Source organism: Pseudomonas sp. FG13 (genome assembly GCF_057809755.1).
On the sequence record NZ_JBMDKO010000006.1, the window covers coordinates 1 to 57671 of the forward strand.

General features: G+C 54.4%; 56 protein-coding genes and 1 pseudogene (1 of these 57 running past the window's edge). 15 read left to right on the plus strand and 42 right to left on the minus strand.

Annotation, left to right across the window (positions count from 1 at the left end; translation table 11 throughout):
- The 4 genes from ACODTO_RS07505 to ACODTO_RS07520 form a co-directional block, all read left to right on the plus strand.
- Window positions 1-1734 (plus strand): calcium-binding protein (locus ACODTO_RS07505; protein WP_489106172.1); only part of this gene is annotated, 1734 nt, incomplete at its 5' end.
- A gap of 449 nt (window positions 1735-2183) precedes the next feature.
- On the plus strand, window positions 2184-2609 hold the full coding sequence (locus tag ACODTO_RS07510; RefSeq protein WP_055134773.1) for a LexA family protein: 426 nt from the start codon (window positions 2184-2186) through the stop codon (window positions 2607-2609).
- The gene (gene umuC, locus ACODTO_RS07515) at window positions 2602-3879 is read left to right on the plus strand and encodes a translesion error-prone DNA polymerase V subunit UmuC (RefSeq protein WP_489106173.1); all 1278 of its coding nucleotides are present in this window, start codon (window positions 2602-2604) and stop codon (window positions 3877-3879) included. Before ACODTO_RS07510 ends, umuC begins: the two co-directional genes overlap by 8 nt.
- Before the next feature lie 257 nt (window positions 3880-4136).
- The gene (locus tag ACODTO_RS07520; RefSeq protein WP_175386962.1) at window positions 4137-4379 is read left to right on the plus strand and encodes a hypothetical protein; all 243 of its coding nucleotides are present in this window, start codon (window positions 4137-4139) and stop codon (window positions 4377-4379) included.
- 690 nt (window positions 4380-5069) lie between these two features.
- Here the strand turns inward: ACODTO_RS07520 and ACODTO_RS07525 are convergent.
- The gene (locus ACODTO_RS07525) at window positions 5070-6500 is read right to left on the minus strand and encodes a hypothetical protein (RefSeq protein WP_175386961.1); all 1431 of its coding nucleotides are present in this window, start codon (window positions 6498-6500) and stop codon (window positions 5070-5072) included.
- The gene (locus ACODTO_RS07530; protein ID WP_175386960.1) at window positions 6500-7348 is read right to left on the minus strand and encodes a hypothetical protein; all 849 of its coding nucleotides are present in this window, start codon (window positions 7346-7348) and stop codon (window positions 6500-6502) included. The genes ACODTO_RS07525 and ACODTO_RS07530 overlap by 1 nt, the downstream gene beginning before the upstream one ends.
- 877 nt (window positions 7349-8225) lie before the next feature.
- Here ACODTO_RS07530 and ACODTO_RS07535 point away from each other — a divergent pair.
- From ACODTO_RS07535 to ACODTO_RS07570, 8 genes are all read left to right on the plus strand, one after another.
- Complete coding sequence (locus tag ACODTO_RS07535) at window positions 8226-10586, plus strand: UvrD-helicase domain-containing protein (protein ID WP_489106174.1); 2361 nt, start codon at window positions 8226-8228, stop codon at window positions 10584-10586.
- Between the two features lie 294 nt (window positions 10587-10880).
- Window positions 10881-11162, plus strand: a complete 282-nt coding sequence (locus ACODTO_RS07540; protein WP_489106175.1) for a hypothetical protein — start codon at window positions 10881-10883, stop codon at window positions 11160-11162.
- Window positions 11159-12058 (plus strand): TIR domain-containing protein, encoded by a 900-nt coding sequence (locus ACODTO_RS07545; RefSeq protein WP_489106176.1) that lies wholly within the window; start codon window positions 11159-11161, stop codon window positions 12056-12058. The genes ACODTO_RS07540 and ACODTO_RS07545 overlap by 4 nt, the downstream gene beginning before the upstream one ends.
- Before the next feature lie 214 nt (window positions 12059-12272).
- Entirely contained in the window at window positions 12273-14732 is a 2460-nt protein-coding gene (locus ACODTO_RS07550) for a tetratricopeptide repeat protein (protein WP_489106177.1), read from the plus strand.
- Between the two features lie 246 nt (window positions 14733-14978).
- A complete protein-coding gene (locus ACODTO_RS07555; protein ID WP_489106178.1) occupies window positions 14979-16130 on the plus strand; it encodes a hypothetical protein in 1152 nt (383 codons plus the stop codon).
- Between the two features lie 343 nt (window positions 16131-16473).
- Complete coding sequence (locus tag ACODTO_RS07560; protein WP_489106179.1) at window positions 16474-17400, plus strand: restriction endonuclease; 927 nt, start codon at window positions 16474-16476, stop codon at window positions 17398-17400.
- Window positions 17401-17744: 344 nt separating this feature from the next.
- Window positions 17745-18032 (plus strand): hypothetical protein, encoded by a 288-nt coding sequence (locus tag ACODTO_RS07565; RefSeq protein WP_489106180.1) that lies wholly within the window; start codon window positions 17745-17747, stop codon window positions 18030-18032.
- A gap of 188 nt (window positions 18033-18220) precedes the next feature.
- The gene (locus tag ACODTO_RS07570; protein ID WP_489106181.1) at window positions 18221-19090 is read left to right on the plus strand and encodes a DNA/RNA non-specific endonuclease; all 870 of its coding nucleotides are present in this window, start codon (window positions 18221-18223) and stop codon (window positions 19088-19090) included.
- Between the two features lie 54 nt (window positions 19091-19144).
- Here the strand turns inward: ACODTO_RS07570 and ACODTO_RS07575 are convergent, their stop codons facing one another.
- Both ACODTO_RS07575 and mobH read right to left on the minus strand, forming a co-directional pair.
- A complete protein-coding gene (locus ACODTO_RS07575) occupies window positions 19145-19396 on the minus strand; it encodes a hypothetical protein (protein ID WP_489106182.1) in 252 nt (83 codons plus the stop codon).
- Between the two features lie 252 nt (window positions 19397-19648).
- The gene (mobH, locus tag ACODTO_RS07580) at window positions 19649-21487 is read right to left on the minus strand and encodes a MobH family relaxase (RefSeq protein WP_489106183.1); all 1839 of its coding nucleotides are present in this window, start codon (window positions 21485-21487) and stop codon (window positions 19649-19651) included.
- 189 nt (window positions 21488-21676) lie between these two features.
- On the opposite strand from mobH, the gene ACODTO_RS07585 reads away from it, so the two are divergent.
- A complete protein-coding gene (locus ACODTO_RS07585) occupies window positions 21677-22039 on the plus strand; it encodes a DUF3742 family protein (protein WP_489106184.1) in 363 nt (120 codons plus the stop codon).
- A gap of 21 nt (window positions 22040-22060) precedes the next feature.
- Here the strand turns inward: ACODTO_RS07585 and ACODTO_RS07590 are convergent, their stop codons facing one another.
- The 15 genes from ACODTO_RS07590 to ACODTO_RS07660 form a co-directional block, all read right to left on the minus strand.
- Window positions 22061-23566, minus strand: coding sequence for a conjugal transfer protein TraG N-terminal domain-containing protein (locus ACODTO_RS07590; protein ID WP_489106185.1), 1506 nt, complete (start codon window positions 23564-23566; stop codon window positions 22061-22063).
- Between the two features lie 346 nt (window positions 23567-23912).
- On the minus strand, window positions 23913-25262 hold the full coding sequence (locus tag ACODTO_RS07595; RefSeq protein ID WP_489106291.1) for an integrating conjugative element protein: 1350 nt from the start codon (window positions 25260-25262) through the stop codon (window positions 23913-23915).
- 56 nt (window positions 25263-25318) lie between these two features.
- Window positions 25319-26221 carry a TIGR03756 family integrating conjugative element protein gene (locus tag ACODTO_RS07600; RefSeq protein ID WP_489106292.1) on the minus strand — a complete coding sequence of 301 codons (903 nt, stop codon included), beginning with the start codon at window positions 26219-26221 and terminating at the stop codon, window positions 25319-25321.
- Between the two features lie 198 nt (window positions 26222-26419).
- Window positions 26420-26929 (minus strand): RadC family protein, encoded by a 510-nt coding sequence (radC, locus tag ACODTO_RS07605; protein ID WP_489106186.1) that lies wholly within the window; start codon window positions 26927-26929, stop codon window positions 26420-26422.
- Window positions 26930-27577: 648 nt separating this feature from the next.
- Entirely contained in the window at window positions 27578-28621 is a 1044-nt protein-coding gene (locus ACODTO_RS07610; RefSeq protein ID WP_489106187.1) for a hypothetical protein, read from the minus strand.
- Window positions 28622-28676: 55 nt separating this feature from the next.
- Window positions 28677-28841, minus strand: coding sequence for a transposase (locus ACODTO_RS07615; protein ID WP_489106188.1), 165 nt, complete (start codon window positions 28839-28841; stop codon window positions 28677-28679).
- Window positions 28842-29066: 225 nt separating this feature from the next.
- Window positions 29067-31919 (minus strand): conjugative transfer ATPase, encoded by a 2853-nt coding sequence (locus ACODTO_RS07620; protein ID WP_489106189.1) that lies wholly within the window; start codon window positions 31917-31919, stop codon window positions 29067-29069.
- The gene (locus ACODTO_RS07625; protein ID WP_489106190.1) at window positions 31919-32344 is read right to left on the minus strand and encodes a TIGR03751 family conjugal transfer lipoprotein; all 426 of its coding nucleotides are present in this window, start codon (window positions 32342-32344) and stop codon (window positions 31919-31921) included. The genes ACODTO_RS07620 and ACODTO_RS07625 overlap by 1 nt, the downstream gene beginning before the upstream one ends.
- On the minus strand, window positions 32322-33749 hold the full coding sequence (locus ACODTO_RS07630; RefSeq protein WP_489106191.1) for a TIGR03752 family integrating conjugative element protein: 1428 nt from the start codon (window positions 33747-33749) through the stop codon (window positions 32322-32324). The genes ACODTO_RS07625 and ACODTO_RS07630 overlap by 23 nt, the downstream gene beginning before the upstream one ends.
- A complete protein-coding gene (locus ACODTO_RS07635) occupies window positions 33739-34626 on the minus strand; it encodes a TIGR03749 family integrating conjugative element protein (RefSeq protein ID WP_489106192.1) in 888 nt (295 codons plus the stop codon). The genes ACODTO_RS07630 and ACODTO_RS07635 overlap by 11 nt, the downstream gene beginning before the upstream one ends.
- Window positions 34623-35306: a PFL_4703 family integrating conjugative element protein gene (locus ACODTO_RS07640; protein ID WP_055136577.1), complete on the minus strand. Its 684-nt coding sequence runs from the start codon at window positions 35304-35306 to the stop codon at window positions 34623-34625. Before ACODTO_RS07640 ends, ACODTO_RS07635 begins: the two co-directional genes overlap by 4 nt.
- Window positions 35303-35701: a TIGR03750 family conjugal transfer protein gene (locus ACODTO_RS07645; RefSeq protein WP_489106193.1), complete on the minus strand. Its 399-nt coding sequence runs from the start codon at window positions 35699-35701 to the stop codon at window positions 35303-35305. The genes ACODTO_RS07640 and ACODTO_RS07645 overlap by 4 nt, the downstream gene beginning before the upstream one ends.
- A gap of 11 nt (window positions 35702-35712) precedes the next feature.
- Window positions 35713-36072 carry a TIGR03745 family integrating conjugative element membrane protein gene (locus ACODTO_RS07650; RefSeq protein WP_055136575.1) on the minus strand — a complete coding sequence of 120 codons (360 nt, stop codon included), beginning with the start codon at window positions 36070-36072 and terminating at the stop codon, window positions 35713-35715.
- A gap of 14 nt (window positions 36073-36086) precedes the next feature.
- Window positions 36087-36320, minus strand: coding sequence for a TIGR03758 family integrating conjugative element protein (locus ACODTO_RS07655; protein WP_489106194.1), 234 nt, complete (start codon window positions 36318-36320; stop codon window positions 36087-36089).
- Entirely contained in the window at window positions 36317-36655 is a 339-nt protein-coding gene (locus ACODTO_RS07660) for an integrative conjugative element protein, RAQPRD family (RefSeq protein ID WP_489106195.1), read from the minus strand. The genes ACODTO_RS07655 and ACODTO_RS07660 overlap by 4 nt, the downstream gene beginning before the upstream one ends.
- Before the next feature lie 250 nt (window positions 36656-36905).
- On the opposite strand from ACODTO_RS07660, the gene ACODTO_RS07665 reads away from it, so the two are divergent.
- Entirely contained in the window at window positions 36906-37232 is a 327-nt protein-coding gene (locus ACODTO_RS07665) for a hypothetical protein (RefSeq protein WP_489106196.1), read from the plus strand.
- Here ACODTO_RS07665 and ACODTO_RS07670 read toward each other — a convergent pair.
- The 12 genes from ACODTO_RS07670 to ACODTO_RS07725 all read right to left on the minus strand — a co-directional run bounded on the left by ACODTO_RS07670 (window position 37216) and on the right by ACODTO_RS07725 (window position 48219).
- Window positions 37216-37965 (minus strand): TIGR03747 family integrating conjugative element membrane protein, encoded by a 750-nt coding sequence (locus ACODTO_RS07670; protein WP_489106197.1) that lies wholly within the window; start codon window positions 37963-37965, stop codon window positions 37216-37218. The two genes, ACODTO_RS07665 and ACODTO_RS07670, sit on opposite strands and share 17 nt — an antisense overlap.
- A complete protein-coding gene (gene traD, locus ACODTO_RS07675) occupies window positions 37962-40091 on the minus strand; it encodes a type IV conjugative transfer system coupling protein TraD (RefSeq protein WP_489106198.1) in 2130 nt (709 codons plus the stop codon). The genes ACODTO_RS07670 and traD overlap by 4 nt, the downstream gene beginning before the upstream one ends.
- Before the next feature lie 2 nt (window positions 40092-40093).
- Entirely contained in the window at window positions 40094-40522 is a 429-nt protein-coding gene (locus ACODTO_RS07680; RefSeq protein ID WP_489106199.1) for an integrating conjugative element protein, read from the minus strand.
- Window positions 40519-40812, minus strand: coding sequence for a hypothetical protein (locus tag ACODTO_RS07685; RefSeq protein ID WP_489106200.1), 294 nt, complete (start codon window positions 40810-40812; stop codon window positions 40519-40521). The genes ACODTO_RS07680 and ACODTO_RS07685 overlap by 4 nt, the downstream gene beginning before the upstream one ends.
- 137 nt (window positions 40813-40949) lie before the next feature.
- Complete coding sequence (locus ACODTO_RS07690; RefSeq protein ID WP_489106201.1) at window positions 40950-41669, minus strand: TIGR03759 family integrating conjugative element protein; 720 nt, start codon at window positions 41667-41669, stop codon at window positions 40950-40952.
- Between the two features lie 8 nt (window positions 41670-41677).
- Window positions 41678-42316 (minus strand): hypothetical protein, encoded by a 639-nt coding sequence (locus ACODTO_RS07695; protein ID WP_489106202.1) that lies wholly within the window; start codon window positions 42314-42316, stop codon window positions 41678-41680.
- Window positions 42313-42840, minus strand: a complete 528-nt coding sequence (gene pilL2 / locus ACODTO_RS07700; protein WP_489106203.1) for a PFGI-1 class ICE element type IV pilus protein PilL2 — start codon at window positions 42838-42840, stop codon at window positions 42313-42315. Before pilL2 ends, ACODTO_RS07695 begins: the two co-directional genes overlap by 4 nt.
- Window positions 42841-43006: 166 nt before the next feature.
- Window positions 43007-43318 carry a hypothetical protein gene (locus ACODTO_RS07705; protein ID WP_055129590.1) on the minus strand — a complete coding sequence of 104 codons (312 nt, stop codon included), beginning with the start codon at window positions 43316-43318 and terminating at the stop codon, window positions 43007-43009.
- Window positions 43319-43451: 133 nt separating this feature from the next.
- On the minus strand, window positions 43452-43934 hold the full coding sequence (locus tag ACODTO_RS07710) for an STY4534 family ICE replication protein (protein ID WP_055129591.1): 483 nt from the start codon (window positions 43932-43934) through the stop codon (window positions 43452-43454).
- Between the two features lie 136 nt (window positions 43935-44070).
- A complete protein-coding gene (locus tag ACODTO_RS07715) occupies window positions 44071-44478 on the minus strand; it encodes a hypothetical protein (protein ID WP_489106204.1) in 408 nt (135 codons plus the stop codon).
- Window positions 44479-45314: 836 nt separating this feature from the next.
- Entirely contained in the window at window positions 45315-47330 is a 2016-nt protein-coding gene (locus tag ACODTO_RS07720) for a DNA topoisomerase III (protein WP_489106205.1), read from the minus strand.
- A 271-nt stretch (window positions 47331-47601) separates the two neighbouring features.
- A complete protein-coding gene (locus ACODTO_RS07725) occupies window positions 47602-48219 on the minus strand; it encodes a LysE family translocator (RefSeq protein WP_489106206.1) in 618 nt (205 codons plus the stop codon).
- Window positions 48220-48360: 141 nt separating this feature from the next.
- Here ACODTO_RS07725 and ACODTO_RS07730 point away from each other — a divergent pair, with 141 nt between their 5' ends.
- Window positions 48361-48816, plus strand: coding sequence for an Lrp/AsnC family transcriptional regulator (locus ACODTO_RS07730; RefSeq protein WP_489106207.1), 456 nt, complete (start codon window positions 48361-48363; stop codon window positions 48814-48816).
- Window positions 48817-48962: 146 nt separating this feature from the next.
- Here the strand turns inward: ACODTO_RS07730 and ACODTO_RS07735 are convergent, their stop codons facing one another.
- From ACODTO_RS07735 to ACODTO_RS07785, 11 genes and pseudogenes are all read right to left on the minus strand, one after another.
- Window positions 48963-49202, minus strand: coding sequence for a hypothetical protein (locus tag ACODTO_RS07735; protein ID WP_489106208.1), 240 nt, complete (start codon window positions 49200-49202; stop codon window positions 48963-48965).
- 381 nt (window positions 49203-49583) lie between these two features.
- Window positions 49584-49976 (minus strand): single-stranded DNA-binding protein, encoded by a 393-nt coding sequence (locus tag ACODTO_RS07740; RefSeq protein ID WP_489106209.1) that lies wholly within the window; start codon window positions 49974-49976, stop codon window positions 49584-49586.
- A gap of 12 nt (window positions 49977-49988) precedes the next feature.
- Window positions 49989-50489 (minus strand): DUF3158 family protein, encoded by a 501-nt coding sequence (locus ACODTO_RS07745; RefSeq protein ID WP_489106210.1) that lies wholly within the window; start codon window positions 50487-50489, stop codon window positions 49989-49991.
- Window positions 50489-51280: a PFL_4669 family integrating conjugative element protein gene (locus ACODTO_RS07750; RefSeq protein ID WP_139650110.1), complete on the minus strand. Its 792-nt coding sequence runs from the start codon at window positions 51278-51280 to the stop codon at window positions 50489-50491. Before ACODTO_RS07750 ends, ACODTO_RS07745 begins: the two co-directional genes overlap by 1 nt.
- A gap of 147 nt (window positions 51281-51427) precedes the next feature.
- Window positions 51428-52573: an STY4528 family pathogenicity island replication protein gene (locus tag ACODTO_RS07755; protein ID WP_489106211.1), complete on the minus strand. Its 1146-nt coding sequence runs from the start codon at window positions 52571-52573 to the stop codon at window positions 51428-51430.
- A gap of 4 nt (window positions 52574-52577) precedes the next feature.
- Window positions 52578-53138 (minus strand): DUF2857 domain-containing protein, encoded by a 561-nt coding sequence (locus ACODTO_RS07760; protein ID WP_139650106.1) that lies wholly within the window; start codon window positions 53136-53138, stop codon window positions 52578-52580.
- Window positions 53135-54754 (minus strand): ParB family protein, encoded by a 1620-nt coding sequence (locus ACODTO_RS07765; protein WP_489106212.1) that lies wholly within the window; start codon window positions 54752-54754, stop codon window positions 53135-53137. The genes ACODTO_RS07760 and ACODTO_RS07765 overlap by 4 nt, the downstream gene beginning before the upstream one ends.
- A complete protein-coding gene (locus ACODTO_RS07770) occupies window positions 54714-54938 on the minus strand; it encodes an AlpA family phage regulatory protein (protein WP_373682525.1) in 225 nt (74 codons plus the stop codon). The genes ACODTO_RS07765 and ACODTO_RS07770 overlap by 41 nt, the downstream gene beginning before the upstream one ends.
- 90 nt (window positions 54939-55028) lie before the next feature.
- Entirely contained in the window at window positions 55029-55640 is a 612-nt protein-coding gene (locus tag ACODTO_RS07775) for a hypothetical protein (RefSeq protein ID WP_489106213.1), read from the minus strand.
- Between the two features lie 220 nt (window positions 55641-55860).
- Window positions 55861-56784 (minus strand): LysR family transcriptional regulator, encoded by a 924-nt coding sequence (locus ACODTO_RS07780; protein WP_489106214.1) that lies wholly within the window; start codon window positions 56782-56784, stop codon window positions 55861-55863.
- A gap of 579 nt (window positions 56785-57363) precedes the next feature.
- Window positions 57364-57671: pseudogene (locus ACODTO_RS07785) on the minus strand (transposase); its annotated part runs 95 nt beyond the window's last position; the annotation flags it as partial.

A 57671-nucleotide genomic window follows, 5' to 3' on the forward strand; every position in this document is an offset into this window, starting at 1 on the left:
ACGACGTCCGGTGCTGGTGTAGTCATTTACAACGTCATTGAACGTGTGGAGTTCGCTGACGGCACGTTCTGGACCTGGGCGGATATTGTTGCAACGGGATTGAAGCAGGTTGGTTCGGAAGGGGCCGAGACGCTGACCGGTTGGTCGGGTAACGACATCATCCGTGGCGGCGGCGGTAATGACACGCTGCTGGGAGGCGCCGGGGCGAACCAGCTGTATGGTGATGCTGGAGACGACGTCATCGCGGTCGCCACCGCTTCGAAGGGCAACACTTTAGCCGGCGGTACCGGCAATGACACCTTGACCGGTGGCTATTACGCCGACACCTACGTGTTCAACCTGGGAGACGGCCAGGACACCATTACCGACTACGATGGCGGTAACACAGCGACTGATACCTTGCGCTTTGGTCCTGGGATCCTCTCCAGTGATATCAATACCCGCCGGGTCAATTCTGACCTGGTGTTCATGCACAGCAATGGCACGGACCAGTTGACGTTCAAGGGCTGGTTTGATGCTACGACGTCCGGTGCTGGTGTAGTCATTTACAACGTCATTGAACGTGTGGAGTTCGCTGACGGCACGTTCTGGACCTGGGCGGATATTGTTGCAACGGGATTGAAGCAGGTTGGTTCGGAAGGGGCCGAGACGCTGACCGGTTGGTCGGGTAACGACATCATCCGTGGCGGCGGCGGTAATGACACGCTGCTGGGAGGCGCCGGGGCGAACCAGCTGTATGGTGATGCTGGAGACGACGTCATCGCGGTCGCCACCGCTTCGAAGGACAACACCTTAGTCGGCGGTACCGGCAATGACACCTTGACGGGTGGCTATTACGCCGACACCTACGTGTTCAACCTGGGAGATGGTCAGGACACCATTACGGACTATGACGCTGGCTATGTAGTCACCGATACCTTGCGTTTTGGTGCTGGGATCCTTGCCAGCGATATCCAAGTTCAAAAGTCCGGGACTGACGTAGTTTTCATGCACCGCAACGGTACGGACCAGATTCGCGTCAAAGGTTGGTTTGACAGTACGGCCTCCAGTGCTGGGGTGATGATTAATAATATCCTTGAGCGAGTGGAATTTGCGGATGGGACGTCCTGGACCTGGGCGGATATTGCGGCGGCGGGACTGATTCAAGTCGGTACAGCCGCCGCGGATACCCTAGTCGGTTGGTCTGGTAACGACATCATCCGTGGTGGGGCGGGCAACGATACTTTGTCAGGAGGCGCCGGGGCGAACCAGTTGTATGGTGATGCTGGGGATGATGTTTTGAGTGTGGCTGCTGCTTCGAAGGGCAACACGTTGGCCGGTGGTACAGGTAATGACACCATCACTGGAGGCAACTTTTCAGATACCTATCTGTTCAACCGGGGAGACGGTCAGGACACCATTACGGACTATGACGGTGGCTACGTTGGGACCGATATCCTTTCGTTCGGAGCGGATATCAATCCGCAAGATTTATGGCTCCGTCATACTGGGTCCAATTTGGAAATCACCATTATAGGGTCGAGTGAAAAATTGACGGTCAGCAACTGGTATCAGTCCAGTAATTACCATGTCGAGGCTCTCAAGACCGCTGATGGGAAGGTGCTGTTGGATTCTCAGGTTCAAAGTTTGGTAGACACCATGGCCTCCTTTGGCGTAGCGCCAGGGGCTGAAACCAATCTTACTAATGATCAACGAACTCAACTCGATGCAGTGCTGGCTGCGAACTGGAAATAGGGCTTCGCGAAGGTATAGCCGTCAGTAATTAAGCTGGCGGCGACCCTTATGCAGTTAGCTGCGGGAGCCGCTTTTGGAGGTCCTGAAGGTTTCTGGCCATCTGGAGTTGTTTCGTAACTGACACGGGAATTGATCGCGGCGCCACGTTCGGGATCAGTTTCCCACCCTGTTAACCTAGATGTATTTTTGAGAAACCCGGTCCACGCACCGGGTTTTTTCATGCATGGAAGGTCGGACTGTCGTGTGAGTTCGATACTGGGCTCTCATCATCTGAAGTCTGGACTGCTTTTCATCGACGTCAGCGACCGGTGTGCCCGTGGCCGACACCGCGCGAGCTGGAAGAGCAGGTTCGCACCCCTCCACCTGTCAGATTTTTCTTATACAAATTGACCGCCATACTTGTACAAAGTTAACTGTATGTTCGTACAGGTATTTTGGTGTCGTGCGTCATGAGCTACTCAATTTTAGGTCCTATTGCCGAGGGTGGCTTGAAGCTGCCTTTGTGTTCGTTTCGTGTGCCTGCTGGGTTCCCATCCCCGGCAGCGGACCACATCGAAGCGCACATCTCATTGGATGAGGTTCTGAACATCCGTGCTCCGCATGTCTATCTGGTTTCGATTGCCGGAGAGAGCATGCAGGGCGCTGGAATCTTCGAAGGGGATTTGGCGGTAGTGGATCGAGCATTGGAGCCGGTGCACGGGCACATCGTTGTGGCACTGTTGAATAACGAACCTGTGTGCAAGCGGCTGTGCCTGCGGGGAAAGGAGGTGATTCTTTTGTCGGAGAACCCAAAGTACCCACCCAGGTACGTGCTCGAGGGGGACGAGTTGGTCATCTGGGGTGTGATCACCTGCAGCGTGCGCAGCCATGTCTAAAGTCCAGCCGGTGTTTGCTCTGATCGATTGCAACAGCTTCTACGCCAGTTGCGAACGTGTGTTTCGTCCTGACCTGGCCCGGGTGCCCATCGTGGTGCTGAGCAACAACGATGGCTGTGTGATTGCCCGCAGTTACGATGCCAAGCCCTACGTGAAGATGGGTGAGCCGTATTTCCAGATCAAGCACAAGCTGCAGAAGCACGGCATTGTTCCGTTCTCATCCAACTACGCGCTTTATGGCGATATGAGTGAGCGGGTCATGACGCTCATTGAGTCGATGGTGCCGGCGGTTGAGGTTTACAGCATCGATGAGGCCTTTGTTGATCTGACTGGTATTGATGGTTTGGATGCGCTGGGTCGCAAGATTCGTAGCCAGGTGCTGCGTTGTACCGGCATTCCGGTTGGGGTGGGGATCGCTCACACCAAGACGCTGGCCAAGCTGGCGAACCACACGGCCAAGCGTCTTCAGGTGCAGACGGGTGGGGTGGTTGATATTTGCGATTCGTTCAAGCGTGATTGGGTGTTGCGCAACACGGATGTGTCCGAGGTCTGGGGTGTTGGCCGCAGGATGAAAGTGCACCTAGACGGCATGGGGATCAAGACGGCTATGGACCTGGCCAAGGCCGACCCCTGGACGCTTCGTAAGAAGTTCAGCGTAGTGATCGAGAAGACGGCTCGGGAGTTGGCCGGCACGCCGTGCCTGGAGCTGGACGAGCCAGATCCGCCCAAGCAGGAGATATGCTGTAGCCGTATGTTCGGTCAGCGTCTTACCGAGTTGGCGCCGATCAAGGAAGCGGTGGCCACCTACATGATGCGGGCCTCGGAAAAGCTCAGGGCTCAGCAGTCTTTGTGCAAGAAGGTTCGTGTGAGCATCCGCACCGGGATGTTCAATCCGGAGGAGGCGAAGTATGCCAATGGGGTGCTCGTTGAGCTGCCATATCCGACGGATGATGTTCGTCTGCTGACAAAGGCCGCGGCGGATGCACTGGATCGGGTGTACAGGCCGGGTTTCAAGTACAGCAAGGCGGAGGTGCTGCTGATGAACCTTTGCCAGAAAGGGGAGTACACAGATGATCTGTTCGCGACCTCGCAGCCGGCGGAAGCTACGAAGTTGATGGCGGTGCTGGATCAAATCAATGGGCGATGGGGTAGGGGGACACTTCGCTCTGCCAGCGTTCCGGTCAATCCGGAATGGGGGATGCGGCGGGACATGATGAGTCGGAGTTTTACGACCAGGTTGGATCAGTTGTGGGTTGTTACTTGTAAGTAGCGGGCAGTGCTGTTCTGGTGGGTTCTGATGTCGGGTCGGGGTGTGAGTCCTAATCTCGCGGCCTTCACTCGGATCTGTTGAGCCGGTTGACGAGATGGGGCAACGCTCTTCCATGGTCATCCATAGAAGGTGAGCCTCGGGCAGGGTCGGAGGTAACCTGCGCGGAAGGCCTGCTTATTTCAGTGAACTGCATGTCCTGATCCATGCCACGGCGTCCGTGTTGGACTACGCTCAAGAGGCCTTGGGGAGAAGATACGATGAATGATGAGCAAATCGAAATAGTGGCTGACGTGTTGGAGCTGATTCAGGTGAATCAGAACGCTTTGGCCGCTGCTATCGAGGAGTTGGCCTTGTGGAGCAAGGCTAGTGGCTCAAGCAAGGCTCATCGCAATGTCGTTACGGCTCTGCAAACCCTTGATCAAAATGCAGAAGGCGTTGCCAATGCGCTAAAGCTGCTACGTCAGGAAAAATTACGCGTCGATGATCGCTTCAAGAGTTGAGGACGCAAAATCCGGGATCGTGATAAGCGGGCGCCATGTGCCGTCGTCGGACGCTCACACGGTTTTTGGAGATTGGAAGCTCTATGAACCGCTTAGATCGCGCTGGGTTTCTAGCCGACGTAGTCCTACGTGACTGGCAAAAATCGGCCACGACCGGACGTTTGGGAGCGAGATTATGACGAACAGCAATAAGCCGGAATACTGCACGATCTGCAGACGCGTACTCGATGACCCAGCAGATCCGCTATCAGGCAATAGCGGCGGAGATTGCTGGGGATGCATTGGCGCTATCGAGGCGGAAATGGGATGCGCAGAGTCGCTCGCCTGCGTACGCAAAGAATACGAGGCAGGACTTCGATCTGGCTGGATTGATCCATTCAAGCCCTGATTTGGAAGCTGCGTTACGACCGCTTTGGGCCGTTATCTGCCCCTCGCGAAAGGCAGATAACGCTTGTGGATTCAACCGGCCTATACGACACGTCTCTACTAGGAAATCCACGATCAGATTCCAAGCCGCATTTGAGATTTCATAAGGCTTTGCGATCGCAGGTTTTCTTTAATTTGATAGCTAAGAACTTTGCAAGTCTCAGGATTGGAATGGGGGGCGGTGCAATTTCTATGAATTCCGTACAGAGCGTAGTCCATCGATTTGACCAAATAGTTGGGTCGCGAGGCACGCGCCCCAACCATTCAAGCCATCATAAACGCATCAAGATCATCATGGCCGGTGATCAGCACCGCCGGAGAAACACCCAACGACAGCGCCAAAGCCACGCTGCTCTGCATCAGCTTCGCATTGCGCTCAACATCGAACGCAGCCGTCATGAGGTCGCCCAGACGATCAAACTCCCCCATTATCTCTTCTAGTACCACTTGGCATTGGTGATCAAGCTTTCCGAGATATTCCTTCATACGCGCATCCATCTCTGCCTGGATATGTGCAGACTGGCCCTTGAGGAACTCAGCGAGCATTTTCCCCGCGATGGAGCCAACCACTGCACCGATGACGGGAATGGGGATGAGTACCTGGCCTGCGGCGGTGGCGATGCCGACGATGGCGGACTCTGCGCAGACAACGGTGCCCAGACTGACGAATTGATCGAAGTCGATTTTGCCGGCGTTATAGTCCGCGACCAGGGTGCCCACGCCTTTGGCCGCGCTGACGACCGCGCCAGCGAATGGTGCCGCCATGTCGGCGTAGTTGGTCATCAGGTAGATTGATCCACCTGCGATTGTGCCCCCGATTGCGGCTTTGCTTGTGTCGATGCCGACGTCTGCCCAGTCATCGGCGGTGAAGTCTCCCTTGAAGACGTTTTTACCGTCCTTATACTTGGCATACAACGAAGTTGTGAGGCCTACCGCCCCACCTACAGCGCCGGCGATCGCGGCGGCCTGGGCGGCACCGGCCAACGATGGTCCGTTGTCGGTGAGGATCTGCTCCTTGCGTTGGTCGTTGCGTTCGGCTAATTGGGCTTCTTCGTTGTTCAGGGTTTCGACGACTTTGCCCTGCTGAGGGTCGGCGTAATTTTGAATGCTGGGATTGACCACGTTCTGAAACGGCTGCCCGGACGCTTGTTCAATTTCCCCGACCTTGGCCAGGATGGCCCTGACGGACTTTTCATTTAGCGGGCCGTTGTCACCGTGCATCACGCGAGTGATGGTTTCGTACTGGTCCTTGGGGATCTGGTAGTACGAACCGTCACGCCCGAAGTTCTTGTACTTGTCCATGTGCTCCAACACATGATCAAGGCCCTTGCAGGTGCCGTTGATGAACTTCGATTGAACGGCGATGCCGTCCACTAAGTAGTCTTCGGGGGCGGTACGACCTACGCCTTCGAAGGTAGCCACGAAGCCTTTCTGCTCAAGTAAGGAGCGGGCGTTGCGAATGCCTACTTCTACCTGTTCGGCAATTTCACCGTGCTTGGTGGAAGGATTGCCCAGGATCTTTTCCGGCGAACCAATAAAGACTCTGACCTTGTCGATCTGCGCGATTGCATGCCGAAATGCGCTGTCCTGGGCGTTGAGGAATTGGTTGGTCGTATCAACGCGGATGCTGTTGATACGGTCAACCAGTACTGCGCTGATCTGGTCGCGGACGGTACCGCCTTTATCTCCGGCCATTATTCAGGAGCCTTGTTCAGCAGTTTTGCCAGCGAGTTCATGTGGTTGATGAGGGCGGCGAGCATTTCCTTTTGCCCCCCATTGAACTGCTGGTAGTCCCCTGGTGCAGTGCGGATCAGCACCCCCAGGAGCTCGCTCATGCCTTGGACGTGTTGTCGAGTGGAGCCGACCATCCGGGTTACCCAGTCCTTGGAGACGCCCAATGTACGGGTAGAGGCTTCAATCTCTGAGCGATGGGCTTGTGCTTCCTCGGCCAGCTTCTTGTTTTTGCTACGGGCGTACAGCCCGCCGCCAATGATGGCAGCACCACCGATACCCCAACCTATAGGCCCGGCCAAGGCCAGCAGGGCCGAACCGCCAGTCATACCTCCACCGCCTGCCGCCAATGCGCCACCGCCCAGCCAAGCGAGTGCAGCGTTTGTAGCCGCCGCACCGGAAAGCCCTGAAATTGCCGCGCCAGTGGACGCAGTGCCGAAGGTAGTCGCAACAGCCATTGCAGCAGTTGGTGCGAAAGCGGCGGTACCTACCCCGGCAGCCACGCCAGCAACGGCCGAAGAGCCCGCGGTGAACTCGACATTAGCCGCTTCAAAGTTGAGCTTTTTCACGAGGCCGCAGAACGACTGGGTTTCCGCCTTGAAGGTGCCGTAGGATTTATCGAATTCTTTCGGTGAGTTGGCTAGTTGGCTGACGAATGACTCAACCGTGGCCATCAAGTCAGTGCTGGCGTAGTGACGTACACCGTGCAGCTCTGTACAGCCCTTTTCGACATCGGCGGCTACTAGTTGGTAGCGATTGCGAGCCTTGTCGAGTTGCTCCAGTGCGTGTTTTTTCAGATCACCGTTGAACATTCAGCGACTTCCTTATCAAATATGGCAAAGAGCCATATATTAATAAATTCGACAGTAATAGCAATTTGCCTTTGGTCGATTAGATCATTCTGAATCGCCCCAGACTTTGTAGACACTCGCTGACCGCTTTTGGCCCGATTGCGACCTGTCGCTGGAAATTATCAAGGAACAGCCAAGCTGAGCGCGCCGATGGCCAAAAGAGCATATGCCTGTCTGACCTCGACGTGTTATGCGATAATGGCTTAATAGTGGCGCATTTGCGCATGGATTAGGACGTAGAAAGGAAGATTTGTATGGCATGGATGAGCACAGCACCGATTTCTCTTCAGTGCTGGCAGGGCAGGACGCCTCAATGATTCATGGGGCTTTTCGTAGTTTTCGCTTGGCGAAATGGTTAGGTTCCACGTGTGCCTCGTTGGACATAGCCTCCAACGGATTGATGGCTGTCGATTGGGCCGGACGATCATCCAAAGTCCTGGTGACTGGAATGCCCAAGCCACCTCAACTCAATCGTTGGTTGGGGATTTCTTGTTTGACCCTAACCTTGCCCTCCGGTCAATTGAGGGCGATTGGATGGGGTATCAAACGGGCTGACGACCTTTGGCGTGAGGCGTTACGTGAGTGGTATGGCAGCCGGGTGCTTGCCATTGCAGAGACGTTGAATGTTTTCCTCAAGAGAGTTCGAGCCTGCCATTACTGCCGGCGGTCCCAGTGGACCCCGCTTCACGCTGATCTAATTGAACAATCCAAGCATTGGCCAGCACTGCCTCCAAGAGGGCTAGGTGTTCTGTCAGCGGCTGAGCGCAAGATTTTGATCCGAGCTTGGTCCTGGGTCCAGAACGGAGAAAGGTGTCTGCGGCGTTGGCGTAGTCATTACGTGAAGCTCAGTTTGGTCGAACATGCTGAGTTGTTCGATACAATCGAGTCCATGCCTCTCACGCTCAACCAGCGGCTTGCCTGCATCGTGGATGAGGATAACAACCTGGTACTTGCTGGGGCGGGTACCGGAAAAACCAGCACGACCATGGGCCGAGTCGCCTTTCTGGTGCGCAGCGGACAGGCGCAGCCGGAAGATATATTGCTGTTGGCTTATGGAAAAGATGCTGCTGAAGAAATGCGCGAGCGGCTGGAAGCGCGTGTAGGGATCAAGGGCATCAAAGCATCGACCTTTCACTCCCTGGGGAAGGACATGCTGGGTCAACCGTCTCTTACTCCAATGGCTGATGATGACGCTGCCCGAAAGCGGTTTGTCCAAGTAGCTTTTGAGGATTTACAGACGGACCCAGATTATCGCAAGCGACTGTTGCAATACTTCGAGAGCTACCTATTTCCGATCAAGAACCCCTTCGATTTTGCGTCCCTAGGAGAGTACTTCGTTTACCTGGCAGAGCACGAGGTCAGAACCCTCAAAGGGGAGCGTGTCAAAAGCATGGCTGAATGCCGGGTCGCCAACTTCCTCTTCAAGATGGGAGTGGAGTACCAATATGAGCCTCGGTATAAGGTGTCCACCCGTACGGCAGAGAGACGGGACTATCATCCGGATTTTTACCTACCTGCATTTGATCTCTACATCGAGCACTTCGGTACAGACCGCCAGGGCAATACTGCGCCTTACATTGATCGTAAGGCCTACCACCAGGCAATGGCTTGGAAGCGCGCTCTGCACAAGCAACACCAGACCCGTTTGATTGAAACCTTCCACTTCGAGCAACAGGAAGGCCAGCTACTGCCTTTGCTAGAGAAACGTTTGGCAGAGGCTGGCGTGACTTTCAATCCGCTGCCCGATGAAGCCATGCTGGAAACGCTTCGTGAGTTTGGTGTGGTCACCGAATTTGCTGAACTGCTCGAGAAGCTGCTGACGGGGTATAAGGCCGCTGATCTGGCTAAGGTCGATCTTGAAGCACGTATCAACGCGGCACCTTTCCCGGATCAAATGCGGGCAGCGCTTGAGCTACTGATGCCTATCTACAAGCGTTACCAGGATGACCTGGAGGGTAAGGATCAGATCGATTTCGATGACATGATCGTAAAGGCGGTGCGCTTGGCGGAGCAGGGTGGTTTCAACGCTCCATGGCGTTTTGTGCTGGTTGATGAGTACCAGGATATCTCCGAGCCCAGGGCTCGTTTGGTTAAGGCTCTTAGGCGATCGCAGCCTGATGGGTCGTTGTTCTGCGTAGGGGATGATTGGCAATCCATCTATCGGTTTGCGGGCAGTGACATTCGTCTTACCTCGCAATTTGAGACTTTCTTCGGTGCGACCGCCATCAGTGCATTGGACAAGACCTTTCGCTTCAACGATCGAATCAATGCTGTCGCCAGTCGGTTTGTGATGCGCAACCCTGCGCAGTTAAAGAAGGACATCCATACCCATACGCTGGAAGATTCACCCGCGGTTTCATTGTTCAGAACCGAGCTGGACGATGATGAAGCGTTGCCTCACGTTTTGACGCGGATATCGGCCAGAGCCAAGCCGGGGGCGGTGGTCTACATATTGGCTCGCTTTAATTTCTTGCTGCCTGATAAAGCTGGGCTCAAGCAGTTGAGTGATAGCTACCCGGGGCTGACGATAAAAACGTACAGCATCCATACCTCCAAAGGGCAGGAGGCTGACTACATCGTGGTGCTCGGCAACAAGGCGGGTAAGTTTGGTTTACCTCCGCAAAAGGCGAGCCATCCGTTGCTGGAAGCGCTTTTGCCACCGCGTGAGACGTTTGCCCATGCTGAAGAGCGGCGACTGTTTTATGTGGCGCTCACTAGGGCTAAGCGCCGGGTGTACCTCGTCGTAAGCAAAGGGAAGGCGTCCAGCTTTATCAAAGAGCTCCTCGATGAAAAGTACGATGTCGAGCTCAATGAATTTGGTGCATTGGACGTTGTACCTGAACCAGGTCCCGCTTGCCCTGCTTGTGAGGCGGGCGAGCTGATATTGCGCGCCAGGAAGAACGGCAAAGAGTCATTTTACTTCTGTTCGCTTTCCCCGCGCTGCAAACATACCGAAACGGCTTGCCCGGATTGCCAGTCACTCATGCGAAGGGAAGGGCGCTACCTGATCTGCAGTAAGGACTGTGGGGGTTGGGTAGCGTTGTGTCCGGTCTCTGGGGGGCGGATGATTCAGCGTGGGACTGATAAGCCATTCTGGGGATGCACGGATTATCGGCATGGGCAGGAAGAGTCTTGTGGGCATATGGAGAAAACTATTGCTTCTCCGAAGGGCTGTAGGCAGCGTCTACGAGTGCAGTGATCGGGACAAATCAGCGGCAACCTGAAAGTGGTGGTCGAGTCAGCTCTGTTTAATACAGACTGCTTTCGGCCAGAAGCGGACGCTCAAGACTGGTCCCCTTTCGGCCAATTGCGGACGATCGTGACGGACGCTTTAGGCCATCAACACAGCGGGCCAAGCCTACTATCAACAGATGACTCTTGTACTCAGCATGCTATCGCCACTCATCGGTTTAGATATCTAAAGTTCTCGCACTCCCTGCACACTGTGGCACGATCAGCTGTACCAAAATGCCATTGTCACGGATAGGTGAGCATGATGATCAAAGGGTTGGATCAGTTGCAACGCGATTTGAAACAAGCGCAGACTGCGCTTAAGGAACTAGACGGCACTCTTTGTACGATCAATTTTGATCCTTTCGATCCCGCTAGCATTGAGCATGCAATACAGCAAGTCAGCGATACCATTGATCAGCGCGTTGGAGCTTACGCGGCCAATCCTTTTGTCGGGCCTTTAATTGAAGACATGAAAGAAAATTATCGCACTCGGATAATTGAGCAGGCAGCCGAGCAGCGTCTAACAGGGGAAAGCAAATGAGTTCCTCGGATATTTTTACCCAGATTAACAATTGCGTATTAGATCTGCAGTCCTCCCAGTCTCAATCCTATGAAGTGCCATTGAAAAAACTAGCACGGCTGTTATCCAGTTCCGAGCTCGAACCCGTCAATGCTGTCTTAACAAAGAATGCAAACCTTGAGGTTTTTTTGGCGGAAAGCGAAAGTACGGGCGGAAGCTTTGCTGGCAGTCATCGACTAGCGTGGCCGGATGATGATAACATCAAGTTAGGCTTAACTATATTACTGATTCAAAAGCTTGCCGCCGATCCGAGCTACGCATTAAATTTTGGATATCACTTCTTCAGCAACGGTAGTAAGAAGATGATTTCTGGTTTTCACGCTTTGATAGCCCAAGTGATTATTCCGTTTGCGAGGGATTATAAATCTCACGTCAAGATTAGTAATTTGTCACTAACCAAATCTATTATCCCGTCTAGTAGAGTCTTCATTGTGCATGGCCATGATGATGGGGCTAAACATATGCTGGCTAGGTTTCTTGACCGATTAGGTTTGGAGTCAATCGTTCTTCAAGAGCAACCTGATCGCGGCAGAACCATAATTGAAAAATTTGAGCAGTCCGCAGAAGTCGGTTACGCCGTTGTACTGCTAACGCCAGACGATGTGGGTGGATCCGTAAAGGCGGATACCCCCTCTGCACGGGCGCGGCAGAATGTAATCTTCGAGCTGGGATATTTTGCCGGTAAGCTTGGCCGAGGCCGTGTATGCCTCCTTAGAAAAGGTGAAGTGGAGATCCCATCTGACCTTTTCGGCGTTGTATACACGGAGCTTGATCCGCACGAAGGATGGCAAAAACGGCTTGTTATGGAGATGAAAGAGGCGGGTTTAGATTTTGACGCTTCCAAGCTGTTCCCTTGACAGTGCGAAACTGGGACAGACCACGAGTTTGTGTTCACCTGTAATATAATCGTGGTCTATTCTCGTTTCCGCACAGCAGGAGCATTATTGAGTGACCTGAAGAGGGGGGCTGATTAGGGGAGGCAGGGGCGTAGTCGCCGAGAGAAGCTGGTGCTTGAAATATTACCCGGTTCGTGGCTTCATATGGCCACTACTCAAGGAAGTTCGTAGCCTCATGAAAAAGCATCTTTTGCAACAACTTTCCACAGCCAGTTTCCTAGAGGATCAAGGGCTGCAGTATGGATACTTGCTTTCATTGTTTCGGTATACTCTTCAAGCCGCAGCCTACTCTTCATACGAGGCAGCTCATGCTTTAGTCGAATGTCCAGAGCAAATGCAGGAACAGGCTATTAAACTACTTCAACCGACTGATGGCGACTTTACTTCGACTTTAGACCTGTGCATACCTGCCTTGCGAACAATATGGCCTTCTTGTGCGAAAGGTTGGTTTGACGCGCGAGGAACAGAGTTTTCTGAGTCTGGAAGTGAACTTTGCAGCGCGATAATATCCAAACGTAACGACCGTATTGGTCATGGTGTATTTGATACGTACTCATTGCATGAGCAACTAGAAAATCTTCCGGCTCGAATCGAGGCGCTGATAAATATCCTTGAGGACTTATTGCCATGCTTTGTAGAGAGTTCTCCTGGGAATAAAGTTGCACAATTACCCACTCCAGCTAGACCTATAACTGTTGAGGTGCTGAGGGAGCAACAGGGTAAACCGGTTCTTATCAGAAGAATAGAACATCGCGGCAGTGTCTGGCGCGTTAAGGGGCAGGTTCTCAGTCATACCAACTCAAGCTCGGTATTAATTGAGGTCTCAGATAGCTGCGGCCTACTCAGCGAGTTAAATCCTACTACGTCCCAGCTTGTATCTCGAAACATTAGAATGAAAGATGATGTTTGGCGCACCTCGGTATTGCTACCTATGCGCCAAACAAGAACTTTCGAAGGCCGTAGTTCAGAGATAGTTTCTCTTCTTGAGTGGTGGGACGATGAAGACTCTCGAGCATCGCTTTTATACGGCGAAGGCGGTATCGGAAAAACCACACTTGTACTTGAATTTCTGCACGGTCTATTAGATAGTCCATCTGAAACCTTGTCTTGGAGGCCAGAGCTCATATTTTTTTATTCCGCAAAGCTTACGCGATGGGGGGTTACAGGCCTAGAGCAAATTGGTGGAATTAATGCAAATGTAAATGAGGCGCTCAGAAGTCTTGCAAGAATCTTAGAGGAAAGACTAACACGCGATTGGCAGACTGAAGATTCTCGAGCTCTCATTTCTAAAACTTCAAGTTTATTTAAAGATGCTGGGCTTGGTAGGGAATCAATATTGATCGTCTTGGACAATACGGAAACGCTGGCCAGGAGCGCATCCGAAGAGATCGGATTAGGCAAAGTGCTACGTGAAGTCTCTACTAAAATTGGAAAGTTACTTATAACCTCGAGAAGGAGGGAGAATCTTGAGGCATTGCAAATCCAAGTTCCTCCCATGACGGAGGAGGTCGGTGCGAGCTTATTGGAAAGACTTGCAGACACGTATTCAGCGTTAGCTATTCAGTCAGCAGGGGACGCTCGCAGACGGAAAATCTCTCGACAATTTGGAGGAAAGCCAATTCTTCTTGATGTGCTTGCCAGGCACATTGCAAATACTAATTGCAGTATCGACGACGGGCTGAATGCAATTCTTAGTCAAGAACGAGGGGATCTTGGCGCCTTTTTGTTTGAGGATGCCTGGAAAAGAATGGAGTCGTCGTATCGTGAAGTCTTCCTAGCCCTGGGTCAACTAGGTGGTTCGGTTAGCGAACAGCTCCTCAATTGGGCTTGCGCTGAGTTTACCTGTTACGCTCCAAATTGGCTGTCAGCATTCGAAGAAACACGTTTCGGATCTATAGTCGATTATGGTACTAACTTCGACATCACTCTAGACTCAGGCGCACGTGAGTTTTTGGCCGCGAAATATGAATCCTCAACTCCTTTAGAAAGACAAAAGGTATCGTCAGCCGTCGGGCGCGTTAGAAAGAAAAATTTACAGGCAATATCTGCAGCTGAAGAGCTGGTTTCAGATCGGGTTGCTGCGGCATTTCAAACTACAGCTGCAAAAGCGGCAAAACTAGCGGGTGCACGACGGGATGTTGAGGGTGCAATCAGATGGTATGAAGAAGCCACAATTGTCGACTCTGCTAATGCTGCGCTTTTTGATCGATTCGCTTGGTATCTTATGGTGAATGATCGCCTTGATAAGGCGCTTTCAGTATCTCGAAGAGCCAAAGAACTTGCGCCCACCGACTCTGACTGCCACTTTACAGCAGGAATGATCTCGGCGCGCATGGCAGATATTGTTGAAGCAGATAAAGCATTGGATACGGCTCAGAAACTAGGTAAAGCGTCTTTCCTTGTAACACTCCAAAAGGCAAGAGCGCGGTTAGAGAAAGCGTTATTACTAGGCACAACTTCATCGAAGGAGCGAGGAGAACTGCTGGTTGAAGCCATTAGGCTTATCAATAATGCTACTCCTAGTAGTTCAGCAAGAAATACTAAGCACGAAACTGAGCGTAGCAAGCTTCTTCGGAGGTGCCAATATCTTTTGGATGGGAAGTTGAAACCGGCCCTTCATAATGAAAAGGCTTAGTCTATTGGTAGACAGTTGCATCTGTAAGAATTGCATCATCTTGGCTTTACGGTGACGGTGCATGATGGCTTTCAGCCAGAAGGGGCCCTGATCCTAAGGTCCGCTTCTGGCCGGATGCTGCCTTTCAGGCAGGTTGCATAAAGTGGCTAAAAGAAGCGTTCGAGCTCGATACGGCTACTTGCCGTCATTCCTCAGCTGCAGAAGCCTTCCACGGAAATCATCGAAGTAATACTTAAGGGAGCTGTTATGTCACTCATTGATGAGATCAGAGAATACGTAAATCGAAGCCATGCTTACGCATGGAGAGCCGCACACCCAACTGCGCCCGATGAGCCGGGATTGGTGAGCGCTTTACTTAGCAGGGAGATGTATCAGGGACTGCGGGATGTGTTGAGTCGCCATATTCCTCCCTCCGCCAAACTGATGGTAAAAGGTGTTTTCACACACCAGACTCCGAAAGTTAAGCCTGTCACGGGTACAAAAGCGGTAGAAATCGGAGACCTACTACTTATACAGCAGCATTTCGATACAGACCCTGCAAAACCGTCGACCGGAAGAGCATTGCTACTGCAGGCCAAGACATCTCTCAAACCGAAAACAGGCTCATTGAATTCCGGGACGCAGCGTATCCAGTTTGAGCTTTATCAAGACTGGCCCGCCTTCACTGGAGAGACTCGTCTCGCAACCTCCCCAGCTGGTTATTCCTCATGGGACTTCACTCTTCCTTCTGCTGGAAGTGAGCCCTGCACTGCTGGAGCACAGTATGCGATCGTTTATAAAAAACACGCATATAACAGCGTATTAACCAACCCACATTGGAGGGGGGCACTGTCGGCCGGCCCGGATCATGCAACTTTACTCGCGAACTCATTTTCGTCTGAATCGACGTGGGTTACTGGCCCCTGCTCCTCCCCACCTGCACATGCAAGAGGAGGCGTTCTATGCCCTATGGACTTTGCATGCACTCTGTCCGGTCTGCTAGCTGGAACTATAGGAAGATCATTTAGTCCTGGAGTGAAAAGTGGCGGAGATCATTGGTCAATTTTTATTAATGAAATGTTGGAGGTGGCCTCAAAACCTGGCGTGGATTACCTTTATACAAATACAAACCAGGGAGTAATATCCGGTATGCGTAGTAGAGATCTGCTGATGCAAGCAGCAACGCCGATCCTGAGATTTGCTGTGGCAGAAGATATAGAACGGTGGATCTCGTCGGGGCACACGGCGCTAGATAACTATTTCGAATTTACGAATTTGCTGCTAAGTACGACGAAAGAGTCTGGTCGTCACAATAATGAGCCTCCTAATGAAGAGAGCTTTAGGCAAAATTTTCGGCCCGGGCATGTACCCGTGCTTGTCATTGCAACAATTGGAGATGAACAACTGCAAATTGGGTAAATCTTCTCACCTCCCGAATGGACGATGCGGGAAAAATTGTTTTTCTTTTACCAACTTTATTGAAAAAAATTCTGATTAAGACTGGCCAAGGCACCGCCCACGAACGGCAGCTTTTGGCCGATAGCGGTCAGTCGCGATGCTGCTGCAAAATCAGGAAGTCGCAATACTGCTGGGCCTCTAGGACGCTGTCGAACGGGTGCTAGATAATGGCTTAGGTGCGGCGCAGGCGATTCCCATTCCCGCTCCGGAAAGCGGTTCAGGTATTCCAGAATGGACGCCACCTCCCATCACCCCCCACTAAAGCTGCGAGGCCGCTGATCCGGTCGGCAAAGGAGTTGAAGCCGTGAAAAATGTTGCAGCTACGAAAGCGCTGTTCATCAAGCTCGGCCCCAAGGGCTCTTGGGAGAAGGATTGCATCGAGAAGGGAGTCCTTATGCTGGGCTATCACGAAGTGCCTCATGAACTGGCCTTGGCGGGTGAGTGGGAGAAAGCGCGGGGATCATTCCCGTTGATTACTGACGCCGGTACTATCACTCGGCACATTGACCAAGTACGGCAGTTTTACGAAGAGCCAGCTTCGACGCTTTGGATTACGTTTTACGCTGACTGCCTGTGGTGGTGCTTCGCTGCGCCAGGTGTGGCATGTAATGACGATCTAACAAAAACTCGTCACTGCGTAGACGGTTGGTCGTGTCTGGACATACACGGTCAGCACCTTTTGAAGGGGCGTCTGAGCGGCAAGCTCCTTGCAGTTCAATCGTTCCAAGGTACAGTTTGCCTGGTACGGGAACTTCCTTATCTGATGCACAAGCTTAATGGCACAAATGAGCCACGGGTGGCAGCAGCACAGTCGGCGATTGCTTCGTTGGTTAAGGCGACCATTCCGATTATTAAGAATCTGCACCCAAAAGATTTCGAAACATTCGTAGATTTGATCTTCCGTCAAGCTGGCTGGCAGCGTACAGGTGTAGCGGGGGGAGTAGAGCGTGACATTGATCTGGACTTGCTATCGCCCATCACTCAAGAGCGGATTGCCGTTCAAGTGAAGTCGAAATCCACGCTGCCTGTCTTCCGGGACTACCAAAAGAAGTTCCAGGATATGCAGGGTTTCTCGCGCTTTTACTTCGTTACCCACTCACCAAACAACGCGCTTGCCACAATCCCCAAGGAGTCTGGAGACGGCGTCTTCATTATCTGGGATGAGGCCGACCTTGCCGGTCTTGCTGTGCGCAACGGCTTGATTGGATGGCTTGTCGACCGCGCCTCTTAAGCACAATTCGGCTGAAACTCGGATGATGACCGTTGTCGAAATGGCTAAGCTTAAGCTGTCGTTCATGACTTGCTTTCTCCAATCGGCAATTGTTCGGACGAGCGCTAATAGTATTCGACCTTTCCCCGCTGACGGGGCGCGCCGAAACCTTCACATAGTCCCCCTGACATGGCGCAATTCTCGAATAAACTGTTTCTGGCCGCTTCCGGACCCGTTGCTGTCGCTCAGCCCCAACGAACAGCCCAAAAAAGCATTAATGGGTCATCGATCAATCGCCCCAGGATATGATTGTTCCTCACAGGGTGTCCGGAGCATGTATGGCTAAAAGGTGTCGTATACGGTTGATGTTTGAGTGGGGAGGCGGTGCATTGTGGTGCGGAAATGAAGCCGCTTTAGCACGATTCTCAGTGGGATCAATCGAGGAAAAATTGCCACTGAGCGCTACTACGCTCGAAAGGCTGAGTGAAAAGACACGCTGGCACAACACCGCCTTGAACTGGGACTACCCACCAGATCCGGGGCCTTGGGAAACGGCCGAATATATGAAATTTGACGACGCTGCTGAGGCTTTGCTTGCGGTTATCCAAAAGGAGCTAGGTACCGGGTTTAAAGTGGTCTATGAAAGGCTCTAGACGTTCGGGCTAAAAGTTTGACCTAATCATCGTCCGCGTCTGGCCGGAAGCCGACCTTTAAGGTCGATGCGACAACCATCTTGAGACGCACACGTGTCACCTATTGCTTGTAACACTCTGATTGGGTTGAAATTGGACTCGCGAGAATTGATTGTTATGCTAAGCCTCTGTTTTATAGGAGGTTTTCGATGAAGTGGCTGTACAAAATAAAGCTAATCTCGCTTTTCGTCATCCCACTGGTTGCGGCTTGTACCTCCCCTCAGCCAACGGGCATCTCGGGCACATCCAAGCAATATCCTCTGATCCCACCTACGACCATCGACAACTGCTCAGTAGGCTGTCCGTCAGGCGGCGGAGCCCTCACGCTGTATCGTCAGGCCTACACACTAAACAACAACGGCTCAACGAAATTCGCCAACTGGGTTGCTTATAAAATCACGAAGCAAACCTCTGCAAGCGGCCGCCCTCGAAATTGGAAAACCGATCCAGATGTACCAGCTGACGAGACGTTGAGTCCTGCTGATTACAGCGGAGCCAACGTCGCCTTGAGGATGGACCGGGGTCACCAAGCAAACCTCGCATCCATGGGCGGGGTCTCTGATTGGCAGACACTGAACTACCTCACCAACATCACACCGCAGAGATCTGATCTGAACCAGGGCGCATGGGCACGCTTGGAGGATCAAGAGCGCAGCCTCAGCAAGGCGACTGAAATCGATGCTGTCTACGTTACTACGGGGCCGCTCTACGAGAAAAACATGGGCTTGTTGCCAGGCACCAACAAGATCCATACGATCCCGAGCGGATACTGGAAAGTCATTTTCACGGGCAGCAATCCAGCCAATGGTCTGTACGCAGCGTTCATCATGGAGCAGGACACACCACGCTCTGCCAATTTCTGTGATTTCCAGGTAACGGTGAACGAGATCGAGAGACGCTCGGGGCTCACCCTGTGGAGTGGATTGCCACAGGAGCTTCAGACGAAGCTGAAAGGCGAGAAAGGGCGGTTGCCTCAGAAAATCGGATGCGTTGCGGTAGGTGAGATATCCAGCAGGTAGAGCCGCATAAAAAACCACCTGTGAACAGGTGGTTTTTTATGCGATAGAAAAGGGTTAGTGAGCTAATTTGATAGCTGTAAGAATGATGCCAACAGCGGCTGACATTATGACCCCCATGCGAATAGTCAGTCGCACGTCAGCTTTGGCTATCTCAGCCGTCAGCCGGTGTTCGAGATTAGTAAGGTCACTCTTGGTCGCAAGAAAAGTATGCATGTCATTCTCCATTGCGTTGATCACTGCATGGGCTTTGGGCTCGGGCACGTTGATCGCGATCAGCGCTTGGTACAGAGCCAGTTCCATTTTCATTAAGGCCTCCTAAAAAATTAAGGGCCTTGTCCCACGACGGGAAAGGCCCGTCGTGGGTGAGAAAATCTGTGTTTCCATCGACCTTAAGTCGACTGACTGCGCTACCGAAACGATGCAGTCATTGGGCTGGATCCTGCGAAACATCGCAGCGCCGTATGAGAGGATCCTTACGGCTGGCATGTAGCTGAGCACGTCAGCAAGACACGTGTGTAAATTGCGTCGCTAGGGGGCTGCTGTCAATCCACAAAGCGGTTACCGGGTGTTTCCTAAAGTGGGGCGTTTAGGTTTCTTTGGCTCTGGTTCCACTACCTTGAGATAAGGGTTGTTCAGGGCCAGGTCGTTCATGAGGCCACCGTGTGCTTTGAGAAGGTAACCGTGTAGAAGTCTGGTTCTGCGCGCGCCGCTGACCTCGCAGGTCCAGATGTTAAGGTCGTTGGGATGTTTGCGATGCAGCTTCATTTCCTCAAATCGTTTCTGAATCCATTGCCAGTCGTGCAGTTGCTCTTTCTTTGCGATACGGGCGAGGTGAGGGTGTTCCTGGCCGTAGCGCATAAAGACTCCTGGGGTGACCAGAAAAATGGTGTCGTTGACGGTGTGCACCAGAGCTTTGGTGTCATTCATGATGAGGCGGTGAGATCGCACGCCTTGAGTTAACCATTCCATGAAGTGAGCTCCGGATGGCTTGATTGGCATCTCAGCCTTCGTCTCCATGATCACTGGCTCTAGATCATCTCGGGGGATTTCGTCAAAGTCATCGGGTAGGCAGGGGGGACCTCCGAATAAGTCCATGAGCGCGTCGACAGAGTCAGGTAACGCAGGCTCTTCGGTCATTGAGTAGGAGGGTGTGAGTGGTGGGCTGTTTGCTGGGGCTACTCCCTTCCGGGGCTGTCTTGGGGAACTATCGGGACTTGAGGCGTCGTCCGAAGGTATCGGGAGGGTCTCGATGTCGTCGACTATGACCGTGCCTGTGAAAGCGGCTGGGCGCGCTCCGGCGTCCCAGATCAAGGCAGGTGAAAGCTTCAGAAACGTGAAGCTATGAGACCAGCCTGTCTTGCTTGTCACTGTGGCTTTCCAGATGGCTTTGCCGTCGGCGTTGGGTAGGGCAATGCCGTGTTCTTGCAGCACATTGAATACGGCGATGTTTCTTTCTGGAATGCCATCGACGCCTAGCGAAAGCAGGTGAGCGCGGAGTTTGTCCGAGACGGTTTTGCTAACTAGCCAAAGGGCGTCCTGGGTGAGCCATCCATCAGAGGCTTGGGGCTGGTTGAGCTTGAACTCTTCGCTCAATAAATAACGCAGGCCTTCGAGCAGCTTGCGTTGCAAGGCGTGTTTTGGGGCGGCCATGGCCTTGGCGGGATCGCCACCGAGCGCTAGTGCAACGGAGGCTTGATCGGCCTGAGTGATCAGTATGCCGAGGTCGCCGGTATGCTCGCTTTGTCCTGCCCAGTTGAACATCAGGCAGTTCCACGGCTCCGAGAAAGAGCAGAGCCAGTCCTGGATCTCTCGGGTAACAATCTGATGGATGAGTGGACCGGTTGCTGCGGTATGGAGACGGTACTGCCGGTCTTTTCGATAGCGTAGACGGTACGGGGCCGTGAGTGGCCCGTGCCAAGGGTGCCAGACGCTGCCATCGGCGTACTCAACGTGTATGTCGACTGCGATTTTACCCAGGTCATGGCCCAGGGCGGCGTAAGCCAGAGCGGCGCTCCAGGCTTCAGCTTGGGCGATCTGAACCTCGGGTTGTGCACCTGATGGAAGCAGATGGGATTGCTTCAGCTTCAATGCGTAAACGATGACTTCTAGGCCGTGATCGAGCATGCCGCCAAGGTATGCGTGGTGGTGATTTTCTGAAGCGGGTAGAAGCTGAACGAGCTCAGCGTATCGGCTGATTGGGTCAAGGTAGAGTGTGTTGAACTGAGAGCGGGAGAGGGCGGTGCGCTGCCAGATCTGCTCCAGTAGCTTTTGCCGGCGAGGGGATGCCAGCAGCGATTTTGCCGATTGAGGCTCGGTGAATTCTGCAGACGGTGCTGGCTCGGTTGGAGCAGTTTGTTTTGGAGTTGATCGTGACTTTCGGCGAAACAGCGAGAGCATGATTGATCCCTATAAATTGGGCTTGTAGGAAGCCTTTTCTGCTTTTCGGGTAGGGCCTTTCCCCTTCTGCTCCATTCCCTTGGTTTGCTCCACTTTCCCATTTACCTTTTGAGCGCCGCGGCAGGTTACTGAGCTGCCGAACGACCCCTTTTATGGACGAAGGGTAACCATGGGCAACGGAGGTGATTGATGCGCAGACAGGAGCAAGCTACGAGAGCCGAAAGGCTCGGCGAGTACGCTGGGCGATGCTGGAGATGTTATTTGAGGGTACTGGATCGACTCTCGGGTGGTCTCCAAAGGGCCGGTGTCCCATATGCTCTATCTCGAATGATTGCGTGGGGCTTGCAGGCGTTTGTCCTCTTCGTTTTGTTTTACGTTGCGTTCTGGGTACTGGTCACTGTTGCGTTCATTCTTGTTGCAGCAGTTACGCTTGCTCGCTCAGGCCTGCCGCGCGAAGAACAGGTCTTCGGTGAACAAAACGATCATAAGAAAAGCGTTTTTTACGATCCCATTAACTATAACGACCCAGATGATCCCCGGTTCGATGACTGATCTCAGCACATAGCTAGCTGATCACTTGACTAATTTATAGGCCATACTGGTCCCCTTGGCTCCAGAGTCGGCGGCTTGTCTGGTGCCATCACTGAGACCTTGGAGTACACCTCCTGCACGGACTCCCGCCCACGCTAAACTCGCCACCCAAAACCCTGGAAGAATGATGAATAGAGTCGCCATAACGTAGTTCAGTAGCATGTCTCCGAAGGAGTTGTTCGCGCCCAGGAGCACGTTGAAATTGCTGTGTGGTGAGTTCCATCCGTACAGGGCGTCGAGGATGGTGCTGTCGAGCCAGCGGGCGAGTTGGAACCAGAAGTCGACGAAGAACAGAGCGAATTGCACGCAGCTGATGGTGGTCAGGGCTTTGAGTTCGTAGGTGCCGATGACCAGGATCAACGGGATGCTGATGGTCAGCGCCATCTTGAGGAATGACAGCACCATCGGCAGGGCTTGGCGTACGACGTCCATGGCGGGGAAGTAGGCCAGTGAGCCAACAGTCAGTCCAAGGTCTGAGGCGGCGCGAGCGCTGAGGTTGGCGGCGGTCATGTCAATCTGGCCCGCATAACTGGCATAGACGTCGCGTTGGTTTAGGGTCTGTTGACGTGGAGAGGCCACGGAGCGAACGACGGCGTCTTCAGCCTGGTGGGTGTTCAGAAAGCGAGCCCACTGGCTAAGTCGCAACAGTAGGTTGGGGTCTACCTGACGCAGTAGTCTGAGCCGTAGGCCGTGGCCAACATCTGTCCACCACTGTTTGCAACTGGGGTATCCGCCGCCCCCTGGGATTTGTGGCAATCCTGCATCTCGAGTGCTGTTGTAGGGCCAGCGACTGCGGGGTGTTTTCGATCGATACGTGTCGTAGTAGCCGGGGGTGTTGAGCAGGTACTTTGAACCGATCCAGTTGATGTCATCCATCGTCTCGTCGTTCAAGTCTGGGCGGTTCATGAACAGCTTGGCTCGAGCGGGGCCATAGCAGTCCTGGCTGAAGTCAGCCACTTCCTGAGCCAGTATTGGATCATCAATGCGGGCCGTGTCGATGTCGATGCGTATCTGCCGCAGATCCGTGCCGCAGGGAATTGCAGCAGTGGCGCCTCCGGTCAGAGCCTTGGACAGTGAGTGTATGAAGAACCACCATACGGGCACTTTTGCGCTTTGGTTGTTGAGCACCGTGAAGGTATTGGACCAGCGGGTGTCCTGGGGTGTCGCAACGCTCACCTGGCATTGTGCAGATCGTGTGGTGTCGAACTCGATAGTATTGAGGTCAACGTCAATGAAGGGGATGCCGGCGAACATGATCACCACGATGGCGACCCAAACCCTGTTCTCGATACGCAGCGAAGAGAGCACTCCCTTGTTGCCTTCATCCGCACCTTCGCTACGGGCTCTGAGCCATTCCTGAACGATGATCGCCAGAAAGGGCAGGGCAAAGACGCCGGTGGCAACCAGCATCTCCCATATCCCGTTGTTGACGATCCACCCGACCAGGGTCAGGTAATACTCCAGGTAGTCGTTGGTGTAGAGCGTCATGGGCGTGGCCGCGATCGGCTGTCGGTGGCAAAGATCGACCACTCGAGGAGCACCAGGACACCGATAGCCGATACTTCAGCGCAGAGAAGGCGATGATTTTGCTTAGCTGTTAAACCTCGACTCGCCAGGCTGATCCGCATCCGGTACCAGCCCCCAGCAGTGACGCAGTAGAGAGCAAGTCGCCAGGCCAAAAGGGCGACCTTGTTTGTATCTATCCATGCACTCCAGGCGCTGAAGTCGCTGGAGGTTTCCAGAATCAGTAACCCGATTACGGTAGACGCCAAGCCAAGGATGACGCTCCAGAGGAGCAAGTGCGCGATTAGCGTTCTGGTTTTTGACGAGCGCATCATCGTTGTTCCCCCTCTGGAATCACCTGCTGGATCAGATCCAGTCGGTTGCGTACGGGGTCGCCTTGGTAGACGCCCTGAGAGGCTGCCGCACGGCTGCTTTGACGCTGGATCAGCATCATTGGTGAGTTGCCTGCCAACGTGCTGCGCAGTTCAAGCTCGGTCTTGAGGCTGTTGATTTCCTGAGTCAGAGCTTCGCTTTCTATACCGATAGCTTGTTGAGCCAGTTGATTGGCGGCGACGTTTGGTTCCTTGCGCCCCGTCAGTAGGGTTCGTTGCAACAGGAGTGCTTTTTCGAGGACGCTGGAGAGGGCGACCTCCGAGGCCAAACGTTTTGCCAGCAGATCTTGATCAGGCTCGTCACGCAGAGCTTCGATCACGCCCCGGGTGATGGGCAGTGATTGGCTACTGGCTGCCATCAGGTTCTCTAGGGAGGTTAGCTTGCTGCCTTTGAGAAGCCCCTCAAGTGCTTGTAGCTTGGCTTCGTATTCTTCCTGGATGAGCGGTGTAAGGCCCACGCCAGGTTTGGTTTGGGTCTTGGTGCAGTTGTCGCAGGTCTGGTGTTCCTGCTCACCCAGTACCCGTGTTGCCCAAGTCTCAGCTTCTTGGGGGGACGACCAGGTCTGGCAACTCAATCGATTGCCGCACGCGTCTTTAGGAATGGAGGAGCGGTTACCGACATCACGGCCGTTAAGTAGATTGAAGCCAGCACGAGTAATGTCTGACACCACTTTGATGGGAGGTTGTCTTTTACCTCCGGCTGAGTCGCCGCCGACCCAGGGAACACCGTTATTCCCTCGGTGTTTCTCAGCCTGTTCAACCGCAGCGACGGCATCGCCGCTTTTCACTGATTTACTCAGTGCCATGCCTTCTGCCAATTGCCCCCAACCGAGCTGCCCACCTGCGATGTCAGCCATTCGTTCAGCGACGGCCAAACAGGTGGATTTGGAGCGATCGAAGTCGAGCCGTGCTTGCAAGATGCCGTTGGTGAGCAGGTTATACAGGCCAGGATCCGCCCGCTGAATGATCAGGGCGGGAAGAGAGGCCACGGCCGCGGTGGCGTTCTGAATCACATTGCTCATGATCGACTTGAAGCCGCTGGTGGCACCGTTCAGTTGATTCTGCAACGTATGGTTCAGACTCATGTCGCCGCAGATCAAGTTGGTGTCCCAGCCTGCGCCGACCATGATGGTGTCCATGGAGGCTGCGCCACCCATGGACACTGCACGTCCGCCCCCAATGCTGTACAGCACTTCATCTCCCATCACCGTACCGCTGTGATGGATGCCGTCTTTGTTGATCTGGGTCTGAGCGGCGTGGGCAGCTGTCGCGAGGAGCAAGGTGACCATAAGAAACCGGAGGCAGCAGGGGCGAGTCCTGATCGAAGCGTGCAAAGTCTCGGTTTTCATTCGCCTGCTCCTGAGTAGTCTGTGCTGCCCAGAAAGATCTGTCCTTCGCGCTCGCAGCAGCTATAGGGGCGCCATAGCGCCCACGCATAGTCTCCGCGTGGCGATTGAGCGTGTTGGAGCTTGTTGGGGAAGACGGCGCAGGTTTTTGATTGGTTGGGTGTGAGCTCCTGCCATTTGCCGGAGCGCGGGTCGCTTTCTTTCAGCGGACCGGCTGGCCAATACCCATCTTGGGCCGTCCCCAGCAGTGGCTGATAGACGTGCATTTGCCCGCGGCGGGTGACAATGTCGCCGGCCCGTTGGGCCACAACGGCAGCGCTTTTATAGTCGTCGACGCCGTGCAGGAACCCACCACGAGGATAGACTGAACCCCATAGATCCCCGCTAGCGCGACTGCCGATCTCTCGCACGCCGGGCGTAAGCGTTTCTGGAAAGACCAGTTCGGGGACGTTATAGCGCCAGGCGATGCTATCCAGGGTGCTCAGGAAGTAAGGCATCAGGATCTTGCCTGCACCTGAGCAGCCGTAACCGGACTGGCTGACGAACTGGCTGAACGTGGCACCGCCAGGATGCCCGATGACGTCGGCATTTTTGAATTTAGCGAGGTCAGCTTCATGGCTGATGCCGGTGCTACCGTCACCGCCGCTGAGGGCGGTGGGGTTGGCTGGGCTCATAGCTCGAACCTCTGTCCATGGATTCTCACCAGTGTTGCTGTAGCTCGAGACGACTGCATCGGGAACGTAGTGACGGACCTTGGAGGACGTTTCGACTTCGCAGCCAAAATTGGTGCAGAAAAGCCAGTAACAGATGCCGACCACGCGATAGGCGAGGCAGTCTGGTGAGAGACTTGAGGCAGTGATCGTTGCGGTATTGAGCGCAAACGCAGTGAGGGGAAATCCCATCGCCGCGGCGATGGCAGTGAAATGGCATATGTTCGGGCGACTTAGGGGCATGGTTTGATCCTGCGCAGAATGGTTGCGCAGTGAACCAGCAGAACTCGGCCTCTACCCGTGACAAACGGATCTGGCCTTATCCCGCATACAGGCATCGCTTAGAAAAAAAGCGCCCGATGGGCGCTTTGAAAAAAGTGGGTTGGGGCATCAGCCAACGAAAACCAGCGGAATCAACCCGGCTTCAGCGAAGGAGTAGGGTTCACCTTCGCCAATAATGAAGTGATCCAGAAGACGGACGTCCAGCCTTGGTAGCAGGTCGTTCAGTGCCTTGGTGACTTCTTTATCTTTGCCGCTCGGACTGGTTTCGCCGGAGGGGTGATTATGGGCGACGATAATTGCTGCACAGTTGTGCTCCAGGGCACGTTGCAGAATTCGTCTAGGGTAAACGGCCACTGAATCAATCGTTCCGTAGAACAGCGTTTCGTAGGCCATTACCTTGTAGGAAGAATCTAGGAATAGCGCGGAGAAAACCTCCTGGGCCTCACCCGCGAGTCGCAATCGCAGATAGTCGCGGGCGTCTTGCGGTGCCTTGAGGTAAGGACCACGTTTGAACATGCGTTTCTCCAGAATCGAGATGGCTTGCTTGATCACGTCATCCTGATGCTCTGGGCTGTTCTCCTCGGTAGAGGCGGAAGCCGTTGGGGAAACTATTGTCATGGGAAGCTCCGTTGACGAAGAGGCTCCCACCCCAGGGGCAGAAACCCCATGGGATTGATGTATGGATTGACCGAGCGGAGTCGGCAGGGAGGAGAGTGCATCCACCATCGCGTGGACGATGGTTATTCGCGGTCGGATGCTCGACGAATGAATTGATCTGCTCAGCAACGCTGAGCCGTAGCCTTTAAGACCAAAGCTACCTGGGCGTGTCGCTGACCAGGTCAGCAGGTAAAGCATGATTTGCCGGGAAAGTGTCGGACGAAGGAGGGGGCATCGTCACGATTCAATCCGCAACGTAGGCTTTCCTCTTTCTCGGATTTATGGTTATGGCCGCGTCACCGTAACGAGTGTTGTTCGGGGTTGAGCCAGGGGCGATGCGATCAGCAGTGCTTAAGCGAGAGGTACCCCTCGTCCAGCTCATTCCTTAGCGATCTGGTCACCAACGCTAGGGCTGTGAATGTAGGGTGGAGGGTAGCGATGTAAATCAAAGCCATTACCGATAGCATAGGAGGTCTGCGTGCACATTGCTGATCCTGAGGGTGATTTTTTGGTGCAACCGACGGATGCCATCAATGTTTATGAAAGAAGGTGTAGGTAAGAGGCTTGGCTAGATTCAAAGCCCTCTAGCTGCGTCGGGTATCAAGAGCGTCAGTCTTCGCGCATGAATTTCTCATAAGCATAAGCATGGTAGGAGCAGCGACCATCATTATCTTGATCTTCTTGCCCTAGCGCCTCGCCGCAGTCTTCGCATTCGGTGTAATCGAGCTCGCAACCGCACCACAGGCAGGTCTGATCTTTGATAACGAATGCTTCCCGGTCACACGCGTTACACCGTTCCAGCGTGGGTTCATCGCCGTCGCGTGGATCATAAGTGTGAGTTTTGCCAAGCGCATCCAAAAGCAAAGGCGCAATCAGTTCGCGATGGCCGCATTTGACGCACACTGCGAAAAAATGGTCGTCATCAGACTCGACTGTCTCACCAGTATCAATGTTCTCCTGATCTGGCTTCAGGAGTGTAGAAGCGCATTCAGGGCATTTGCAGGCTTCCAACCACTCGTACATACCATCAGGAATGCCGGCTTGAGCCCAACCTTCATCGCATTCCTCTTTGATTTCTGCGACAAAGTCGTGATGAAGCAGCATGATTTGCCAGGCGTCACCCAAGATAGCGGCGGGTTCTTCCTGAAGCTCATCACGGATGAAATCTCGCAGTATCGGAAATAGTTCTGCTACAAAGTCGGCGACTTCGCCCAGGGTATGAGCCGGATGAAGGTGCTCCAGGTGGTTGCGACAAGCCTGAAGCTTGTCAATTACGTTCCAGTTAATCTCGATATCGAAAGCATCAAAACGTTTCTTTATTGTCGCGACATCAATGGTTGTGGACTTGAACCGACCAACAGGCTGCCAGGTGACCCCACCATCGCCATCTGGTTGTGGCAGGATTTCTGGAGGGTTGAATATCAACGCAGCCGCATCGGCTGGATTATCAACGCTGCTCGCGATTTTGTACTTGAAAAGCAGCAGAACCCCAGCGAAAAGGTTCCGAATTGAAGAGAGCGCTCTGGCCGGGTCATGATTGTCGCCACCTTGGCTGCGTTGGAAGTCTTCCACGCCAAGGCGAATGGATGTCAGGGCGTTTTCGCGCAGCTTCGCGGCGTCTAGGGTTGGCTTTGCTTTTTGATTTCGAGCCACTTGAGAAGTCTCTATCGATGATGGCTATCTGATTTCGGATAGTAAGCCAGCATCATCAGGATTTTCCAGCAGCGATGTCGCGGTAAATCGGCAGCCACTTGCGGATCACGTTGGCGTTGATGCGATGGCTGATGGCGATACTGGACACCGTGGCGCATGGTTGCAGGCATTCCTGCACGACCTGAGCCTTGAAAGTTTGGGATAAGCGCTTCGTTGGCACATGGGAGTCCCGGCGATAAGGGAGGCGCGTGCGCAAACATAGGCGGACACCATCACCCTTAATGCTGGAGTTCGGGAGGTGTGTTCGCCATCCGCTTACATCCAGCGCCACTTTTTGCTGTACCTACGGCATCTATGTCTATCATCAACGCCGCACCAATCCTAACGTACTCGGTGTGAATGCGTGCTGTCGTTCAGTCCTGCGGAACATACAGACGTATCTGTCTTACAGAGCTGAGCCATCGAAGTGCAATGGCTCGATTCCTCTTGCACGGTCAATGTTCTCGGCCATTTGAATTGCAGCATCCAGCTCGCTGATGCTTTGTTCTTGCATAAGCTTGAAACGTGCCGCTTTCTCCTCTGGTTCGGTCATAGCCATAGCCAGGTACAAGCTGGGCGGGACGGCTCTGAAGAGCGCTTCCATGGACTTGGAGAGCACGACCCCTTCGCAATATTTACCGGACTCCTTGCGAGCGGACATCATCATCGACTTTTGGGCGGGGCTGAGCTCGCGGAAGCGTGCAATTTTTTCCACTTCATCAGGTGGCATGCTCAAGCAGATCCACCACTCGATCATGTTCAGCATAGGCTCGGCTGCCTTGGGCAAATCGTCGAGATTCTGCGTGGCCAGCCAGAACCAAGCCCCCAGCTTTCGCCACATCTTGGTGATCTTAACCACGTAGGGTGAAAGCAGTGGGTTCTTGGTGATGATATGACCTTCATCCGTGACGTTGATGATCGGTCGGCCCAGGAACTGGTCACGCTCAGCGATGTTGTTGACGGTATTGAGCAGCGACAGATAGGCAATTGAGAGCTGTGCGTTGTAGCCCTCGCGAGCGAAGGTGGCCAAGTCGACGATGGTTATGTCTGCTTCTGGCCACGGTGTACCTGGCCGGTTGAATAGTTCGCCGTCCAGCCCCTGGCAGAAAAGGTCCATGGCTTCAGCCATCTCCAGAAGACGTGTCCGGCGGGCTTCTGGCAAGGTTAGTTCGCTTGCGCGTGAGCGCAGTGCGTCGCGTACGTCCTGGGTCAGAACTGTACGATTGTCAGTGACGCAGCACTGTGCTGCATCCAGAATACTTTGCCGAATCAGGCTTCGGTCCGCACGGGTCAGACGTGCCTCTTCTTTGTCCTCTCCGCCGGTGATCATCAGGCGAGCAGTGATTTCAAGTTCCCCAAGCACATCTCGCTGCTCATCACCCTCGAGGGGCGTGGTTGAGTCATCCAGTCGGTCGGCATCAAGCGTTTCAATTTCGTCAGGTGTTTCCACCAGCCGACGTGCATCTGCGAAGGGCGCCAGGCTTACGTCGGCACCTGGCGACAGTTTCACGTGATGCACCGACAAACCCAGGCGCTTGGCAAACTCGGCAAACAGCCCAAAGGAGTTACCTGCTTCAACGATAAAAAGCCGCGGTTGGTAGATGGCTGTGACCTGGTTGAGGATGTTGTTGAGCGTTGCTGACTTGCCTGAGCCCGTGGGGCCGAACAGAAACAGGTGGGCATTCATTTGCCGATCAAGGCGATTCAGTGGGTCGAAGGAGAGAGGGCCGCCGCCGCGGTTGAAGAAGGTAATGCCCGGATGTCCTGTGCCTTGGCTGCGACCCCATACAGGGGCCAGGTTGGCTGCGTGTTGCGCGAACATCAGCTGGCTGTACCACTGGCGTTTATCCTTGGCGGGATCAAAGACACACGGCAACCAGCGCAGGTAGCTGTTGAGTGGTGCCACCTCATCGTCCTCGCGCACAGGCTGCAATCCGGCCTGTAGCATCACATTGGCGAGCTGCATGCCACGAGCATTCAATTGCGCGATGTCTTGGCCCCGAAGGTAGAAGGCAAGTGATCCTCGATAGAGCTTGTGGGAGGACCCGATAATCGATCGGGCTTGATGAACGTCCTGTCGTGCCTGCTCGGAAGCCAGGGTCTCGCCTACGGACTTCTTGCTCAGATGGTTAAGGTGGGCTTCGAGCACGTCCTGAGGCGTGGCCACCAGTGTCAGACACATCAGAGTGTCCTCAGGCATCTGGTCGAAGTATGCATTGATCGCGTCGCCCTTGCGCGTTTCTCCCGTCAGGTGGCCCGTGTGGGGCACTGTACGCAAGCGATCCATCGTCATGATGCGGTGCGGCATGCCGTCGAAGTACCAGATGCCTTGAGCTGCATCAGAGTGAGGTTGGTTGAAGAACAGGCGCTGAGAGAAGTCCGTACCGCTGGCCAGTTCGATTTCGCCGGCGTTCGTTTCGGTTGGGTAAGCTGTTAGGTCGTAAAAGCGTTCCCGGTCTTGCGTGGTGCTGCCCAGCAACGAGGGGGCAGGGTTGAACCAGCGCAGCAGCCAGTCGTGGATATCCTTTGCCTCAAGTCGGCAAGTCTTGATGCCAGTACCGGTCAATCCAGCCGTCAGCCGGTCGCACACGTTGCTCAGGGCCTGTTCCGCGGACTGGCCACGTTTCAAGGAAGTCGCGTGAGGGGCACGACGGTACACAACCATCCGTACACGTCGAATCTGCCCCTTCCAGGGCAAGCGAGTCAGCGTGGTGTCCTCAAAGAGTCCTCCAGGCTTGGCGATCGCGTTGAGGTGGTGAGCGAAGAACCGCTGGTAAAATGTGCTGAAAGCGCTGCCCCGCGCGCGAGGTTGGACGTACTGACGCAGCGTATGCAGATAAGCCTCCCAGTTGGTTTCATCCTGGGCATAGAGCTGTACTACCCATGGGTCCTGGTCCAGCTCGTCAAAACTGTCCTGCAGGATGTTTTCAAGCGTGTCCCTGGCTTGCTGCAGCCAGGCGCTTTCTCGGCCTTCCGTGCCTAACGGGGTAATCTCGAAGAAGGCGGCTACCGAGAGCCCATCTTCAAGCAGCATGCAGTTGGATTGGGGGAGAAATTCGACCCAGGGCAACCGATCCACGAACGAGGGTGCAGTGTCATAGAACGTGTTGTCGTCTGCCTCAGTCACCGGCTTTTTGCGACCGATACCTGGCTCAGCGATGCCTTGCGCCGCCAACTTGGCGACGTGGCGAGTCCAGGCATCGCGTTCCATCGGTTCTGACGGCGGTTCCTGACGCTTCCATCCAGAAAACCAGGTCATCAGTAGTCCTCCAGTCGTTCGCCTGGCATAGCGTACTGAACGCGCTGATGTAGAGGAAAAACCGTGCTGTACCCAGGCACCGGTACGGCTTCTGTTCCAGCCCGGTGAGGAAAGACGTACATCACGAGATCCGGATTGGGCAGTCGGTGAAATTGGCTCTGAATTTCGTTTTGAGCGGTCCGTGTATAGGGAGTAGCAAATGACGGCACAAGAGGCTCAGTTAAGGGGCGCCTCAAGGCTTGCCTCGCATCGAGCAACTGCTGAGCGGTTCGTCCGTTTGTTGAGCCACTGGTTTGCTGATTCCAGACCTCCATCATCGTGCTGCCGTCATGGCTAAGTAGGTCTTCGGTATTGGTTGCGCATCCTGTGAGGGCAACAGCCATCAGGATTGTCCTCGTTGCCTCAATCCAGTTCTGTGACGTCATTTCGACCTCCAAGGGTGTGATCAACTTTGCGCCCGTGAGGGGCGTAGTCGAGCGCGAGGGGCTGTTCGATGTGCACGGCAACCTGGGCACCTGGCTCGACGTAGACAGCGGCAAAGGCCTGGCCGTAGAGTTTGTTGACCCACTGAGAGATGTCCTGCACACCGCTGGCGAGCAGTCGATTCATGGCTTCGCCCCCAGAGATGCCAACCGTGCTCATCGCGCCACCGCTGCTGCCGGCATAAACGGTGGAGTTATCAGACTTGATCAGGGACGCTGCACCGACACCGGCTGCAGTGATGAGGGCTTGTGATCCCAGATACTGCTGAGCGTTGCTGCGGCGTTTGCCGGCGACACAAGGAATTCCATGCTGGTCGCTGATCCACCCCAGGCCTTCCTGGGCAGATCCATTATTCGATGCATTCTGCGAGCCGTCACTGCCATCACGGCCGTCGCTGGGCAGGGTGCGAATGGTTCCGTCCTGGAACACGAAGGTGATGGAGCGGATTTGTCCTCTGACGCAGGACAGCGTCCAATCGCCTGATGCAGTACCGCTGACGACGGCACCGGCAATCTCTGGCAGATCAATGCCATTGGCTGTCAGGTTGTCTGCCCCGATCAGAACCTTGAATGGGTATGGATCGTTGACGGTGCCGTCAATAGGGACACGACCGATGAGCGCTGTCATTGCCATGGAGCCCATCAGTGTGGCATTGGGCGGTACGGTATACGTTGGTTTTGCTGTTGGGGCCTCAACGTCCCTGGAGATTCTGGTGGTGAAGGTGCCAGCTAAATTACTCAACGGATTTTGCGCGGGGCCGAAACGCGTGGGGAAGCTAAATCCCGATTCGGTAGAGGGAGTGGCCGTGTCCTTGGGCAGGGCATCATCAGGTTCAATCCAACGAATATCGCGCCTGAAATCTGAGTCATCGCCATCGTACGAACCTATCCCCACCGGCAGATCCATGGGGTTTTCCTTCCGGTATAAGCCATCCAGTTGCCGCTGAAGATCCTGTAGGAGCCATTGTGTTTCCGAGCCGTCACCTGTGGTGTTTCGCTCTTCATGAACACGCTGTCGCTCATTCTCTAGAGCGAGCTGGATGCGCTGTTCAATGACATCCATAAATTGATGCAGTGATTCAGGTTCTTCCCTGCGTGGCTCCCTCTCGCTCACTGCTTTCTTCAAGTCAGCTCGAAGCTGTCGTACCTGCGCTACCAGGGTGGCGACGGTATCGCTCGACGTATCGCCTTCCAATCCAAGGGCTTTGATCTCTTCAGCGGTGAGTTGGCTCTGTACTTCGATTGGTTCGGAAGGCGAGGATCTGTTGGGCAGTAATTTCACCAGTACCAGAATCACCAGGAACGCCATAGGGATCATCAACCATTTGAGCAGCCCATTACTTTTCATGGTGCACCTCAAGGGATGATTCGGCCTCTGCGTAAGGCAGGTTTAAAGACGCATCCACGGGACTGATCGTTGGGAGCAGCGAAAGTGCGATGCCATGTCCTCGAGTGGTCAGGTAAGCCACCGTGGTATCCACCGAGGTGCCTTTGGGGCCAAGAAAGGAGTGCTGGAAGGTGGCCGTCGCGAAGTCACCCAACAGTAATCTGGGATCGAGATCGACAACGGCCTGGGTTTGGTTGGTCAGTCGGATGGCCGTGACCCAGTAATCATCGAGGCGCCAGGCAGCCAGCGCTTTGGCGCTGATCGGTAAGCTAGGTGCTAGAAGTTCCATTGAGAGATTGGCAGGAAGATTAACCCGCCTGACACCGTGCAAAGGTTCTACAGTGCGAAGCGGTGCATATAGGTTTTGGGCAGCGTAGCGAGTCAGCGCCACGGGGACAGGAGTTTGAGATGACGGTTCACGAGACTGAGCTGCTGACTCGTTGGATCTGTCTTTGGTGCGTGGTCTGTCTGCGGGCGATTCGATGATCCTGATCGGTTCCAACTGAGTTTGACCCTCCCGGGCTGTCTCAGCGGCTATGTCCAGGAGGATCAGCTCCCCCGTGACAGCATCTTGCAGTTGTAGGCGCGTCGGCTCGATCGGTTCATTGGCCCGCAGATAAACCGTTCCCGCCGCACTTTGTACCCTTAGACGATCACCCAAATGGGAGGGCATGCCGACACGTACATTGCGCTCTACAAACAGTACACGTTCCTGCCCCACAAGTAGCGGAATAGCGAGCGGCAGGCGCTTCCATTCCATAATCTCTACTGCTGGGCATGTGGCAGAACAGAGGACCAGCATCACGCCCAAAGTCGCAGCGACTAGTAGCGGATTCATGAGGTCTCTCCCAACGGGCGTTCTGATGGTTGGGAGGCAGGCGCCGAAGTCGCCGGAATGGCAATACGTTGAGGCGCTCCGTCGTAGCAGTCCAGCGCAAGTCCGAAGGGATTCAATTCCGGATCAATGTCCAGACGTACTACCTTAATGGGGTAGCGAACGAGCGCCCGCTTAACCTGTTCAGCGCCGTGATACTCATCCGCATTGATATCCAGAGTCACGAGCCAATCGCTATCGGAAACGATCTTCACACGGGCTTCTGGATCGTCTCCGTAACCGCGTCCCGGGATCTCGTATATCCCTCGCACACGCTTTCTCAGTTCTCCTGATCGGCGTCGCTGATCATAGTCATACTGAAAAAAAGAACGGCACTTCGGGGTCATGTAGGCCGACAGGGATTGTAGGTTTCGGTTGTAGTCCTCTTCACCGTCCGTTGGCCATCGATTGAGTTGTTGAAAAATGTAGAAGGTGAAGGCATACACCGACTCGGGTGGAATTTCCCACCACTTGCGAGTACTGCCAGAGCGCAGGTCTGGGGGGACATGGATCGTAAGTTCCCGGGGTGCACTCCACCAACCAGCTCCCAGCCCCAACACGATCAGGCATAACCCGCCCGTACAGAACCTGAGCGTTTTCACATGGGATTGCAGATGCAGTACTTCGTTTTTGAACCTGCTCATATGGCCTCCCGACGTGTCGTCCAGAAGCCAGTGCGTGTGATCAGCTCACTCATACCCAATTGAAGTGAGAGGTGTGGACATTGATTGGCTAGCCACCACTGGAGATGCCTATAGAGCCATGTGTCCGGGCGGCCTCGCTTTTGCCGGCGTATCAGTCCTCCACCGATAAATAATCCTGCAGCAATCAACAGCACGATTGAGGTAGGTATCACTGCGATGCTGCCCAACAACCACGCTGAAGGAATGCCCAGTATCAGGCCCGTTGCTCCAGACAACCCTGTGGCGATCCAAAGCTCGTCTGCGGTCAGTCCTCGAACGACAACGGGTTGTCGATTGAGGCGGTGTGGAAGAAAGGTGATGGTGCCTTCGAATGCGTTTTGTTGAAGAGACTCCATGGTGCGTCTCCTTACAGAATGCCGGTGGCTTTGGTCAGCAACCAGATACCGACCACCAGCATGACTGCACCCACCGCGATGCTCAGACCGAACTGACCCCAAGTGGACCGTCCAGTATGGATTTCGGAGTAACGGGTGTAAGCGTGGTAGCAGACGCCGATGAACATGGAGGCGACCACGAGCAACGCAACGAGCATGACGATGTCGTATCCGTAGTTTTGCATCGTCTCCATGATGCCTTTGCCAGCACCGCGAGACGGATCTTCCATGGTAGGCAACTTACCTTTGGCTAAGAGCGGAGTCGGGAACAAAGATTGGCTAAGTGTCAGTACGGGGATGAGGTGTTTGTAGTCTTGGGAATGCCGATTCATGGGGGGCCTTTGACTCATGCGAGGAGGAGATACGTCAGGGCCAGGTACATCGCCGTGAAGCGAATCACCACACCCAGAATTTGACGTTGATTGAGGCGTTGCTCAGCCCAGCCGGAGTAAGCTGTGCGGATGGCCCATACGCCCCAGAGCAACAATGTTGCGAAGACGGCGCAGGTCAGCACAGTGGCTGTACTGGAAGGTGTGATGCCGCCGTTTGCCTGATAGGCAGTGATCTGCGCGGCATTCATTGATCAGGCACCGCTTCGTCGGTGTAATGACCGTGCAGGACAGCAACCTCACGAGGTATGGCGCGTCGAGGTGACAGATAGTCTTGGATGCCCGTGCTGACACGGGAGATGTCTGCACGGAGGCGGGCATAGTTGAAGTGGTAGCGTGAGGAAGCAGGCTCCTTATCGAAATCACCTGCTGCGGAGAGCCGCTCAATGGCGTTCAACTCGCGTAGCAAGATTGCTAAACGTGTATGTTCGTCGATGATTTCGTTGGCTGTAGCTGTGGCCTTTCCTACGAATGCAAGTAGGAAAAGGAGTTTCTGTAAGTATTTTGGATGTATGGGGTTGATCATCGTTGAGCTCGTTCTGTCCAGTCAGACGGCTCGATATTGCGAGAGACAGGGGGCCTGATGCTGCGATCAATGGGGTACTGGTCGATACCGTATTGAGGTAGTCACGCCACCATGCATCTTCAGCTCATGATCGTAGGAACTTCGTTGTCGTTCACCTAGTAGCCAATGAAAGATTCTGAAATTAATGGGCAGTAGCCGGTTTTTTTGGGTGATGTACTGTGCGGTCTGGATTTTTTGCTCAGGTGGAAGAATGGATTCTGCTACGGATAGAAATAATGTGTTTTCTAAGCAGCTTCGATTCGATGAAGAGCGAATCGCAATGCTGTTGGATGAAGCATATTCGCTTACGGATCCTGTTCAGCGGGTACGGTGTTTTGAAGGTGTTTTGCTTGACCCGGCGGCCGAGCGTGTCCTTTCTGGCCCTGAATTGAGGCGTCTACATTTGAGCAAAGCGCTGGCTCATACCGAAAACAGTGAGCGCCTTTTCAACGAAGGGAAGGAGCCCGCCCTGGCCCTTCGAGAGCATGACTTGGCGGTCCTACATCTGCGCAAGGCAGAGATCACAGATACTTTTTGAACCTGCTTGCTGTGAGGCTTATAACACCCCCAAGAAGGACCGCACTGGGCAGCAAGATAAAAGCGGCGTTCACGCTCACTGGCAGCACCAGATAGATGACCCAGGGGAAGGTGAGCAACGGCATCACGCAGGCCTTGGCGCGGTGATAGACATACCCTGACTCGCGGCCTGCACCGAATCGACGGATGTCTCGTTGTACGAGCCCATCGATCAACCCGATAAATGCTGCTACGAGAAAGAGCGGCACCGACAAACACAGTACAAGCAAGCGGACGATGAAAACCAGTACGCTAAAAGCTGCAGCGATGAGGTTGTTTTCTAGGTGCGAGTAGAACGCCCCGATGTAGTCACGAGCCGAGCGAGCATCGGCAATACGAGCATCCTGCGCACGCTGCGATGTGCTCATCAGTGCATGGGTAACACCCGTATTTACCAGAACTTCGTCATACACAAACTGGACGATTTCTCGGGCGCTTCGTCCCGGCTCCTGCACCAGTGCGCTGCGCTTGAAGTCGTTGGACAGCTGAACCAGTTCGTATTCAAACATTCGCTGTGAATGCCGCCAGCCTTCTTCTGGCCAGAAAACATATATGCCGACACATTCGATCACAATGTTCAGCAACAGCGATCCAAGCAGAACGGCCACGAACCGAAAGGGCAGGGTTAGCAGATTGATGAACACCCCTTGCTGTTGCCGCTGCTGATGCTGGGCAGTCGCTGAAGGGCCGCTCATAGCTGCGTAGACTCCGTTTGTGCAGCCCCATCAAGAAGATCCTCAGGTAACGGCGCGTCTTGATCCTGCTCTGTTGCCGAACTCCACCACTCGTCCGCTGCGACGTAACGCTTGCGCATGTAGCCGGCCATCATCTGTAGGTCCTTGGGCATGATTTCATCAGGATCCGGCGCGGGCAGGGGCATGCGAATTTTCCAAAGCTGACCACCTTCAATCAATCCGAATGCTTGGCCTTTGGGTAGAGCGACCACATGCGCAGGCTCAATCATCGGAACGCTGGTGGCGGTGATTCGGTCCTGTGTGTTCGAGGTAAACGCGGTATTTCCATGGGGATCTGAGCTGTCGGTGGCCGCGCTCATCACCGAGGTTGTATAGACCTCGACTTTGGGCAACTGGTTGGTGAGCAGCTCGGCCGTAGCCGTTTCACGGACTCTTAACATGAACAGATTGTTGAAGTTGCCAATGACCTGGCCTGCTTTGGCCCGGTTGCCGATTCGCGCTTCAATGTCGCTGAGTGTCTGAGTGTATGCCGTGACCTGGATGCCTGCACCACCACCCTTGTTGATCATCGGGATAAACTCATCGCCCATCAGTTCGTTGAATTCATCAGCGTGAACATTGATGGGTATTTTCTGATTTACTTCTGCATCAGACAGCCTTTCGTCGACCTCGAATTTGTAGATATGGCCCGCCACAGAAACAAGGTCAGAAAACATGGAATTGCCGACGGCTGAAGCCACCTCCGAATCCGACAACGCATCAAGGCCGACATAAACAACGGCGCGCTTGCGGATCACTTGCATCCAGTCAAATATCGGTCGCGAGTCTGGCAGGTACCTGTAATCGGGAGCCAGCAACTGAGCAACGTCACCGGTGGTGAGCTTCTCCAACAGCGGCAACAGCGAAGCAACAATCTTGTCGAAATAGGTCCTGTCGTAGCGCACCGCGGAGCGCAGCCCATCAAGGACGGGGTCATACAGTCGCGCCTGTGCCAGATACTGTTCAATCGCGACCACCCGTTTCTCGCGGCCTATCATGTGCCGCGGGGTGTTCTTCTCGCTGATATTGGCTTCGAGCTGGACAATGACGTTCCAAGCTTTGGGATCTTTTTCGGCAAAGAAGCAGGCTGCGTATTCGATAAACAGCGCGTCGATGTTGATCACGTGACGCTGAATCAGCAGATAGTCCGGACGCTGCCCCAGCTCAACCAAGGCACGGGCAATGATATTGACGAAGCGCCAGGCAAATTCCCTGAACGCCGCGGAATTGCCTTCTCCTGACAACTGCCCAGCGATGCGGGACGCGACCTCGGTAATACGCCCAAATCGTCCAATCGCATTGTAGCGAGCTGAGATCGAGGGTTGCCCCAGGTGGAATACGTAGAACTCCCCCTCACGCCCTGCGCGTTGAGCCTCAACGTACATGCGTTTGAGCAGCTCGGCATCCCCCTTCGGGTCGAACACGATACAGACCTCACCACGACGGATGTCCTGGGTGATGAACAACTCCGCCAATCGAGTCTTGCCGACTCGAGTCGTCCCAAGTACCAGGGTATGGCCAACCCTCTCACCCAGGGGGAGGGTGACATCGAGTTCTTGAGGTTCTACGGCATGGAGGCGGGGCCCCCCCCCTACGGGAGGCAACGGTCTGACAGGATTAAAGGGATGGTCCCAGCTGATGAGTCTAGGCAGCCGATTCAAGGGGCTGGGTGCGAACTCCAGCCGGGCTTCCACTCGACGTGCAACTTGGTACAAAGCAGACGGTTCCACATACCGCCGAAACTCAGGCCGATAGGTCTGCATTAAACGGTGCGTGTGGCGTTGATCCCACCGAAATCCTTTACCCACGAACAAGCGTTGGTGGCTGACAGGAATTTCACGACTGGTCATCACGTAACGCGACAACCGCCTCATCTGCCGGCGATAACGTAGGACGATACAGGCTTGCCTCAAGCGAATGGCACCCAGTACTGCACAGATACACGCCGCTCCAGCTCCCAAAGTGGGAGTCAGTGCCAGCGACCAGGGAGCGGCAAGACACAGAATCGCCGCTGAACCACAGGCGGCGACGCTGTACAGTTCAACAGCCGGCCGCAAGAGCGTTTCTACGGCGTGGCTCTCTGTCATTACTACTGCTCAAGGCTGCTGGCAGTGATCAACACGGGATAGTGCTGAAGGTGAAGGCGTTGAGCCAAATCATCAGCAGCTACCGGGGTCAGGGTCAGGCCAGGGGCCGCCTGACGAAGTTGAGCAAGTGCCATCTTCGATTCGACATTGACTACCAGACCAACTGCCTTGAGTTTCGCCAACTGCGGTAGACGCTGTTTTAACCAGGACTTAGAGCGAGCATCGTCTCCAATCAGAAAGAACGCAGGAAGACCTGTCGCGTCCAACGTTCTTCGTTCGACAGCTCCAGGGGATAGGTTTGTCGAGCGAACCGGTAGAAAGTCTTCTTCGCTGTAGCGTTCTTGCGCGTAGCTGAGCCTGGGGGCGTCAGCCACACACACGCCGTAGTAGAACGCCAATATGAGGCCGGTCCATGCATAACGTGTTTTCATGGCGTGAGTATCCTTACAAAGCCAATAAGGGGCAGATTTTCGCTTAGGTATTGTCGATAACGTGCCGCCAGCGATCCGAAGTCAGGACGATGAGCAAGACCCGCAGCAAAGATTCCGTCTTCACTCGGGCGAAACGGCAGCAAACGAATCGCGGCAACTTCCAGATACCGATCGGGCCGCAACGGCTGATCAGGGTGCCAATAAAACCGCTGTCGATGGTCCTGATTGGTTTGCACCAGACCGGTGTCATTTCGTAATGCTACACGATGTTTAAGCGCTGGTTTAAACATCCGCGCAACTTCGACCGGTCTAGCGCAATGACGACTAAAGTCCCCAGCTGTAAGGGGCAGAAGCCATGATCCTCTGGTGCAGGCCACCTCCAATTGCATAGCAAAACAAGGGACGCCTCGCCGTGCGCTGTTTATGTTTACTGGCGCAGCCATCGACCATTTACCTCCTGCATCACTGCCGGTAAGTCTCCGTGTGCGCCGATGGATGCCCAGCGTCCGTTGTCATGATTGATGGAGATGTTCCCGTCTCGAATCCTTTTGGGTTTGATGCCGACTTTTTGCGCCCACTGCCGAATGCGCTTGTCGTCTTGTTCGCTGTCGACAACATAAAGATCGAACGCGGTGCCTGACGTGTACAGTTGCCTGACCTTCTGATCGCACTCGGGGCAGTCCAACCGAACGAAGACGGATTTTCGCTCGGCAGGTTTGAACATAAGGGGGCTGCTGATGGGAGGTAGGTTGATGAGTGACATTCCCGGATAGCGATCTTTCCAAGCTTGGTCATAGGCGCGCTGGTAGCCGAGCAACTTCTCAACGCGCAAAGCCTCTGCCTCCACCTGAAGTCGTGCATAGCGCTGTCGCTCGGCATCCGTAGGCGCTTCAATTCCCAGTGCGCTTAACGGGTCCAGGTTTGGAGAGTAGGTGCCCAGTGGCCCTCTCATCAGCGCGTCAAATCGATCCAGTTCCTCCCGCTGTAGGCCCCACTGCTGTGCAAGTAGTGTTTTTTCCATTGCAAGAGTCGTATCTGCACGGAACTTGGCGTTGGCCTCGATGGAGGTGTTCGTGGCGCTTTCATTCGCATGAGCATCGAAGCAAAGCGAAAAGATCAGCGAATTCAGCAATCGTAAACGAGACATGGCCACTCCTATCGAATGCTCAAGCGGTGAGTAATGCCATCGGCGACAAACACCGCGGTCTGTTCGTCGAATCCTTCAAGCCTCCAACCCTGAAACGAGTCGCCGACCCTGAGAAGGTGGCTATGATCCAGCGATTGAATACCTGCCGGCCCAACGGCCAAGAATGGGTGCCCGCCGCGCAGTTCCCGGCCCAGTACCTGGATCTCAGGCTCAATTTTTTTCTTCGGTTTTCGATAGGTGTTTGTGGGCGAGGGGAGAGGTTGTATGGGCCGTTGGTGACTGGCCTCGATCGACTCGATCCGTTGCAGTAAGGCGTTCAGGTCTTGACGGGACACATGCGTGATAAGAGCTAGCTTAATATCTTCGAAGCGCTCACTCACCTCATCTCGCATGTTGTTGATGGCTGAGCGAGTTGCCGTATCGTCCGCTTGCTGGGTCGTCAGGATGAACTGCTCCAGTTCCTGGATTTTGCTCTCAAGGTGCTGGAGTTGGGTTTCGTCATTCGCCCCATCAAGCCTTTGGGCTAGGGTCGACAGTGACTTTTGATGTGCAATAAGTGTGCAGCACGTTAACGCGAAAAGAAGAGGCGCTGTCCAGTGCATCAGTCGGGTACGTATTGGTGTATCTGAGAGCGTGGAATAAATCACAGGGAAGCCTCCGAGCGGAGGGGCGCGTTTGCCTCTGGTCCTGTAGTCGAGTGGTTAATCGAGGACCTAAAACAGACCTGGCGATGTTGCTCATCGATTTGTAGCGACCACGCTGGACCTGCCAGGGTTTGCAATACATCGCGCAGCACTATCGGCCCTAGCTTCAAATGAGCAGCAGGCAATGGGAGAGCAAATAGGCTCGCGTTCTGAGGTGTAGGCTCGCAAAGCTGGTAGCCCGTACGTAGTAGGGCATAACGAAGAGCGTCTGGTACTGAGGCAGACCAGGTACTGGGCAGGTCTATGTCTATGACCTGCAACAGCAGGTTCTGCTGTGCCGCCTCGGGTGCAAGCTCGACCAAGGTATAGCGTCCATAGCGTTGCACAGGAATGTATTGATCGGACGGGTGAGTAACGGCAGTCTCGACTACGGGGGCGGCAGGCATTTGCTCAGTGGTTAGGCATCCCGTGAGCGAAAGACTGCTCAGCAGCATGGGTAGAAGTAAACGCAGAGGAATCACTGGCATACATCGGGCTCCTGGGGACGATCTGTGAAGGATCTCAAGCAGGTGCCGCCTTCGCAGCGATCAATAGGAAACAGCACATTCCCGTTTTATGACCGCAAAGAAAACGGCCTCCAAGGAGGCCGTTAAGATTGATGGCTGAAAGGTGAGGGAGGCCTGGCCGCAGGCCTCAATACTCTTCAGGTAGGAGAATGGTGGTCACGCTGCGGTCAGCTTCAGTGATGATCCACAACTTGAACCCCGGCTCGATCTCGTCGACGTGGTAGACAGACATCAATCGATAGTTGCACATCAGTGCTTCTTCGTTGAGCTGACGATCCTCATCGCAGATGTCTCCCCAGTCGCCAAGGATATGACGGCCGAAGTAGTAGAACGGATCCAAGCGCTTCGTTCTCATCAAGGCATCGACACCAGGGGTGATAACCAGGGCGCCGTGCTCAGCAATAAGATTGTCCGAACCACCAAATTTGATAACAATCATGGTCTGCTTCCTATTTAAAGATGGGCCATGACACCCACCTCGGGCGTCATCGCTCACGAGGAGGGTGGGAATAGTCAAACGTCGAAAGTGAACGACGATTAGGAAAAACCAAGACCCGTTGCCGGATCTGAAATCAGAAGGGAGCCCCTTCGCTTGGGCTCTGGGATTGCGCAACTGCAGTCGGTGCTGGTGCTCCAGGCGCCGGACTGTCTTGATTCGTCGGCTCGCGCTTGTACACCAGCGTTCCGTCGACCTTGATCCAGTTCAGTAGAAGCAGGCGGGCTTTGAAACTGACTCCCATTTGCCCCTGGTTTATGCCTTTGGAGTAAGTGAAGGTGTCCACCCAGGGATCTCCAAGGCGAAAACCGACCAAGACCTTGCGTTCCAATTCGACAACCTTGGCGAGACGACGAACGAGATGTTGTGCGTCTTCGCCAGTGACTCGGACGTCAAAGCGCCGGTACTCCGCGCAGTCAGTCGGACCATTGAGCGCTGCAATGTCGCACGCCAAAAACGATTCACCTTTCTTGAGCTTCACTTCGCGAATGCGATTGAGATAACCCAGTCCAGTGATATGAAGATCGAAGTACTCGACTTCAGAAAACGTGTTGCTCATGAGATGCCTCCGGAGCTGAAAGAGCAGTGGGAGGCACCACACCCGATGGGGACGGTTGCCCCCTATGGGTGAATAGTCAGATGATGCGACAGGGAAACAACGCTTGTGGCGTGTCCCGGTGTTTAGAGGAGGCTGGTTACCAGCCGTGGTAGTGCATGATCAGTGAGGCGATGACGTCACGCTGCCCAGGCACTAAAAGCCCGAGATCAGCCAGGCCTTTTACACCCGCCTGCTTGAGCAGGTGGCAGCCTTTGTTGGTGTCATGGAAGCTCACCATCGCAGCCAGAAAAATTCGCTCATGATTACTCAAAACCTCAAAGTTCTTGTCGATCATGCGCATGATGGGCCTCAGATCCCATCTGCAACTGGCTTTGTTGAAACCAGCTATGGATCCATCGCCAAAGTAGGTGTGGCCAGCCAAGGCGACACCTTGTTTCCAGGCAAAGAAGAAAGCGGCTGCGGTGTTATCTGCCGCGGCAGGTAGATGATCAGTGCGCGTGGTTCGGGACAGGGAGGAAAGCTGTGCAAGCGTAGAGTTTTTCATCGTGGTGACTCCTTGGATCAAGTGATGTGTGATGTTCGGACGAACTCGCACGAGGAAGTGAAGGGCATCAACGTCATTTAAGACGCACGTCCGCGAAAGCGATGCTGAGCGAACTGGGAGGGTCAACGTGAACCATTCACGCCGCAGCCTTGAAGACCTTCGCTGCCTGGGCAACCACCGATCCGTGATCGGCGATGCGTGAACCAAGGATGGTTTTTGAGTATCCACTTGTCAGCGATCAATACCTTCATGCTCTGTACCGCATTTCGAGAGTGCGCTGGACAGGCGCTTAACGATCCATGTCGGACAGGCATCGTTTGCTTTCCAATGGCTCGTAACGGGGCTGTCAGCGTTCACGTCGTTACACTTGTCTCATGGGCTTGTCTTTCCCCTGGTGCGCGCTCAAACGCCTGACGATATAGGTCAAGTGCGGCGCATAAATGGGGGAGGAACAGAGGCGCCGAAGATGTGACCTTCGGCTTGAATCAAGAAGCCACCCGTGGGTTGTGTAAGTGTCTGGTAGTCGTCATAACCAGACCCATCACAGCCATTCACCCGACCCGTCTCGTGGCTTGGGTCGGTATCGTGAGGCACACATCCGCGTACAAAAGGAGCCCGTTGTTAACCGGCGGGTGCCGGTACCGATTACGTCCACCCCGAAAGGTCTCCTTGATCGTCCTTTCAGGGCGATCAGGAGACCCTTCGGCTTGGCTTTGTTCCACAGTAACTTGGTGCTGCAACACCATTAGGAGTATGTGTTCCTTCACGTGACCGGTTGTTGACCGGACGAGACGCGCACGCTGTTACAGAAGGAGAAGCGTGCTTGGGCGAGTCGCTCAATAACCTGGTGGCTTCGAGCGACTTGGCTTTCTGCGGTGTTTGGTACTCGATGCTGCGGCAGCAACGGGAAGGGCACCGCGACAATCAGGGTACCGGGTACATGACCAGAAAGTACGGTGTTTGCCATGCTGTTGACGCATGGGGGCGCCACATAGCGGGCAGGTTGGGCCACCTGGAATGTGCATTGACAGGGTCTTGGTCCGGTAATGCTCAACCAACTGAGTGACCCAGGCACTTTGTTTAGCGAGAAAACTGTCCAACGTTATGTGGCCGGATTCAATTTGATCGAATGCCTGTTCCCAAATGGCGGTAGTGGCCGGATCCGCAATAGCGGGTGGAACCGAGTCGATCAACGTGAATGCCGCTTCAGAGGCATGTACAGATTTACCCTTTGTGTACAGATAACCGCGGCTGAGCAACCCACTGATAATATTGGCCCGTGTCGCTTCAGTCCCGATACCCGTAGCGTCCTTGAGCGCCTGCTTGAGTCTGGGATCGGTCACCAGTCTGGCAACTCCTTTCATGGCCTTGATCAGTTCACCTTGGGTATACGCTTTGGGGGCTTGCGTCTTGAGGGACTTCAGCGTCACCTGCTGTACATCACAGCCAGTACCTTCCTCCAGGACGGGCAGTAACTGGCTACGTTGCGAAGCCTCATCTTCATCAGCGCTAAGATCACTTTGCAGCACCTGATGCCAACCTGGCTCAATGATCCGCTTGCCTTTGGCCTTCAACACCCAGCCTCCGCAGTCGAATCGCGCAACGGTACGGTCATATTCGTGATGCGGGAAAAATTGAGCCAGATAATGGGCCCGAATTAATGCGTAGACGGCGCGTTCGTCCTGGCTTAGCGCATCCAGCGCAAAGGGCTCCAGCGTCGGGATGACGCCGTGATGCGCTGTGATCTGAGCATCGTTCCAGGCACGTGAACGCAGATTGCGGTCGACGGACCGCACCAGCGACTCCACGCAGGGATCGCTGATGATCAGCGCGTCCAGTACAGCTTGCGCCTCATCCCGCATGTTTTCGGGTAGATAGCCTGAGTCGGTACGAGGATAAGTGCAGGCTTTATGGGTTTCATAAAGTGATTGAGCTATGTCCAGGGTTTGCTGCACGCCAAACCCTAAGCGTCGAGAGCAAACCTCTTGCAAGGTACTCAAGTCGAAGGGTAACGGCGCAGCCTCTCGAATACGAAGCGTTTCAACGTCCAGTACATGCGCAACGCTTGCCTGTTTGAGATGCTGTAACGCCTGCTGCGCTACCGCCTGACGTATGCAATGACCCGCGGTATCGATCGCAGTGTCTGGCGCCACCCACTGCGCTGTAAAAGGTTGCCCGGCAAGAGAGAGGTGCACTTCGATAACCCAGTGAGCGACGGGCGTAAATCTTTCGATCTCCCGATCACGATCGACCACCAACCGTAACGTCGGTGTCTGAACTCGCCCGACCGACAGCACTCCGTTGTGACCGCACTGCCGACCGAGGAGGGTGAACAGGCGGCTCATATTCATGCCAATCAGCCAATCGGCTCGAGAGCGGGCGAGGGCAGAGTGATACAAGCGCTGAGTCTGCTCTGCCGGCCGTAGCTGGGCCAGTGCTTTGCGAATAGAAGCCTCGTTGAGTGCCGACAACCAAAGTCTCTGAATAGCACCTTGGTACCGGCACAGCTCAAGCACCTCGCGGGCAATCATTTCACCTTCACGATCGGCGTCGGTTGCGATGACCAGTTCAGTGGCAACGGCCAATAGTTGTTTGACGATTTTGTACTGCGCAGAGGTGTTTGTTTTAACGCTGACCTGCCAGGTAGTTGGGATGATCGGCAAGTGGTCCAGCGACCAGCGTTTGAAGCGTTCGTCATAGGCTTCTGGTGGTGCCGCTTCGACCAGATGTCCAATGCACCAGGTCACACTGACGCCTGCACCCTTGAAGCAGCCATTGGCTTGTTGATGGGCACCGAGCACCCGGGCAATGTCTTTGCCCTGAGAGGGTTTTTCACACAGAAAGAGTCGCATGGCGTGACCGGCAAAGGAGTTGAGGGGCTCAGGAAGATGCGCCGGCGGAGCCTGTTGATGCGAGCGTCAAAGCGATTTGCGCGGAAGGCGTATTGTCCGTCAGTGGATAGGCATAACCAGTAGCGAAACGTGAGTACAGTGATATCTGCTTCGACTGATTCGTCATGTGCCGCCGGCTGAAACAGAATGGACATCAGGGACAGAGCCATCCGTCCATTACGGTGACTACCCTAGGGTTCGTTATTTTGTTCTGGCATGTGGTTTCTGGTTATCAAGCGGCCAGCCGCTCAGCAGCGAGGATGATCGCAATTACGATCATTGCGGCACCAGAGATCCGACTAACATTGAGAGCTGCACCAGGCCGTGAGGTGAGCACTGCCTGGGCGCCATATCCCACCGCCAGATAGACAACGCCACAACTGAAAGCATGGATCAATCCGAGTGCCAGAATCTGAGCTCCAACCGGCCAGGCGGCAGTTGAGTCAGTGAACTGAGGCAGCAAAGCAAGGAACAGCATCAAAACTTTAGGGTTTAGACCGCTCACACAAAGTCCTTTGAGCGCCCACGTCATCCAGCCTCCTTCATCAGCGGCGTTCCCTTGAGTGGGCATCGAGGGCTTCAGCAGCATATTGAGGCCAAGCCATAAGAGATAAGCAGCCCCCATCAGAGTAAGCGTCAGCAACGCATAGGGTATCTTCACCAGCACGCCACCCACACCCGCCGCTACGATAAGCGTGGCCAGAATATGGCCAGATAGCATGCCCGACACTGCAGGCACCACGGTACGGCCTCGCAATCCAGCGGAAATGGCGTAGGCCCAGTCGGCCCCGGGCGTGATCACAAATAGAAACGATACGGCCCAGAAGGCCATCATCAAAGAAGCGCTCATAATCAATTTTTCCTTTCTCACCTATCCAATACGGCACTTAACGGCCCTGGAATAAACTGTGGGAGAAGGATAAAGAATGCCTCATGGTATTATCTTGCAAAGTTACTCATTATGTGCGCCAGCAATAGAAGGTTTTTCGAAATGGATCGTATCGACAAGAGGATTCTTGCGCAGCTGCAAGTGGATGGTCGTCAGTCACTCACAGACCTGGCTGAGCGCGTCGGGCTAAGTTTGTCACCCTGCCATCGGCGCGTTCGAGCCTTGGAAGATGCAGGCGTGATCAAAGGGTACCGCGCCCACCTCTCTGCACCCGAGTTAGGGCTCAATTTCTCTTCGCTTGTGTTCGTGACGCTACGAGAAGGGCACCAGCAAGCCGTAGCGGATTTCGAGAGTGCTCTACCGGGCATCCCCTACATCGTCCAAGCGCAACGACTGTTTGGTGATCCCGATTACCTGCTCATAGTAGTAACCGCAGATCTTCCGGCTTTTCAGAAGCTCTACGATGAGGAGCTATCGAGGTTACCAAATGTGCAGCGGTTGACCTCGACGTTAGTAATGAAGCACGTCATCACAGATCGCCCGTTACCTTTGGTGTGAAACTCTCGAAATTTCGGTTGCATCAAGCTGATGTTGACTGGGTGCTGACTGAAGGCCTGGCAATTTGCAGCTCAGTCATGAGGACGGATAAAAAAACCACCTGTGATGAACAGGTGGTTTCAACGAGCATCAGTGAATGAACAGGATCACTGGATGAATTTCATTGCAGCAATGAGAACGCCGACCACGGCTGACAGCATGACACCCATACGGACTGTGAGCTTAACCTCAAGTTGAGCTAACTCCGCACGTAGTACGGCTACATCTGCTTTGGTTGCAAGTGATGTTTGCAAGTCAAACTCCAACGCGTCGATTACTGCATGGGCTTTGGGCTCGGGCACGTTGATCGCGATCAGTGCCTGGTACAGAGCCAGTTCCATTTTCATTAAGGCCTCCTAAAAAATTAAGGGCCTTGTCCCACGACGGGAAAGGCCCGTCGTGGGTGAGAAAATCTGTGTTTCTATCGACCTTAGGTCGACTGACTGCGCTACCGAAACGATGCAGTCATTGGGCTGGATCCTGCGAAACATCGCAGCGCCGTATGAAAGGATCCTTACGGCTGGCATGTAGCTGAACACGTCAGCAAGACACCTGTGTAAATTGCTTCGCTGGGGGGCTGCTGTCAACCTACTAAGCGGTTACGGAGTGTTTCCTAAGGTTGTCGCTCAGTGTTTTTTGTGGCCCTGTTTCCACTGTCTTGTGTATGGGCATGTCATTCACTAGATCATCGTTTTTGGCTTGATAAGTAGCCGCCCTCAAACATCGTATTAGTGATCGTCACTATCGGCTGAAGCCGGTTTGCCACCGAGCTGCACTCGCTCGATGCGATAGGGCAGAATACCCACGCGTCGAGCCTCGATCTTGAAGGTGACCCGGGTGTTCTCGTCCGCATCCGACCATTCCTCCTTCACCGAGCGACCTTCGACCATCACCCGCATGCCTTTCTGGTACAACGTGCTCCAACGTTCCGCGTCGCGATGCCAGATCTCGACCGGAGCCCAAAAGCCTCCTCGATCTTCATAGCCGTCTTTGATGGGAACCGGGTTGTCGAAGTAAACGTTAAGCCGTAGCAGTCGACGTGGCTCGTCATTACGGTTGTTGAACTCCCGAAACTCGGGAACCGATCCGATGTTGCCTTCACCAAAAAAATGAGTACTCATAAAAGGGCTCGCTCAAGTAAGGGCGCGCTGCATAACGCAGCGTTGATAGATCTCTTCGGCGTATGCCATTTTGATCGCGCAGTCATTGGCCTGACGGGCCAGGGTATGGACCAGGCCGATTTGCATGTTCAGCACGATCCTCTGTTGCTCCAGGGCGTAAAGGTCGTCAATCACCAGGTTGGGCGTGGCCTCGTTTTCGATGCATTGCTGCCACAATGAAACTCCCATCGCTGTGCGGTCCGGGCTGCGCCAACGCAGAAACGTTGTCCCGGCCCCGCTGCTGTGCGGAGTCAGTTGGGCTGCCAGCAGATTGAATGGATAGCGCCGGGCTTGCGTCAGAATTCGCCCCTGCGCCAACGTCTTCAACTCGTCGCGCAGCGCAATGCATTCGCTGGCCCAATCCTCCAAACACCCCTTACCTTTAAAAGGCTTAAAAAGGCCTTTTAGGTAGGCTGTGTGTTGCAGTTGCTCAAAGTCCGATTGGGCCAGTGGTGTGAAGTAATGAAGGGCCATTACCGATCCTCCTCTTCAGACTGTGGATGCCTGGGAGCTGCCTCGTCATCGTCAGGTGAATCAGGACCGTCGACGGCAGCGTCGGCGCTGTCATTGTCCTTATGCTCCGAGTCATGGATCGCCAGCCGACGGGCCAGGGGCGCAGCGAAGCGTGAGCGACACGTGCCTTCCAGGACATCTTTGGAAACATCACCAAATCGGGTTTTGGCGAGGGCAGCAGCAGGGGTGTTGGTCTCAAAGTCCACACGTTTTGTGCCGGAGGGTTTGAATTGCTGAGCCAGGCTGAAAAGGCTTCGCAGGGCATGTGCTCCCTCGTTCAGCCAACGCTCCAAGGTGGTTCGATCAATCAGCGCGGTGTGATGGGCCAGAATCAAGCGGCGTGCGATGTCGTCATAATCGGCCAGCAGGAACACCGCCATAAAACCCAGTTGAGCATTGACGAACAAAGGCAGTTTGACGGGCTGTACGTTGAGGTTTTCGCCTAGGCTCAAAGCGGGAGGTACTTCTGATAACGCCAGGTCGACCTTTTCACGTAGGGCATTGAGGGTGGCTTTGGTGCTGTTGAGCTTGTCTTCGATTTTTACCATCCAGGCGTCAGCGTAGGGGTCATCCAGCTCTGAACTACGTTTCATCTTGTTCATCACGGCAATGAAGCCGTTGAGCCCGATGATGGTGGGGCGACCCTGTGAGGCGTCTCGGCCATGCCAGATACGGGAGGCCTGATGGGTATGAAGTGTCAACTGCATGCTGCTACGCAGGGTTCCGAGGTTCAATTGCAGATCGTTCGCCATAAGAGCTCTCTCAAATCGTGGGGGAGGGCTCAGCTTTAAGGCATGGTAAAGAGCTGTCAGCGAACAATGCGCAAGCCGTTCAAGCCTGATTACCCACCAGGAGATGTTTTTCCGCTATCCCCTGGGGATAGCCCGGACAATGGCGGGTTACCGGTCCCTGAGCAGGCCCTTGAGTTCATCCAAATAAGAGTGGGCGACGGCAGGATCGCGCTCAGCTTTAGGTGACTGCTTGGGCTTAGTCTGTGAGCAGACGGGTTCGGTTGAATTGTCCTTGGCCGCCCAGACGGTGAAATGACCTTGCATGGCTTTCTGCAAGATGCCGAACAGGTAACCAGCAGGATTGCGTATATGAGCGTCCCGACAACGGGTTGCCCATTCATCCACGACGGCCTGTCGCATCGGTGCAGGCAGTTGCATCAAGGCAACTTTCGCGCCGGCTTGCTGCGCGGGTGTGAGTGATGCAAAGCGAGAGGGAAGGGCCAATTCTGATTCATCCGGCAAGCGCTCCCTAGTACGTTGTACTTCTAACGCTTTTGTACTTAACGTACTCGCTGACTTCGGTTGCCGAAGACCGTGGGACTGCGCGGCCCTTGGCCCTGATTCGGATTCCGAAGACGGGGCCGCTTCTTTCCGAAGAGCCTGCACAGCCCGCTCTTCGGATGCAGACACAGGCTTGAGATCGCCGGTCTGTTGTTCCTGCAAGCGAGCAGCAAGAACCTGCAAATGGCTTGGTAGCAGCCGTGTTTGCACACTGGGGTCATGACTGATTTCCTCCAGCACGACCAATCCAACACGTTGGATCCCCTTATTGGCGTGCTTGAGTGTTTGGCTGACCAAAAGCATATATTCAGGGTCGATCTGCATGGCCTCAAAGGGCGTCAGAGGCCGATCATGTAGCACATATAAATTTCCCAGTACTCGTCCTGTACGTGTGTCCCGACGTCGACGCGCCAGGCTCAGCCAACGCGTCAACCGCAGTTGCTTTAGTATCTTGGCCACCGTTTCGTGAGAGGCCTGCGCACCACAAGGCACAGACGCCAAGTGACGTCGCAGCGTTTCGTACGTGGGAAACGCGGTGACCCCATCGTCGTTGAGTAGCATTCGGAAGACTTGCCAGGCATTGCGTTCGAGTGGGGTCAGGCGATCATCCAACAGCAATGAGCGGGGGACCGTCTCATGGCGATTGCCGCTGAATAAGAAACCGTCTCCGTTACCTTGAGTGCTTTGTGAGCGCAAACTCTTCAGCGCAGTATCGAGTACTGAGGTAAGTGGTGACGGGCCTGAAGTTTTCACGGTACTAGACCAACCCTTGATCGATCCAGCCTTTGACCGCTGCCCAGATCACGGAGGCTGGTAATGAAAGCTCCTCAGCCAGATCAAGCGCCAAATCCAATAGCGCTCTGTCATCGCTCACGCGAATTTTTCGGGCCTTGAACCGAGGATGCCAACGTTCCCAGAGCATTATGTCCTGGGCCTCGCTAAGCACGTGGTGTCGACCTTTACGTTTGGGCAACCCCAGTATGTTTCGGCGTAATGCTATTTCTTGATGACTGAGGCCATAGAGGGAGCTGACCATGTCCGTGCTGGCCCCCAGGCGCAGCATCCGGTCGATGTCAGCGATTTCCTGGGTCGCGTCCTTCACCTGACCCAGGATCTTGTGGAGCACACCTCGGTTTACCTGAACGGTGCACCACGGTACGCGAGCGTTGACGAGGATGCTGATCAAGGAGGGCTCCTTGAGCACGGCCAGGTCTTCGTCGGCGAATCCCATCGTCTTGCAGCGTCGGAGTTGACCGTTACGTAAATCGTGCAAAGCCTGCGCAATGACGGCTTGATTTATCGGATGAGGTATTGTCATTGGGCCTCCCTGGAATGCACATCGCCTTCGCTGTTGAGCGCTGTCTTGAGATCAATCAAACGCCGGGCCAAGCGAATCAAGCGAAACAGTCGGATCAGATCGTCGTCGCTCAATCGGTTAGCCTGTGTTTCGGGTTGTGTGGTCCCCAACAGCAGCGGGCCGATGTCTAGCGGAACGTTTGTGGATGTAGAAGGGGACGTCAGCGTTTCCAGTAGAGCGAGTAAGGTCAACGGTGCTGAGGATTCGGGCTCGACTGATTTCAGGCTGCAACGAAATCCGATGCCCTCCTCGATTTCGGTAATAACATCGGCCTTGGCAACGTTCTGACAAATCTCTCGCGCAAATTGACTGATATGAATGCGCAGGCGCCGTGGTTCATCTAGTGAAGGATCAATGCTCCAGATATCTGAGATTGGAAACAGGCTGCCCTGAGAAAAGGGCAAGGCATCCGTAGGCAGTGACGGTTCGTCTCCAGCGTGCTTAGCCACCAGCGCTTGAATGGACTGCAGGCGATTAACGTCGACTGAACCATCAGACTTGCCGTTTTCGTCTTCACTGGGTGCAGGTCGCCTACCAGATGAAGAGGGGACTGAACTGTCGCGCTGAGTCACGCCAAGCGGTTCTGCGGGATGTTTCTTTGGCATTGGTGATAAGGATTCTCCAGGCACACGGTTCAATGCCTGGGCTCGTTGTTCTCCAACCTGGCAGGCCAAAGTAAGCGAGTCGTAATCGATGCCAAGAACGTGCGCCATCTGGCCTATGATCTCGTCTTGAGCGCGCTCAAAGGAAAACTCGGCGGCCGCACCATCAAAGGAGATCAGAACCTCTTGAAACAGGGATTCGAAGTCGATGCCGAGGTCCTTATCTTTGGCGTGCTCGTCCCAAAGTTTGAGGCATGTACGGCGTAAAACGGCGAGGCGTTCCACTTGATGCCGTCCCAATCCGCCATACAGAACATTCGGAATCGCCGGCAGAAGGTAGCGAACAGCATCACGCATGCGGCTGATATGGGATTGTTGGATGGGGTAGCCGTCCGCGGTCAATCGCCGTGACAATTCCGATTGCGAAAGCGTAGCGCCACACTCCAGCTCATAGAGTTCACGGGCTTTCTCAACGCCAAGGGCACGTTCGATGAACGTCAGTCCGCCCCGCAATTCATTCTCAGCCAGATGCCCTGTCAGGGCGAGGATCTCGCCACGACTTGGCCAAGGGCGAAACATGCAGGTCAGGCGAAAGAATTGCTCGTCCTTTGTTTCAGCCCAAAGCTCACGAAGGATCGACAATCGAGTGTTGCCACCGTTGCGAATTCGAAAGTGAAGTTCGCCTGGTCGCCGGGTAATGGGTGGTGGCGCATCCAGCCCCCGCAGCAGGATAGAAGCCTTGATCTCATCGTACTTGGGGTTGCGCGTTACCCGTGGGTCCAGATCGTAAGGCTTCAAGCAGTTCAAGGTGACGATCATGGGCGTATCGGTTTGTGGATCATCCTGAGGCAGTGATGCTGTTTGATCTCGAGGCCCGTTTGAAGCATTCACTGACGTTTCGGATTGAGTAGGAAAAGTTGTTACCACGCGCACATCACTCCTCAGTCTCGATCTTCCAAACGATCGGCAATCCATTGATCAACCTCTGCGGAATCCCAACTACCGCTCGAACGCCGATGCGGATGGGCTTGGGAAATTTGCTCAGGTTCATTAGGTGATAGAGGTAGGAACGCTTGAGTCCGGTTTTCTGCTCAACTTTCGGCCGGCGCAATATACGGCGTTCCTGGTGAGGTGGAGGCAGATCACTTTGCAACATCATGCTGGACATTCCTTGGCGCTTGTTCGCGCTTGTTAGGGAGAGTTAGCGGTTGAGCTAGGGGCAGGTAAAGCACCACCCTCGAGGAGCCGGTTAGGATTGAGCGCAGAGATGGCGCCTGGCTTTCTCGAACGTCGTTCGCAGCGCGGGCTCACAGATTCCAGCGCGGTTTCCGTGATAGGCGATCAGGGTGTGGATGACCGAATCCAGTGAGTGGAACGTCGAATAGCGAGCGCCGCTGCAGGTTTGGCCCAACATCAATGTCAGTAGGCTGCCGATGATGTTCAGATGAATGGCTTCGGCCGTGTACGGCATGACCCGCGTATCCTGCAGATCAATTTCATGCTGTCGTCGATCCCGATCAAACAGAAACATGGGCTTCTGATCAGGGTAGGCCCAGGACATCCAATACTTGAGATCGTCATGACGAATGATCAGGTACGGCGTTTTCGCCAGCACAGAGTCGTCGTAGATGGTGCCGTGTGCCCATGAGGGCAGTTCTTGGCGACGTAGTGCGAGGTAAAGGCGTTGAACGTTCAGCGTGAGCAGGGGCCACTGTGCAAGTGCTTCTGGCGTTGGAGTTGACATCAACGCTGCCAGCTTGAACACATGGGCTTCTTGTTCAAGCAAGTCACTCCATCGGATCGCTGCTTCCAGCGGGCTGTAGTAATCCTTTGTGCCAACGAGCTGATCATGTTGAATCATGAGTCGTTCCATAGATGCAAGGTCCGTCTATGGAACGGCAGATGCTAGGGGCTGCGAAAGACTCAATGCGTCATGGTTGGTACCCGTTTAGTTTGTTGACCGCCTCAGACTTCTGAGGTCAGGGCTCAGATGACCGAGACGGTCGCGGGCACCGCTTTTTACCTAGGATCTACAAGTGTTTATGAGTAAAACGTATGGTTTTACCCGTCTGGATTAAGACCTAAACTGTCACTTCGCTTTGCGTCGTGAGCCGCCTGTCTGGGCTGTCCATCTCGGAGATTCTGGTAATAAATCGTTGCAGCTGTTCGCTGGGCGTGTTTTGAGTGCGTAGCAGATAGCTGGTCAGCGGCGGAGGGTTACCTGATAAAGGGCGGGTGACGACTTCATTACTTTGACATAGGGCCATCTGTGCTTCGCAGGTCAACCCAATGCCGTAGCCCGCGGCAATTAGAGAAATCATCACTTCGTGACTCGAAACCCTTTCTGCGACGCTGATTGAGACACCAGTCTGACGAAGCAAACTCGTAATCTGCTCGTTCAATCCGGTATGCGTTTTGGGATGAAACAACACCAATGGAAAACGCAATGCCTCCAGCAACGGTATCTCCTTGAACGCCAGTAGAGGGTGGCGAGCAGGTACGACGATGGCCAGCGGCGTGTGCCATATTGGTTGAGCCGAAAAACCTGGACCTGTTTGATTGGAGCGTGCGAAACCGACATCGAAAAGGTCCTCGCACAGCCCCTTGAGTTGCTCAGCGAGCGAGACTTCGTAAAGACGTATTTCTACTTCAGGTTCCTCAGATCGGCAGCGTGCCAAAATTGAGGATAGCCGCTGGGGCAACACACCATCAGACAACGCAACGCGGATTGAACCTCGGTAGCCCGCCGCTGCGGCCTGTACGTTGCTGCGCGCTTGCTCGACCGCCTGGAAGATTCGTTTCACATCCGCGGCTAATACCTCTCCAGGCCAAGTCAGCCGAGTTCCTCTGGAGTTTCTATCAAACAGCCGGGCGCCTAGCGTTGTTTCGAGTTCCTTGATGGTTCTTGAGAGAGGGGATTGTTCGATGTGTAATCGCTCCGCGGCCCGCGCGAAGTGAAGCTCTTCTGCTACGGCCATGAAGCCGCGTAGATGGCGAAGTTCCACTAGATTTCCTTATCGATTGCCCTGCAATGGGCACACAGCTAGGGCAGTACAGATTTTGATGCGTCGTTACATCACATCGTATGAGCACAGGCCAGCTCAATTTGCGACCAACAGGCTCCTCTGCTGGAAGTCATATGACTCAAACATGTAGTGCTCCTCACTTTTACCTAGCTTGCACGGGCATAGCCACAAGGGCCTGTGATCTCCTGTCGATGCAATATTTAGTTAATGTCTCCTTTGGGGCAATAGTGACGAAAGCCATTATATGATGCGAGTTGTTACAGGTAGACCTGATTGCCAAGTTGTGCGAAGTGCAATGTAGCCGCGTACATTATTCGATTCATATAATTTGAAATATATTGATCGGGTCTGATCCTAGACTCAATACTCGCGGTCGACCCGCTTCCCGCGCACATGCTGGCCCATGGCGAACATGCCCGGCCTGTACTTCAGCTTTTCACTGACGTCCTCGCCGATCCGCTGGAGCGGGACCTGGAGAATGTCTGACGGGAAGGAACGGCCGTACTCTGTAGCAGGGCCAAACAGACCGCTTGGCGATGCCTACTCACAGTGGGGTGCAATTTCGCTGACCAACCTCACTGGTCGTCCCTCGGCAACCAAGGGTGAGTGCGCAATCCATTTTCGCGATAGGGCGCTCTCCACAGCCTTATCAAGGCTTAAATCTCCATCGTCTTCTTGTCCAACATTCGCTGCAATTCGCGAGTTTGCTTGAGCGCATCGCTCAGCTCCGACACCGGTACCACGGCCTCACCAGCACTAACCGCTGACAGGCTTCCGTCTTGGGGAGCTTGCGCCCCTGGAACAGTTGTTCGGCATTGGTGCCGATGCGGCTGGTCAATACGGCCACGCTCTGCCCGGGTCCTAAA

Bases quoted from the DNA above. Each gene is read 5' to 3' on its own strand.
- ACODTO_RS07595 (WP_489106291.1), bottom strand. From the start codon at position 25,262: ATGGTCACCTTGCTCCTCGCGACAGCTGCCCACGCCGCTCAGACCCAG.
- ACODTO_RS07550 (WP_489106177.1), top strand. From the start codon at position 12,273: ATGAAAAAGCATCTTTTGCAACAACTTTCCACAGCCAGTTTCCTAGAG.
- ACODTO_RS07680 (WP_489106199.1), bottom strand. From the start codon at position 40,522: ATGAAAACACGTTATGCATGGACCGGCCTCATATTGGCGTTCTACTAC.
- ACODTO_RS07720 (WP_489106205.1), bottom strand. From the start codon at position 47,330: ATGCGACTCTTTCTGTGTGAAAAACCCTCTCAGGGCAAAGACATTGCC.
- ACODTO_RS07590 (WP_489106185.1), bottom strand. From the start codon at position 23,566: ATGACGCTCTACACCAACGACTACCTGGAGTATTACCTGACCCTGGTC.
- ACODTO_RS07750 (WP_139650110.1), bottom strand. From the start codon at position 51,280: ATGGCGAACGATCTGCAATTGAACCTCGGAACCCTGCGTAGCAGCATG.
- ACODTO_RS07670 (WP_489106197.1), bottom strand. From the start codon at position 37,965: ATGAGCGGCCCTTCAGCGACTGCCCAGCATCAGCAGCGGCAACAGCAA.
- umuC (WP_489106173.1), top strand. From the start codon at position 2,602: ATGTCTAAAGTCCAGCCGGTGTTTGCTCTGATCGATTGCAACAGCTTC.
- ACODTO_RS07715 (WP_489106204.1), bottom strand. From the start codon at position 44,478: ATGAAAAACTCTACGCTTGCACAGCTTTCCTCCCTGTCCCGAACCACG.
- ACODTO_RS07585 (WP_489106184.1), top strand. From the start codon at position 21,677: ATGCGCAGACAGGAGCAAGCTACGAGAGCCGAAAGGCTCGGCGAGTAC.
- ACODTO_RS07710 (WP_055129591.1), bottom strand. From the start codon at position 43,934: ATGAGCAACACGTTTTCTGAAGTCGAGTACTTCGATCTTCATATCACT.
- ACODTO_RS07510 (WP_055134773.1), top strand. From the start codon at position 2,184: ATGAGCTACTCAATTTTAGGTCCTATTGCCGAGGGTGGCTTGAAGCTG.
- ACODTO_RS07635 (WP_489106192.1), bottom strand. From the start codon at position 34,626: ATGAATCCGCTACTAGTCGCTGCGACTTTGGGCGTGATGCTGGTCCTC.
- ACODTO_RS07775 (WP_489106213.1), bottom strand. From the start codon at position 55,640: ATGATTCAACATGATCAGCTCGTTGGCACAAAGGATTACTACAGCCCG.
- ACODTO_RS07575 (WP_489106182.1), bottom strand. From the start codon at position 19,396: ATGAAAATGGAACTGGCTCTGTACCAAGCGCTGATCGCGATCAACGTG.
- ACODTO_RS07655 (WP_489106194.1), bottom strand. From the start codon at position 36,320: ATGAATGCCGCGCAGATCACTGCCTATCAGGCAAACGGCGGCATCACA.
- ACODTO_RS07740 (WP_489106209.1), bottom strand. From the start codon at position 49,976: ATGAGTACTCATTTTTTTGGTGAAGGCAACATCGGATCGGTTCCCGAG.
- pilL2 (WP_489106203.1), bottom strand. From the start codon at position 42,840: ATGCCAGTGATTCCTCTGCGTTTACTTCTACCCATGCTGCTGAGCAGT.
- ACODTO_RS07520 (WP_175386962.1), top strand. From the start codon at position 4,137: ATGAATGATGAGCAAATCGAAATAGTGGCTGACGTGTTGGAGCTGATT.
- ACODTO_RS07745 (WP_489106210.1), bottom strand. From the start codon at position 50,489: ATGGCCCTTCATTACTTCACACCACTGGCCCAATCGGACTTTGAGCAA.
- ACODTO_RS07660 (WP_489106195.1), bottom strand. From the start codon at position 36,655: ATGATCAACCCCATACATCCAAAATACTTACAGAAACTCCTTTTCCTA.
- ACODTO_RS07620 (WP_489106189.1), bottom strand. From the start codon at position 31,919: ATGACCTGGTTTTCTGGATGGAAGCGTCAGGAACCGCCGTCAGAACCG.
- ACODTO_RS07690 (WP_489106201.1), bottom strand. From the start codon at position 41,669: ATGTCTCGTTTACGATTGCTGAATTCGCTGATCTTTTCGCTTTGCTTC.
- ACODTO_RS07665 (WP_489106196.1), top strand. From the start codon at position 36,906: ATGGATTCTGCTACGGATAGAAATAATGTGTTTTCTAAGCAGCTTCGA.
- ACODTO_RS07730 (WP_489106207.1), top strand. From the start codon at position 48,361: ATGGATCGTATCGACAAGAGGATTCTTGCGCAGCTGCAAGTGGATGGT.
- ACODTO_RS07555 (WP_489106178.1), top strand. From the start codon at position 14,979: ATGTCACTCATTGATGAGATCAGAGAATACGTAAATCGAAGCCATGCT.
- ACODTO_RS07525 (WP_175386961.1), bottom strand. From the start codon at position 6,500: ATGGCCGGAGATAAAGGCGGTACCGTCCGCGACCAGATCAGCGCAGTA.
- ACODTO_RS07705 (WP_055129590.1), bottom strand. From the start codon at position 43,318: ATGATTGTTATCAAATTTGGTGGTTCGGACAATCTTATTGCTGAGCAC.
- ACODTO_RS07760 (WP_139650106.1), bottom strand. From the start codon at position 53,138: ATGACAATACCTCATCCGATAAATCAAGCCGTCATTGCGCAGGCTTTG.
- mobH (WP_489106183.1), bottom strand. From the start codon at position 21,487: ATGCTCTCGCTGTTTCGCCGAAAGTCACGATCAACTCCAAAACAAACT.
- ACODTO_RS07545 (WP_489106176.1), top strand. From the start codon at position 11,159: ATGAGTTCCTCGGATATTTTTACCCAGATTAACAATTGCGTATTAGAT.
- ACODTO_RS07650 (WP_055136575.1), bottom strand. From the start codon at position 36,072: ATGAATCGGCATTCCCAAGACTACAAACACCTCATCCCCGTACTGACA.
- ACODTO_RS07630 (WP_489106191.1), bottom strand. From the start codon at position 33,749: ATGAAAAGTAATGGGCTGCTCAAATGGTTGATGATCCCTATGGCGTTC.
- ACODTO_RS07625 (WP_489106190.1), bottom strand. From the start codon at position 32,344: ATGACGTCACAGAACTGGATTGAGGCAACGAGGACAATCCTGATGGCT.
- traD (WP_489106198.1), bottom strand. From the start codon at position 40,091: ATGACAGAGAGCCACGCCGTAGAAACGCTCTTGCGGCCGGCTGTTGAA.
- ACODTO_RS07530 (WP_175386960.1), bottom strand. From the start codon at position 7,348: ATGTTCAACGGTGATCTGAAAAAACACGCACTGGAGCAACTCGACAAG.
- ACODTO_RS07685 (WP_489106200.1), bottom strand. From the start codon at position 40,812: ATGTTTAAACCAGCGCTTAAACATCGTGTAGCATTACGAAATGACACC.
- ACODTO_RS07645 (WP_489106193.1), bottom strand. From the start codon at position 35,701: ATGGAGTCTCTTCAACAAAACGCATTCGAAGGCACCATCACCTTTCTT.
- ACODTO_RS07765 (WP_489106212.1), bottom strand. From the start codon at position 54,754: ATGGATTGCCGATCGTTTGGAAGATCGAGACTGAGGAGTGATGTGCGC.
- ACODTO_RS07570 (WP_489106181.1), top strand. From the start codon at position 18,221: ATGAAGTGGCTGTACAAAATAAAGCTAATCTCGCTTTTCGTCATCCCA.
- ACODTO_RS07735 (WP_489106208.1), bottom strand. From the start codon at position 49,202: ATGAAAATGGAACTGGCTCTGTACCAGGCACTGATCGCGATCAACGTG.
- ACODTO_RS07640 (WP_055136577.1), bottom strand. From the start codon at position 35,306: ATGAGCAGGTTCAAAAACGAAGTACTGCATCTGCAATCCCATGTGAAA.
- radC (WP_489106186.1), bottom strand. From the start codon at position 26,929: ATGACAATAGTTTCCCCAACGGCTTCCGCCTCTACCGAGGAGAACAGC.
- ACODTO_RS07565 (WP_489106180.1), top strand. From the start codon at position 17,745: ATGTTTGAGTGGGGAGGCGGTGCATTGTGGTGCGGAAATGAAGCCGCT.
- ACODTO_RS07725 (WP_489106206.1), bottom strand. From the start codon at position 48,219: ATGAGCGCTTCTTTGATGATGGCCTTCTGGGCCGTATCGTTTCTATTT.
- ACODTO_RS07540 (WP_489106175.1), top strand. From the start codon at position 10,881: ATGATGATCAAAGGGTTGGATCAGTTGCAACGCGATTTGAAACAAGCG.
- ACODTO_RS07600 (WP_489106292.1), bottom strand. From the start codon at position 26,221: ATGGGATTTCCCCTCACTGCGTTTGCGCTCAATACCGCAACGATCACT.
- ACODTO_RS07770 (WP_373682525.1), bottom strand. From the start codon at position 54,938: ATGATGTTGCAAAGTGATCTGCCTCCACCTCACCAGGAACGCCGTATA.